Annotated in this window: 54 protein-coding genes and 2 pseudogenes (1 of these 56 only partly in view); 13 read left to right on the top strand and 43 right to left on the bottom strand. The window is 70.0% G+C overall.

Features of this window, described 5'->3' with window-relative positions:
* The 8 genes from AC5L3X_RS36240 to AC5L3X_RS36205 form a co-directional block, all read right to left on the bottom strand.
* On the bottom strand, positions 1-946 hold the 5' portion of the coding sequence (locus AC5L3X_RS36240) for an MFS transporter (RefSeq protein WP_494863100.1). The gene continues 278 nt to the left of window position 1, outside the view; the window shows 946 of its 1,224 coding nt (coding positions 1-946); the start codon lies at positions 944-946; its stop codon lies beyond the left edge, outside the window.
* Positions 947-1,137: 191 nt separating this feature from the next.
* The gene (locus AC5L3X_RS36235; protein WP_494863098.1) at positions 1,138-2,010 is read right to left on the bottom strand and encodes an alpha/beta hydrolase; all 873 of its coding nucleotides are present in this window, start codon (positions 2,008-2,010) and stop codon (positions 1,138-1,140) included.
* A 53-nt stretch (positions 2,011-2,063) separates the two neighbouring features.
* On the bottom strand, positions 2,064-3,458 hold the full coding sequence (locus tag AC5L3X_RS36230) for an NAD(P)/FAD-dependent oxidoreductase (RefSeq protein ID WP_494863127.1): 1,395 nt from the start codon (positions 3,456-3,458) through the stop codon (positions 2,064-2,066).
* 200 nt (positions 3,459-3,658) lie between these two features.
* Positions 3,659-4,450, bottom strand: a complete 792-nt coding sequence (locus tag AC5L3X_RS36225) for an ABC transporter permease (protein WP_494863097.1) — start codon at positions 4,448-4,450, stop codon at positions 3,659-3,661.
* The gene (locus AC5L3X_RS36220) at positions 4,447-5,298 is read right to left on the bottom strand and encodes an ABC transporter permease (protein WP_189125091.1); all 852 of its coding nucleotides are present in this window, start codon (positions 5,296-5,298) and stop codon (positions 4,447-4,449) included. The genes AC5L3X_RS36225 and AC5L3X_RS36220 overlap by 4 nt, the downstream gene beginning before the upstream one ends.
* A 3-nt stretch (positions 5,299-5,301) precedes the next feature.
* On the bottom strand, positions 5,302-6,531 hold the full coding sequence (locus AC5L3X_RS36215; protein WP_494863096.1) for a polyamine ABC transporter substrate-binding protein: 1,230 nt from the start codon (positions 6,529-6,531) through the stop codon (positions 5,302-5,304).
* Between the two features lie 9 nt (positions 6,532-6,540).
* Positions 6,541-7,608, bottom strand: a complete 1,068-nt coding sequence (locus AC5L3X_RS36210; protein WP_189125093.1) for an ABC transporter ATP-binding protein — start codon at positions 7,606-7,608, stop codon at positions 6,541-6,543.
* Positions 7,609-7,631: 23 nt separating this feature from the next.
* Positions 7,632-9,065, bottom strand: a complete 1,434-nt coding sequence (locus AC5L3X_RS36205; RefSeq protein WP_189125094.1) for a gamma-aminobutyraldehyde dehydrogenase — start codon at positions 9,063-9,065, stop codon at positions 7,632-7,634.
* A 265-nt stretch (positions 9,066-9,330) separates the two neighbouring features.
* Here AC5L3X_RS36205 and AC5L3X_RS36200 point away from each other — a divergent pair, with 265 nt between their 5' ends.
* Positions 9,331-9,828 carry an Lrp/AsnC family transcriptional regulator gene (locus tag AC5L3X_RS36200; protein ID WP_494863093.1) on the top strand — a complete coding sequence of 166 codons (498 nt, stop codon included), beginning with the start codon at positions 9,331-9,333 and terminating at the stop codon, positions 9,826-9,828.
* Here AC5L3X_RS36200 and AC5L3X_RS36195 read toward each other — a convergent pair.
* The 3 genes from AC5L3X_RS36195 to AC5L3X_RS36185 are packed head-to-tail and all read right to left on the bottom strand — an operon-like array spanning position 9,807 to position 12,558.
* A complete protein-coding gene (locus AC5L3X_RS36195; RefSeq protein WP_494863091.1) occupies positions 9,807-10,535 on the bottom strand; it encodes a cyclase family protein in 729 nt (242 codons plus the stop codon). The genes AC5L3X_RS36200 and AC5L3X_RS36195 overlap by 22 nt on opposite strands.
* Before the next feature lie 11 nt (positions 10,536-10,546).
* Positions 10,547-12,061, bottom strand: a complete 1,515-nt coding sequence (locus AC5L3X_RS36190) for a purine-cytosine permease family protein (RefSeq protein ID WP_494863089.1) — start codon at positions 12,059-12,061, stop codon at positions 10,547-10,549.
* A complete protein-coding gene (locus AC5L3X_RS36185) occupies positions 12,058-12,558 on the bottom strand; it encodes a hypothetical protein (protein WP_494863087.1) in 501 nt (166 codons plus the stop codon). The genes AC5L3X_RS36190 and AC5L3X_RS36185 overlap by 4 nt, the downstream gene beginning before the upstream one ends.
* 176 nt (positions 12,559-12,734) lie before the next feature.
* Between AC5L3X_RS36185 and AC5L3X_RS36180 the strand changes: the two genes are divergently transcribed.
* The gene (locus tag AC5L3X_RS36180; protein ID WP_494863085.1) at positions 12,735-12,974 is read left to right on the top strand and encodes a helix-turn-helix domain-containing protein; all 240 of its coding nucleotides are present in this window, start codon (positions 12,735-12,737) and stop codon (positions 12,972-12,974) included.
* A 10-nt stretch (positions 12,975-12,984) separates the two neighbouring features.
* On the opposite strand, the gene AC5L3X_RS36175 is transcribed toward AC5L3X_RS36180, so the two are convergent.
* Genes AC5L3X_RS36175 through AC5L3X_RS36140 form a run of 8 tightly spaced genes read right to left on the bottom strand, consistent with a single transcriptional unit; the run spans position 12,985 to position 23,016 of the window.
* On the bottom strand, positions 12,985-15,699 hold the full coding sequence (locus AC5L3X_RS36175) for a glycoside hydrolase family 38 N-terminal domain-containing protein (protein WP_494863083.1): 2,715 nt from the start codon (positions 15,697-15,699) through the stop codon (positions 12,985-12,987).
* Positions 15,696-16,775, bottom strand: coding sequence for a Gfo/Idh/MocA family protein (locus tag AC5L3X_RS36170; protein WP_494863081.1), 1,080 nt, complete (start codon positions 16,773-16,775; stop codon positions 15,696-15,698). The genes AC5L3X_RS36175 and AC5L3X_RS36170 overlap by 4 nt, the downstream gene beginning before the upstream one ends.
* A 22-nt stretch (positions 16,776-16,797) precedes the next feature.
* Positions 16,798-17,691: a TIM barrel protein gene (locus AC5L3X_RS36165; protein WP_494863079.1), complete on the bottom strand. Its 894-nt coding sequence runs from the start codon at positions 17,689-17,691 to the stop codon at positions 16,798-16,800.
* Complete coding sequence (locus AC5L3X_RS36160) at positions 17,682-18,869, bottom strand: CehA/McbA family metallohydrolase (RefSeq protein ID WP_494863077.1); 1,188 nt, start codon at positions 18,867-18,869, stop codon at positions 17,682-17,684. The genes AC5L3X_RS36165 and AC5L3X_RS36160 overlap by 10 nt, the downstream gene beginning before the upstream one ends.
* A complete protein-coding gene (locus AC5L3X_RS36155) occupies positions 18,866-19,936 on the bottom strand; it encodes an ABC transporter ATP-binding protein (protein ID WP_494863075.1) in 1,071 nt (356 codons plus the stop codon). Before AC5L3X_RS36155 ends, AC5L3X_RS36160 begins: the two co-directional genes overlap by 4 nt.
* The gene (locus tag AC5L3X_RS36150) at positions 19,936-20,754 is read right to left on the bottom strand and encodes a carbohydrate ABC transporter permease (protein ID WP_189125099.1); all 819 of its coding nucleotides are present in this window, start codon (positions 20,752-20,754) and stop codon (positions 19,936-19,938) included. The genes AC5L3X_RS36155 and AC5L3X_RS36150 overlap by 1 nt, the downstream gene beginning before the upstream one ends.
* Positions 20,751-21,677: a carbohydrate ABC transporter permease gene (locus AC5L3X_RS36145; RefSeq protein ID WP_494863073.1), complete on the bottom strand. Its 927-nt coding sequence runs from the start codon at positions 21,675-21,677 to the stop codon at positions 20,751-20,753. The genes AC5L3X_RS36150 and AC5L3X_RS36145 overlap by 4 nt, the downstream gene beginning before the upstream one ends.
* Positions 21,652-23,016 (bottom strand): extracellular solute-binding protein, encoded by a 1,365-nt coding sequence (locus AC5L3X_RS36140; protein ID WP_494863072.1) that lies wholly within the window; start codon positions 23,014-23,016, stop codon positions 21,652-21,654. Before AC5L3X_RS36140 ends, AC5L3X_RS36145 begins: the two co-directional genes overlap by 26 nt.
* A 295-nt stretch (positions 23,017-23,311) precedes the next feature.
* On the opposite strand from AC5L3X_RS36140, the gene iolC reads away from it, so the two are divergent.
* From iolC to AC5L3X_RS36110, 6 genes are all read left to right on the top strand, one after another.
* Complete coding sequence (gene iolC, locus AC5L3X_RS36135) at positions 23,312-24,235, top strand: 5-dehydro-2-deoxygluconokinase (protein WP_494863070.1); 924 nt, start codon at positions 23,312-23,314, stop codon at positions 24,233-24,235.
* A complete protein-coding gene (locus AC5L3X_RS36130; RefSeq protein ID WP_494863069.1) occupies positions 24,232-25,137 on the top strand; it encodes a Cgl0159 family (beta/alpha)8-fold protein in 906 nt (301 codons plus the stop codon). Before iolC ends, AC5L3X_RS36130 begins: the two co-directional genes overlap by 4 nt.
* A gap of 16 nt (positions 25,138-25,153) precedes the next feature.
* Positions 25,154-26,008, top strand: coding sequence for a 5-deoxy-glucuronate isomerase (gene iolB, locus AC5L3X_RS36125; RefSeq protein ID WP_494863068.1), 855 nt, complete (start codon positions 25,154-25,156; stop codon positions 26,006-26,008).
* Positions 26,005-27,861, top strand: a complete 1,857-nt coding sequence (gene iolD, locus AC5L3X_RS36120; protein WP_494863067.1) for a 3D-(3,5/4)-trihydroxycyclohexane-1,2-dione acylhydrolase (decyclizing) — start codon at positions 26,005-26,007, stop codon at positions 27,859-27,861. Before iolB ends, iolD begins: the two co-directional genes overlap by 4 nt.
* An 81-nt stretch (positions 27,862-27,942) precedes the next feature.
* Complete coding sequence (locus AC5L3X_RS36115) at positions 27,943-28,956, top strand: AI-2E family transporter (RefSeq protein WP_494863065.1); 1,014 nt, start codon at positions 27,943-27,945, stop codon at positions 28,954-28,956.
* Positions 28,957-29,096: 140 nt separating this feature from the next.
* Positions 29,097-29,747, top strand: coding sequence for an HAD family hydrolase (locus tag AC5L3X_RS36110; RefSeq protein WP_494863064.1), 651 nt, complete (start codon positions 29,097-29,099; stop codon positions 29,745-29,747).
* A gap of 111 nt (positions 29,748-29,858) precedes the next feature.
* On the opposite strand, the gene AC5L3X_RS36105 is transcribed toward AC5L3X_RS36110, so the two are convergent.
* Positions 29,859-30,380 carry a DivIVA domain-containing protein gene (locus AC5L3X_RS36105; RefSeq protein ID WP_494863063.1) on the bottom strand — a complete coding sequence of 174 codons (522 nt, stop codon included), beginning with the start codon at positions 30,378-30,380 and terminating at the stop codon, positions 29,859-29,861.
* Between the two features lie 359 nt (positions 30,381-30,739).
* Positions 30,740-31,840: a dual-specificity RNA methyltransferase RlmN gene (gene rlmN, locus AC5L3X_RS36100; protein WP_494863062.1), complete on the bottom strand. Its 1,101-nt coding sequence runs from the start codon at positions 31,838-31,840 to the stop codon at positions 30,740-30,742.
* A 131-nt stretch (positions 31,841-31,971) separates the two neighbouring features.
* Between rlmN and AC5L3X_RS36095 the strand changes: the two genes are divergently transcribed.
* Positions 31,972-32,994 carry a suppressor of fused domain protein gene (locus AC5L3X_RS36095; protein ID WP_189125110.1) on the top strand — a complete coding sequence of 341 codons (1,023 nt, stop codon included), beginning with the start codon at positions 31,972-31,974 and terminating at the stop codon, positions 32,992-32,994.
* On the opposite strand, the gene AC5L3X_RS36090 is transcribed toward AC5L3X_RS36095, so the two are convergent.
* The 6 genes from AC5L3X_RS36090 to AC5L3X_RS36065 all read right to left on the bottom strand — a co-directional run bounded on the left by AC5L3X_RS36090 (position 32,974) and on the right by AC5L3X_RS36065 (position 38,201).
* The gene (locus AC5L3X_RS36090; RefSeq protein ID WP_494863060.1) at positions 32,974-33,813 is read right to left on the bottom strand and encodes a phosphatidate cytidylyltransferase; all 840 of its coding nucleotides are present in this window, start codon (positions 33,811-33,813) and stop codon (positions 32,974-32,976) included. The genes AC5L3X_RS36095 and AC5L3X_RS36090 overlap by 21 nt on opposite strands.
* A gap of 56 nt (positions 33,814-33,869) precedes the next feature.
* Positions 33,870-34,427: a ribosome recycling factor gene (frr, locus tag AC5L3X_RS36085; protein WP_189125112.1), complete on the bottom strand. Its 558-nt coding sequence runs from the start codon at positions 34,425-34,427 to the stop codon at positions 33,870-33,872.
* Between the two features lie 40 nt (positions 34,428-34,467).
* Positions 34,468-35,166 carry a UMP kinase gene (pyrH, locus tag AC5L3X_RS36080; RefSeq protein ID WP_225264232.1) on the bottom strand — a complete coding sequence of 233 codons (699 nt, stop codon included), beginning with the start codon at positions 35,164-35,166 and terminating at the stop codon, positions 34,468-34,470.
* Positions 35,167-35,301: 135 nt separating this feature from the next.
* A complete protein-coding gene (gene tsf, locus AC5L3X_RS36075) occupies positions 35,302-36,135 on the bottom strand; it encodes a translation elongation factor Ts (RefSeq protein ID WP_189125114.1) in 834 nt (277 codons plus the stop codon).
* A 216-nt stretch (positions 36,136-36,351) separates the two neighbouring features.
* Positions 36,352-37,293 (bottom strand): 30S ribosomal protein S2, encoded by a 942-nt coding sequence (gene rpsB, locus AC5L3X_RS36070; RefSeq protein WP_494863058.1) that lies wholly within the window; start codon positions 37,291-37,293, stop codon positions 36,352-36,354.
* 293 nt (positions 37,294-37,586) lie between these two features.
* Positions 37,587-38,201, bottom strand: a complete 615-nt coding sequence (locus AC5L3X_RS36065) for an ArsR/SmtB family transcription factor (RefSeq protein ID WP_494863056.1) — start codon at positions 38,199-38,201, stop codon at positions 37,587-37,589.
* A gap of 69 nt (positions 38,202-38,270) precedes the next feature.
* On the opposite strand from AC5L3X_RS36065, the gene AC5L3X_RS36060 reads away from it, so the two are divergent.
* Together AC5L3X_RS36060 and AC5L3X_RS36055 are read left to right on the top strand one after the other, a co-directional pair.
* Positions 38,271-39,593 (top strand): MFS transporter, encoded by a 1,323-nt coding sequence (locus tag AC5L3X_RS36060; RefSeq protein WP_494863054.1) that lies wholly within the window; start codon positions 38,271-38,273, stop codon positions 39,591-39,593.
* A gap of 144 nt (positions 39,594-39,737) precedes the next feature.
* A complete protein-coding gene (locus AC5L3X_RS36055) occupies positions 39,738-40,988 on the top strand; it encodes a M23 family metallopeptidase (RefSeq protein WP_494863052.1) in 1,251 nt (416 codons plus the stop codon).
* 466 nt (positions 40,989-41,454) lie between these two features.
* Here AC5L3X_RS36055 and AC5L3X_RS36050 read toward each other — a convergent pair whose 3' ends face one another.
* A complete protein-coding gene (locus AC5L3X_RS36050; protein ID WP_494863051.1) occupies positions 41,455-42,351 on the bottom strand; it encodes a tyrosine recombinase XerC in 897 nt (298 codons plus the stop codon).
* A 536-nt stretch (positions 42,352-42,887) separates the two neighbouring features.
* Between AC5L3X_RS36050 and AC5L3X_RS36045 the strand changes: the two are divergent.
* A pseudogene (locus AC5L3X_RS36045) lies at positions 42,888-43,079 on the top strand (IS256 family transposase); the annotation flags it as partial.
* Between the two features lie 26 nt (positions 43,080-43,105).
* Positions 43,106-43,507: an NUDIX hydrolase gene (locus AC5L3X_RS36040; RefSeq protein WP_494863049.1), complete on the top strand. Its 402-nt coding sequence runs from the start codon at positions 43,106-43,108 to the stop codon at positions 43,505-43,507.
* A gap of 304 nt (positions 43,508-43,811) precedes the next feature.
* Here the strand turns inward: AC5L3X_RS36040 and AC5L3X_RS36035 are convergent, their stop codons facing one another.
* The 15 genes and pseudogenes from AC5L3X_RS36035 to AC5L3X_RS35965 all read right to left on the bottom strand — a co-directional run.
* A complete protein-coding gene (locus tag AC5L3X_RS36035; RefSeq protein ID WP_494863047.1) occupies positions 43,812-45,818 on the bottom strand; it encodes a S9 family peptidase in 2,007 nt (668 codons plus the stop codon).
* Between the two features lie 480 nt (positions 45,819-46,298).
* The gene (gene dprA / locus AC5L3X_RS36030; protein ID WP_494863045.1) at positions 46,299-47,555 is read right to left on the bottom strand and encodes a DNA-processing protein DprA; all 1,257 of its coding nucleotides are present in this window, start codon (positions 47,553-47,555) and stop codon (positions 46,299-46,301) included.
* Between the two features lie 40 nt (positions 47,556-47,595).
* Complete coding sequence (locus AC5L3X_RS36025) at positions 47,596-49,131, bottom strand: YifB family Mg chelatase-like AAA ATPase (protein ID WP_494863043.1); 1,536 nt, start codon at positions 49,129-49,131, stop codon at positions 47,596-47,598.
* Positions 49,132-49,485, bottom strand: a complete 354-nt coding sequence (locus AC5L3X_RS36020; RefSeq protein ID WP_494863042.1) for a YraN family protein — start codon at positions 49,483-49,485, stop codon at positions 49,132-49,134.
* Between the two features lie 226 nt (positions 49,486-49,711).
* Entirely contained in the window at positions 49,712-50,038 is a 327-nt protein-coding gene (locus AC5L3X_RS36015; RefSeq protein ID WP_189129180.1) for a DUF2469 domain-containing protein, read from the bottom strand.
* Positions 50,039-50,077: 39 nt separating this feature from the next.
* Positions 50,078-50,746 carry a ribonuclease HII gene (locus AC5L3X_RS36010; RefSeq protein WP_189129179.1) on the bottom strand — a complete coding sequence of 223 codons (669 nt, stop codon included), beginning with the start codon at positions 50,744-50,746 and terminating at the stop codon, positions 50,078-50,080.
* A 52-nt stretch (positions 50,747-50,798) separates the two neighbouring features.
* Positions 50,799-51,392, bottom strand: a complete 594-nt coding sequence (gene lepB, locus AC5L3X_RS36005; protein WP_494863040.1) for a signal peptidase I — start codon at positions 51,390-51,392, stop codon at positions 50,799-50,801.
* The gene (gene lepB / locus AC5L3X_RS36000) at positions 51,392-52,252 is read right to left on the bottom strand and encodes a signal peptidase I (protein ID WP_189129177.1); all 861 of its coding nucleotides are present in this window, start codon (positions 52,250-52,252) and stop codon (positions 51,392-51,394) included. Before lepB (AC5L3X_RS36000) ends, lepB (AC5L3X_RS36005) begins: the two co-directional genes overlap by 1 nt.
* Before the next feature lie 194 nt (positions 52,253-52,446).
* A complete protein-coding gene (rplS, locus tag AC5L3X_RS35995) occupies positions 52,447-52,809 on the bottom strand; it encodes a 50S ribosomal protein L19 (protein WP_189129176.1) in 363 nt (120 codons plus the stop codon).
* A gap of 136 nt (positions 52,810-52,945) precedes the next feature.
* Positions 52,946-53,749: a tRNA (guanosine(37)-N1)-methyltransferase TrmD gene (gene trmD / locus AC5L3X_RS35990; protein ID WP_494863038.1), complete on the bottom strand. Its 804-nt coding sequence runs from the start codon at positions 53,747-53,749 to the stop codon at positions 52,946-52,948.
* Positions 53,746-54,246, bottom strand: a complete 501-nt coding sequence (gene rimM / locus AC5L3X_RS35985) for a ribosome maturation factor RimM (protein ID WP_189129193.1) — start codon at positions 54,244-54,246, stop codon at positions 53,746-53,748. Before rimM ends, trmD begins: the two co-directional genes overlap by 4 nt.
* 86 nt (positions 54,247-54,332) lie before the next feature.
* The gene (locus AC5L3X_RS35980) at positions 54,333-54,578 is read right to left on the bottom strand and encodes an RNA-binding protein (protein ID WP_043634919.1); all 246 of its coding nucleotides are present in this window, start codon (positions 54,576-54,578) and stop codon (positions 54,333-54,335) included.
* Position 54,579: 1 nt separating this feature from the next.
* Complete coding sequence (gene rpsP / locus AC5L3X_RS35975; RefSeq protein WP_189129174.1) at positions 54,580-55,020, bottom strand: 30S ribosomal protein S16; 441 nt, start codon at positions 55,018-55,020, stop codon at positions 54,580-54,582.
* Positions 55,021-55,223: 203 nt separating this feature from the next.
* A complete protein-coding gene (gene ffh, locus AC5L3X_RS35970) occupies positions 55,224-56,780 on the bottom strand; it encodes a signal recognition particle protein (protein ID WP_189129173.1) in 1,557 nt (518 codons plus the stop codon).
* A 55-nt stretch (positions 56,781-56,835) separates the two neighbouring features.
* A pseudogene (locus tag AC5L3X_RS35965) lies at positions 56,836-57,081 on the bottom strand (ATP-binding protein); the annotation flags it as partial.

The following is a 57,081-nucleotide window of genomic DNA, read 5'->3' as shown; positions in this document are numbered from 1 at the left end:
CGGGCGCGATGATCAGGCCGGCCAGCGCGGCGGTGCCGTACAGGAGGGGGATGGTCCCGGCGACGGTGAGGGTGCTGGTGGCCGCCGCGAGCAGGGCGAGGCCCGCCGCGAGCCTGGCCGTGGCGGAGACGCGCCAGCGGATGGCGCCGTACAGCAGGCCGCCGAGCACGCTGGCGCCCGAGAAGGTGCCGTAGATCGCGCCCGCCGAGGCGGGCGCGCCGAGCCCGGCGGTCAGCGAGGTGACGCCCACCTGGAGGCTGCCGAAGACCGAGCCCATCGCCAGGAAGGCGGTCGCCAGCGGCGTCACGCCGGGCAGCCGCAGCACTCCCCCCGCCGAGCCGGCGCGGACCGGCATCGGCTCGGGCCTGCCGGTCCGGACGCCCGCGAAGACGGCGGTGCCCACGACGACCAGCACCAGGGCCACGAGCAGGGCGACGACCGGCGAGTATCCGGTGGACAGCAGCACCAGCAGCACCGGGGCCAGGGTGAACATCAGCTCGTCGGTGATGGACTCGACCGCGAAGGCGGTGTTCAGCCGGGCCGTGCCGCCCAGCCGGTGCGCCCAGCGGGCTCTGACCATCGCCCCCACCTGCGGCACCGAGGCTCCGGCCAGGGCGGCGGTGACCACGAGCAGCGGGGTGGGCGCCTGGGCGGTGGCGAGCGCCAGCAGGGTGCCGAGGGCGAGGCCGTGCAGCACGAGTTGCGGCACCAGCAGTCTGGCCTGGCCGTGCCGGTCGGCCAGGCGTCCGGTGCGCGGGCCGACGATCGCCTGCGACACCGCGGCCGCCGCGGAGGCCACGCCGGCCGCGCCGTAGGAGCCGGTGGCCCACTCCACCAGCAGCAGGATGCCGAGCTGCAGCATCGCGAACGGCAGTCGCGCCACGAGCGCGGGCAGCAGGAAGCGCCACGCGCCAGGGGTGGCCAGCACGTTCAGGTAGGACTTCAAGGGTCTCCGTCCAGGTCAAGACGGAGCCTTCCCGGAGGAGCGCACCCGTCAGGTGGGCTTCGACCGGGGTGATACCGACACAGGTCGGCCGCCGAGCGGTCTATCAATGCGTTCAAGCCATCAAACGCGACAAACACCGATCTTATTGCAGAAAACGACCAGCCAGCTCAGGCTCGGGGTGGCCGGCGCGGTCAGAGGTGCTCGCGCAGGAAGCCGGCGGTCGCCTCGACCGCCTGGGTGACGTACGGCTCGGCGTCGTAGAGGTCGATGTGCCGCTTGGCGTCGATCCAGACGATCCGCTTCGGCTCGTCCAGCCGCCGGTAGGCCTCCTCGGCGCCCTCCGGGGAGCAGAACCGGTCGATCACGCCGTGCACGATCAGCGCCGGTCTGGGTGACAGGAAGTCGGCGCCCATCATGTTGTCCACGGTGATCAGCTCGCGCAGGCTGGCGCGGGTGACCTCGTTCGCCCAGTGCGGTGCGGCGCCGCGTTCGGTGCCGTAGTAGGCGTACGGCTCGTCGCCCGGCATGGCGGCCTCTCCCTCCTCGGCCACGGCGGGGAGGTACTCGACCGGGCCGCCCTGGTCCTGGCGCTCCAGCACCTCGCCGAGGTCGGCCAGCGCGGCCTGGTAGTCCATGCCGGACCGCATCGTGTAGGGGTTGTTGTAGGCGCCGGCGATGCCGGCGAACACCTTCACCCGAGGCTCGAAAGCCGCGAACTTCAGGGCGTATCCGCCGCCCAGGCAGATCCCGACGACCCCGATCCGCTCCCCGTCGACCTCCGGCCGCGACCGCAGGAACGACACCGCGGCCCGCAGGTCGTGCAGCTTGCCCTGCGGATCCTCGTGCCGCCGCGGCTCGCCGCCCGATTGGCCCCAGTTGCGATGGTCGAAGGCCAGCGTGACGTAACCCTGCTCGGTCAGCCGCTCGGCGTACAGCCCGCAGACCTGGTCACGCACGCCCGTGAACGGCCCGGTGAAGACCAGCGCCGGGTGCGGCCCCGCGCCCTCGGGCAGGCGCAGGTCGCCGGCCAGCGTGACTCCGCCGGCCTCGAAGTCGATTCTCATGCCATCAGTCTGAGGGGCGCGGCGGCCGGGCGTGCCCCCGGCCGCCGTGCCCGTCAGGAGTCGAACCCCAGCCCCATCCGGTCGAGCGTGCGCAGCCAGAGGTTGCGCCGGCCCTGGTGCCGGTCGGCCTGCGCGATCGACCAGCGGGTGAACTGGATCACCCCGGACCGCACCGGCTCCGGCGGGAACGGGACCGGCTTCTCCTTCACCATGCGCAGCTCCGTGCGCTCCGTGCGCTCGCCCGCGAGCAGGTCGAGCATCACGTTGGCGCCGAACCGGGTGGCGCCCACACCCATGCCGGTGTAGCCGACCGCGTAGGCGAGGCGCCCGCCGTGCGCCTGGCCGTAGAAGGCGCTGAACCGGCTGCAGGTGTCGATCACACCGCCCCAGCGGTGCGTGAAACGCACCTCCGCCAGTTGCGGGAACGTGGTGGCGAAGTGCTCGGCCAGCTTGACGAAGGTCTCGTCGCGCTGGTCGTACTCGGGCTTGACCAGGCCGCCGTTGTAGTAGACGGCGTCGTAGCCGCCCCACAGCACGCGGTTGTCGTCGGTCAGCCGGTAGTAGTGGAACTGGTTGGCCGCGTCGCCGACGCCCTGCCGGTTGCGCCAGCCCACCTCGTCGAGCTGCCCCTGCGACAGCGGCTCCGTCATCAGGGCGTAGTCGTACACCGGCACCACGAAGTGCTTGAGCCGGCGCAGCAGCGGCGGGAACACGCCGGTGGCCAGGGCGACCCGGCGGCCGGTGGCCACGCCGTGCGGGGTGCGCAGGCTGATCGTCGTGCCGTCGTCGGTCATCGAGCGGACCGGGCTGCGCTCGTAGACCCGGACGCCGAGCCGCAGGCACACCTCGCGCAGCCCCCACGCCAGGCGGGCCGGGTCGACCATGGCGCAGCCGTCGCGATCCCAGAACCCGCCGAGGTAGGTCGGCGAGTCGATCTCGGCCCGGATCTGGTCGCGGTCCAGCGGCACGTGGCCGAGGCCCAGCTCAGAGGCGACGTCGAGGTGCTCGCGCTGCGCCTCCAGCTGCCAGGGCTCGGTGGCGACGTTGAGCTCGCCGGTGCGCTCGAACGAGCAGTCGACGCCGTAGCGCTGGAGGGTCCGCTCGATCTCGTCGAGGTTCTCGACGCCCATGCGTTCGAGCCGGTCGATCTCGTCCGGCCAGCGCTCCAGCCCGTTCGGCAGGCCGTGCGTGAGGGTCGCCATGCAGAACCCGCCGTTGCGGCCGGAGGCCGCCCAGCCGATGCGGCGTCCTTCGAGCAGGACGACGTCCTGCGAGGGGTCACGTTCCTTGGCCATCAGGGCGGTCCACAGCCCCGAGAAGCCTCCGCCGACGACGACCAGGTCGGCGTCGGCGTCGCCGTCGAGCCGCGGTCGCGGCTCGGGCCTGGCCGGACTGTCCAGCCAGTACGGCTTGCGCTCCGCGTCAGCAAGAGCCTTCAGCGGATCCACAAATCCCACTTCCCTACGAAATATATGATCTTAAAATTGCGGGATCTTCTCAGAATGGTGATCACGCGCGGGTTCCCCCCGCCGAGCTCCGATCTCGCCTCCCTGTTCTTTGCCGGAGAATCCGTCCGTGCCGGAAAGCTGTTGCCGTGCCGGAGAACGCCGATCCCCCCGCCATCGCGAGGGGATCACGACGCATGGTCTCAGGTGCGGCGGCGCGCCGCGACCGCGTTGCCGATCGCGATGAGCACGCCCAAGCCGAAGATCAGCGTGCCCATGACGTTGACCTGTGGCGGGATGCCCGTCTTCACCGACCCGACGATCCACAGCGGGAAGGTGAGGGTCGAGCCGTTGACGAAGCTGGTGACCACGTAGTCGTCGATCGACAGCGCGAACGCCAGCATCGCGCCGGCGAGCACGCCGGGCAGGATGGCCGGCAGCGTGACCTGCCTGAACGTCCCCCACGTGGTCGCCCCGAGGTCCCTGGCCGCCTCCTCCATCGACGGGTCGAGCGTGACGACCCGCGCCCGCACGGTGACCGTGACGAAGGAGAGCGAGAACAGCACGTGCGCGATCGTGATGGTGATGGCGTCACGCGGCAGGTTGGCCGAGACGAACAGCGACAACAGCGACGCGCCCATGACCAGTTCGGGCGTGGAGATGGCGGCGAAGACCAGGAAGTTGGTCGCCCCCTGCCCCCGGAAGCGGTGCCTGCCGAGCGCCAGCCCCAGCATGGTGCCGATCACGACGGTGATGACGGTGCTGATCAGCGCGATGTAGATCGAGTTGCGCAGCGCCGTGGTGAGGTCGGAGATCTCGAAGAGCTGCTGGTACCACTTGAGGGTGAACCCGTGCCAGCTGGTGTTGGACTTGCTCGGCGTGTCGTTGAAGCCGAACATGATCATGACCGCGATCGGCGACGACAGCCAGAGGATCACCAGCCAGGTGTAGACGTGCAGCAGCCGGTCGCCGATCCTGCCGCCCCTGCTCCTCATCGGGCCGCCGCCTCAAGGACGTTCTCGGTGCCGAGTGCCTTGGCGTAGACGAAGATGCCCACCAGCAGCATGGCCATGAGAGTGAACGACAGCGCCGAGGCCGTCGGGTAGTCGAGGTTGGTCAGGTACTCGGTCTGGATGATGTTGCCGATCATGGTGTTGCCCGTGCCGCCGAGCACCTGGGCGTTGACCGGGTCGGCCGTGGCGGGCACGAACGTCATCAGCACTCCGGCGAACACCCCCGGCAACGACAGCGGGAGCACCACCCGGCGGAAGGCCGCCGCCCGTGAGGCGTACAGGTCCTGGGCCGCCTCCACGGTCCGCGGATCGACCCGCTCCAGCGAGACGTAGATCGGCAGGATCATGAACGGCAGCCAGTTGTAGGTCAGCCCGGCGACCACGGCGAACGTGGTGGCCAGCACGTGGAAGCCGGCGGGCAGCAATCCCCAGCTCTTCAGCGTGCCGAGCAGGATCCCGTCGTCGGACAGCAGGAAGCCCCACGAGATGGTCCGCAGCACGAACGACACGAAGAACGGCAGCAGCAGCAGGAACAGGTAGACCGACTTGCGGCGGCCACCCTTGAAGGCGATCCAGTAGGCCACCGGATAGCCGATCAGCAGCATCGCCACCGTCGCGAGCGCGCCGTACCCGAGCGAGCGGAAGAGCTGCGGACTGTACGTGCTCAGCGCGTCGGCGTAGTTGGAGAAACTGAACGTCATCGCGAAGCCGTCGATGGCGTTGCCGGTCTGCAGCGACACCGAGGCCATCGCGGCCAGCGGCACCACCAGGAAGATCGACAGCCACATCCAGCTCGGCAGTGCCAGGAGGTAGGGGGTCAGGCGCCGCATCGGCTAGGCCTGCGTGATCGACTGGAAGATCGGGTTGAAGACCTGCTCCTGCGCCGTGGTGAGCGTGGTGTAGCTGCGCAGCTTGGCGTAGTCGGCCTCGGTCGGGAACACCAGGGGGCTGGCGGCCAGGGCCTCCAGATCCTTCTTGTCCTTGCCCTCGGCCGTCGCGGCCTTCTCCTTGAGCAGGTCCTGCACCGCCGGGACCGGAGAGACGAACTGGACGTACTCATCGAGTTCGGCGGCGACGGCCGGCTGGTAGAGGTAGTCCATGAGGATGAGCGCGTCGACGGGGTTGGCGGCGCCCTTGGGGATGAGCATGTTGTCGGTCCAGATCGTGCCCCCCTCCTGGGGCACCACGAACTTGACCGGCTCCCCGGCGAGCTGGCGCTGGAAGACGTCGCCCGACCAGGCCATGGTCAGCCAGACGTCGCCCTTGGAAACGGCATCAATGTACGATTGATCGTAATATTTCCGCACGATTCCGTTGTCACGCTGGGCCTTGAGCTTCTCCCCGGCCTTCCGCCAGTCGGCCTCGGTGGACTTCTCCGGGTCGATGCCGAGGGCGAACATCCCGAAGTTGGCGATCTCCTGGGCATCGGCCATCATGCCGACCCGGCCCTTGTACTTCGGATCGAAGAGGGCCTCGATGCTGGTGATGTCGTCCTTGACGTACTTGGTGTTGTACGCGATGCCGGTTATGCCGGACATGTAGGGAAGCGTGTAGGTGTTGCCCGGGTCGTACGACCGCTCCTTGTACTTGGCGCCCGCGTGGGCCGCGAAGTTGGGCAGCTGCGAGTGGTCGAGCGCCGTGGCGTAGCCCAGCTCGAACATGTGCTGGAGCTGGACGCCGTTGGTCATCACGACGATGTCGTAGCCCAGCGGCTGCCCCGCCCGGAGCACCGGGTCGGCCTTGCCGAAGAACTCCGCGTTCTCGTTGATGACCTCCTTGTACTCGTAGGAGATCCCGGTGGCCTTGGCGAAGGCCTCCAGCGGAGCCTTGTCCCCGGGCATGTACTCCGGCCAGTTGGCGAAAACCACCTTGCCGTGCTTGGTCTGCTTCGACCAGAAGTCCTTGACCGCGTCGGCCTTGGGCGGCGCCGCCTTCTGGCCCTGGACGCCACAGGCGGCCAGGGCGAGGGCCGCGGCCGACAGGCCGGCGATCCGGAACGCCTCACGACGAGTACGGGGCTGGGTGACGCCCCTGAGCAGGGCGGGGTTGTGCAGAGGGTCCATGAGGTGCTGTCAACTTCCTATCGCGTATGAGTGCCGCGCCTGCCACGACAGCCAGACGGAGTCGCCTCGCTCCGCGGTGGTCGTCGAGTCGTGCGCGTTCTGCTGGAACACCGTGACCTCGGCCCCGTCGGCGAGACTCACGGCGTAGCTGTTGTAGGTCCCCAGGTAGACCACCTCGGCCACGGTCCCCGGCACGGCGCTCACGTCGCCGCCGGGCTTGTCGGTGGAGATGGTGATCTTCTCCGGCCGTACGGTCACCGTGACCGGGCCGTCCCGGTCCGGCACCAGGACCTTGCCCCCGCCGAGCTCCAGCGTGCCGCCGGACGCGGTGCCGGCCAGCAGGTTGGAGGTGCCGATGAAACCCGCGACGAACGCCGTGGCCGGGCGCTCGTAGATCTCGCGGGGTCCGGCGAGCTGCTCGACCAGACCGTCGTTCATGACGGCGATCCGGTCGCTCATCGTCAGCGCCTCGCTCTGGTCGTGCGTGACGTACACGAAGGTGATGCCGACCTCGCGCTGGATCCGCTTCAGCTCGATCTGCATCGCCTGGCGGAGCTTGAGGTCGAGCGCGCCGAGCGGCTCGTCGAGCAGGAGCGCCCGCGGCCGGTTGACCAGGGCGCGGGCCAGCGCGACCCGCTGCTGCTGGCCGCCGGACATCTCGCGGGGCCGGCGCTTCTCCCGGCCGGCCAGGTCGACGATCTCCAGCATCTCGCCGACCCGCTGCTTGATCTCGGCCTGCGGCGTCTTGCGCTGCTTGAGGCCGAACGCCACGTTGTCCCAGACGCTCATGTGCGGGAACAGCGCATAGGACTGGAAGACCATGTTGACGTCGCGCTTGTTCGGCGGCACGTTCGTGACGTCCTGGCCGTGCAGCCTCACCACGCCCTTCGAGGGCTCCTCGAAGCCCGCGATCATCCGCATGGTCGTGGTCTTGCCGCACCCGGACGGGCCGAGGAGGGAGAAGAACTCCCCCTCGGCGATGTCCAGTGTGATGCCCTTCACCGCCTGGACGACCTCACCGTGCGAGAGGTACTCCTTGACGACGCCCTCGAGCGCGATCGCATTCAGTTCGGTCATTTCCAGGAACTGTCCTTCGCGAGTTATTCGCCGATGTAGTGCATGACGTGCTTGACCCGGGTGTAGTCATGCAGACCGAACACCGAGAGGTCCTTGCCGTAGCCCGAGTGCTTGAATCCGCCGTGCGGCATCTCCGAGACGAACGGGATGTGCGTGTTGACCCAGACCACGCCGAAGTCGAGCCGGTTGGACATCCGCATGGCCCGGCCGTGGTCGGCGGTCCAGACCGAGCCGCTCAGGCCGTACTTGACGTCGTTGGCCTTGGCCAGCGCGTCAGCCTCGTCGGTGAACGTCTGGACGGTGATGACGGGGCCGAAGACCTCGTTCTGCACCATCTCGTCGTCCTGCCTGAGGCCGTCGACGACGGTGGGGGCGAAGAAGTAGCCCTTGTCGCCGACCCGGTGACCGCCGGTGAGCACCTTGGCGTGCGCCGGGGCCCGGTCGATGAAGCCCTGGACCCTGGTCAGCTGGTGCTCGTTGTTGAGCGGGCCGTACAGGGCGTCCTCGTTGGACAGGTCGCCGGTGACGGTGCCGGCGGCGGCCTCGGTGAGCGCGGCGACGAACTCGTCGTGGACGCTCTCCTGCACCAGCACGCGGCAGGCGGCGGTGCAGTCCTGGCCGGCGTTGTAGAGACCGGCCGTGGCGATGTCCGCCGCGGCCTTGCCCAGGTCCTTGACGTCCTCGAAGACCACGACGGGCGCCTTGCCGCCGAGCTCCAGGTGGACCCGCTTGAGGTCGTCGGCGGCGCTCTTGGCGACCGACATGCCCGCGCCGACCGAGCCGGTGATCGCCACCATCGCGGCCGTCGGGTGGCTCACGACCAGCGCGCCGGTCTCGCGGTCGCCGGTGACGACGTTGAAGACGCCCGCCGGCAGCACGCTGCCGACGATCTCGGCCAGCTTGAGCGTGGAGGCCGGGGTGGTGTCGGACGGCTTGAGCACGATCGTGTTGCCCGCGGCCAGGGCCGGGGCGATCTTCCAGACCGCCATCATCATCGGGTAGTTCCACGGCGTGACCTGGCCGATCACGCCGACCGGCTCGTGCCGGATGACGCTGGTGTGCTCGGCGAGGAACTCACCGGCCGTCGGTCCCTCCAACGTGCGCGCGGCGCCGGCGAAGAAGCGGAAGTGGTCGGCGGCGACGGGGGTCTCGTCCTCGGCCATCCGGGCGCGCGGCTTGCCGGTGTTGAGGCACTCGGCCTCGTTGATCTCGTCGGCCCGCGCGTCGATCGCGTCGGCGACCTTGAGCAGCAGGCCGGCTCGCTCACCCGGGGTGGTCCGTCCCCATGACTCGAACGCGGCGGCCGCGGCGGCGTAGGCGGCGTCGATGTCCTCGGCGCCCGAGATCGGGGCCTGGAGGTAGGCCTCGCCGGTGCAGGGATCGACGATGTCGGAGTATCGGCCGCTCTTGGCGTCCACGAACCCACCGTTGACGAAGTTCTGCAGACGGGTGGTCATGCGCCCTCCTTCATCGGTCGCATGACCGAGGTGCTGTATCTATCGATGACCTCGGCAAGCTCGGTCATGGATGACCTCCTCGTGAGGTGGCTGAGTTGTGGCGACTCTGACAGAGTGTTTGCATCTAGACAAGGGATTTCGTGGTGAATATACCAAATTGCTACGAAATCGCTTGACAGACTGTTGAGAGCTGACAGCATGTCGCACCAGGACGGCAATGCAGCGGGAACTTTCCCGTAATGCGGGACCGCTAGGAGGAGCCACGATGTCGACGCCGCCGCGCGTACGCCGAAACAGCGATGCGGTCCCCGGACCGGCGTTCGTGCTCGACGAGCTGTCCAAGGCGATCATCGAGCAACTCCAGATCGACGGGCGCATGCCGTACGCGGCGATCGGCAAGGCCGTCGGCCTCTCCGAAGCGGCGGTCCGGCAGCGGGTCCAGCGGTTACAGGACGCCGGCGTCATGCAGATCGTCGCCGTCACCGACCCGCTCACCCTCGGCTTCCCCCGCCAGGCGATGATCGGCGTCACCTGCGAGGGCAACCTGGAGACGGTGGCCGACGAGCTGGCCGCCATCGACGAGATCGACTACGTCGTGCTCACGGCCGGCTCCTTCGACCTGATCGTCGAGGTGGTCTGCGAGGGTGACCGGCATCTGCTGGAGATCCTCAGCAAGATCCGCGACATTCCCGCCGTACGGGCGACCGAGTCGTTCGTCTACCTGAAGCTGCGCAAGCAGACCTATTCCTGGGGCACCCGCTGAGCCTGGCCCGTCACCCGGGCCACCGCGCGCACGGGCGCGCCGTCGGCGCCGCCGAGCCTGATCGGCAGCATCGACACCTCCACCGACAGGCCGTCCGCCCGCGCGCGGAGCAGCCGGTCGAGGCCGGTCAGGTTCTCGGCGATGACGGCGTGGGCGCCGCACAGCACGCGGTGCGCCGGAAAGTCCGCCGCCGGCGTGGGATCGACGCTCAGCGCGTCGATCCCCACGGTCCGCACGCCCCTCTCCACCAGCAGCGCGGCCGCCTCCTCGGTCAGGTACGGGTGCGCCAGATAGACGTCGGTGCCCCAGTGCGCCGACCAGCCGGTGGCCACCAGCACGATCGAAGCGGCCCGCCACTCCCCGGCCGCCTCTCCGGACACTTCTCCGGCCGCCTCTCCGGACGTCTCCCCGAACGCCTCCGCGAACACCGCCGGCCCGATGGCCGCCCGCGGCTCCAGCCCGCGGGCGTCCACCACCACGGCCGGGCCCACGAACCGCTCCAGCGGGAGCTCGTCGAGCGTGGGCAGCGCGTCGTCGATGTGGAACGGCGCGTCGACGTGCGTGCCCGACTGTGAGCCCAGGTGCAGGCCCAGCACGTTGACGCCGTCCCGCGCGACGGTGAGCGCGGGCCCGATCGCGACCTCGGGATCCCCGGGGTAGACGGGCATCCCGGTCACGATCGGCACCGACAGATCGATGAGTTCCATGCCCGGCATCGTCACACGACGGACTCGGGGACCACACTGACGATCGGCGGCACGGGCGTGTCCGCCGAGCGCACCAGGCGCGGCCCGGCCGGGCCGTACACCTCGCGCGGCTCGGGGAACAACGCGAGCAGCGTCAGGTAGAGCACCGCGGCCACGCCCAGGCCGACGGGCAGCGAGATGTCCACGCCGCCGGCCAGGTCGCCCAGCGGGCCGACGAACTGGCCCGGCAGGTTGACGAACATCAGCGCCAGACCGGCCGAGGTCATCCAGGCGGTCAGGCCGCGCCAGTTCCAGCCGTGCGTGAACCAGTAGCGCCCGCCCCGCTGGCGGCGGTTGAACACCTGCAGCGCGTCGGGGTCGTACCAGCCCCTGCGGGTCACGTAGCCGAGCATCATGATCACCATCCAGGGGGCGGTGCAGGTGATGATCAGCGTCGCGAACGTCGAGATGCTCTGTGTGAGGTTGGCGGCGAAGCGGCCGACGAAGATGAACACGATCGACAGCGTGCCGACGAACACCGTGGCCCGCACCCGGGTGAAGCTCGCGAAGACACTGGAGAAGTCGAGGCCGGTGCCGTACAGGGAGGTGGTGCCGGTGGACATGCCGCCGATCAGCGCGATCAGGCAGACGGGCACGAAATACCAGGTCGGAGCGATGGCCAGCAGGCCGCCGACGTAGTTGGGGGCGGCCGGGTCCATGTGCTCGGCGGACTTGGCGGCGATGATCGAGGCGGTGGACAGGCCGAAGAGGAACGGCAGGAAGGTGGCGATCTGCGACAGGAACGCCGCCGCCATCACCTTCTTGCGCGGCGTCGAGGCGGGGATGTACCTCGACCAGTCGCCCAGGAAGGCGCCGAACGACACCGGGTTGGACAGCACGATCAGCGCCGCCCCGATGAACGACGGCCAGAACAGCGGGTCTCCGTCGGCCAGCATGCCCGGGTAGGACGGGTCGAAGTCGCCCGCGAACGCGAACACGCCCAGCACGAACATCAGCGACGCCGCCGCCACCGCGATCTTGTTGACGAACAGCATGAACCGGAACCCGTACACGCAGACGATGAGGACGAGCCCGGCGAACAGCGCGTAGGCGACGCCGTACGAGAAGTCGGTGTCCGGCAGGCCGACGATCCGGTGCGCCCCACCGACGAGCGCGTCACCGGAGGACCACACGGAGATGGAGAAGAACGCGATCGCGGTCAGCAGCGACAGGAACGAGCCGACGACCCTGCCGTGCACCCCGAGGTGCGCGGAGGAGGAGACGGCGTTGTTGGTGCCGTTGAGCGGCCCGAACAGCGCGAGCGGGGCCAGGATGAGCGAGCCGACGACGAGCCCGAGCACGGTCGCGGCCAGGCCCTGCCAGAACGACAGCCCGAACAGGATGGGGAAGGCGCCGAGAACACAGGTGGCGAAGGTGTTGGCGCCGCCGAAGGCAACTCTGAACAGGTCGAACGGCCTGGCGGTGCGGTCCGCGTCGGGGATGCGGTCGACGCCGTAGGTCTCGATCTCGGTGATGCCGGTGCTCATGGCTTCTCCCCCAGGGCCAGCAGGCTGACGAGGTCGTAGGTGACGTGGGAGGCGGCGACCGCGGTGATCTCGGCGTGGTCGGCTTCGTCCTGCCCGTGCCCGCCCCCGGAGGTCCGGCGGGCTTCCTGGTGGCGTTCGAAGGCGAAGGCGCCCGCCCCGCCGGGCTGGCGGTGGTCCAGCACATCGCCACCGTGGCCGCCCTGCAGGTCGCCATGGCCCGCAACGAGCGCGAGACCCTGCGCCGCGAGGGCGCGGAGACGCTGGCCGAGCTGCTCCAGGACGTGCTCGCCCCGTCGACGGCCCGGCGCCGCCTGGCCCGGCTGGGCCTGCCCCTCGACGGCGACGCCGTGCTGGTGGTGGTGCGCGACGCCGAGGACGCCGCCCTGCGGCGCGGGCTGGACGAGAGTCCGCACCTGATGCTGCGGCGCGGCGATGACCACTATGTCCTCGGCCCGCCCGGGATCGGCGTCGCCGTCACCGCTCTGCCGGGCGTCCACGCCGGGATGAGCCGGCCCTTCCCCCGGGCGAGCCGACCCTGGTCGCCCAGCGCGAGGCCGCCCGGGCCGCCGAGTCAGGCCGGCCCCTGGTCCGCTACGGCGACGACACCACGGGCAGGTGGCTGCCCGACGACCCCGCGACGCTCACCGCCCTGGTCGAGCACGTCCTCGGCGAGGTGCTGGCCTACGACGAGGCCCACGACTCCCAGCTGCTCAGCTCGGCGCGCACCTGGATGGAACGGAACCGCCGCACCGACGAGGCCGCCGCCGCGCTCCACGTCCACCCCAACACGCTGGCCTACCGGCTGCGCCGCTTCAGCATCCTGACGGGCCGCGACCTGACCTCCAGCGCCGCCTTCGCCGAGGTCTGGCTGGCCATCCAGGCCGCCCGCCAACTCGGCCTGCACGACCAGTGACCACGGGTCCTCACGCTCGGTCCGAGAGCTGGACGGTGGCGATCTCCCAGGGGCGCAGGGGCAGGCGGAGGACGCCGCCCGTGACCGGGATCGGGTCGCCGGGGCGGCCGCGGAGGTCGGCGTGGCGGGCCTGGGCGAAGGCGCCCTCGACGACCGCCTCGGTGCCGGAGTCGGTCAGGGCCACGACCCGGAGCTCCTGCCACCCGTCGCGGTTCCGGAGCGACGTCATGACGACTCCGTCGCCCGTCACCGACAGGCCCGCCGCCGCCGGGGGCAGGCCGAGTGACGGCGCGCCCATGCCGGGGACCGGCAGCAGGTCGTGCCGGAAGGTCTCCGCCGCCGACGGCACGGCCTCCCAGCTCCCGTCGTACGGCATGAGCGCCAGGGTGACCGAGCGCCGGCCCCGCGACTGCGCGGCCGGGGTCGGCAGCTGGGGGCCGGCCGGTTCGGGACGCAGGGCGTGGCGGTTGCGCGACAGGTAGCCGACCGAGCGCAGCAGGGTGAGAGCCAGCTCGCCGCCCTCGTCCACCAGCTCGTACTCGGTGACGTGCTCCAGCAGGGCGGCCACTCCCCCGGCGGCCACCCACGAGGAGGCCGGGAAGGTGGGCAGCGGCTCCTCGCCGCACCCGCCCTCGGCGGTCAGGCCGCGGGTGACGACGGCGAACTGTCCCTCGGCGTGCGAGGCGGTCGCCGGGGAGGGCAACGGCACGTGCAGCCGGACCCGGTGGTCGGCGCAGCGGTTGTCGAACTCGACGCGCAGCCGCACGTACGGCTCGCCCGCCCGCAGCTCGATCCGGGTGTCGACGACGGTCCGCTCGGTCTCCTCGGTCCGCGAGGGGGCGGGGATCTCGGGGGTGCCCTCGATCCCGGCGCCGGCGGCCGGCCAGTGGTAGACCCGCCGGACGTCGAGCGCGGCCAGCAGCGGGCCGGAGCAGACCGTGGTGACCTCGACCGACTCGGGGTCCGAGACGATCAGGTCCTCGGCCGGGGGCGCGTGGTTGTAGCTGTCGCCGACGTCGCCGCCGTCGACGATCCGGCCGGCGCCGGTGAGGGTCACGCCGCCGGGTCCGGTCAGCGCGAGGGTGCCGTCGGCGGCCACCTCGACCCGGAGCAGCCCGTTGTCGAGCACCCGTCCCTCGGCGCGGACCCCGGCCATGGTCGCCGCCGTGCCGGAGGCGCCCTGTCCGTGCACCGTCTCGTACGGCGCCGGGCGGACGCTCGTGTGGCCGAGGGGAGGCACCTCGACCAGGGCCGCCACCGTGCGGCGCGGCTCGGCGAGGATGCGCACGCGGGTCACCCCGTCGAGCGCGCCCCGGAGCTGGGCCACGTTGAACGGGACGGACGACTCGCGCGCGACCGTGAAGGTCAGCACTCCGTCGTCGACCGCCCAGCCGGTGATGTGCCGGCCGTACAGTTCGGTGCCGTGGACGAAGGTGAGCGCCGTCGCCGGGTCCATCTCCTCGTCCAGCAGCAGGGTCGGCGCGTACTCCAGCGGCTGGACGGGCACGGCCGCGCCCGACGGGTCCACCAGCGGGTCGTCGCCCGCCACGTCCACGCACACGACCCCGCGCCGGGTGGCGGGCGTGGGGTTGACGATCAGCACGCCGTCCGACGGCACGGCGGCGGCCAGCCTGGCGGTCACCATGTCGCGCACGGCCTGTCCGAGGTGTTCGGCCTCGGCGATGCGGGCGGCCACCTGCTGGGCGGTCTCGTCCACGCCGCAGCCGGTGACGGAGTCGTGGCCGCTGGCGTCGACCAGGCGCCACCAGGCCATGTCGAGGAAGCGTCCCGGCCAGTCACCGCCCCAGAGGGTGGCCAGCGGCTCGGCGTAGCGCTCGACCATCCGCTCGGCCCGGCCCATGGCCTGCTTGACGTGGGCGCGCACGGAGATGACGCCGGGCAGGATGTTGGCCCGGGCGTGGGAGCGCAGCTCGCCCGTCACCCGCGGCAGCCCGTCCACGTCGTCCGAATATGAGCCGATATATCCGGCCAAGGTGTCCATCCGGGCGCCCATCGCGGCCACCATGGCGGGCAGTCCGCGCACCGGCGCCGAGTGGTCGGTGCCGTACATCGCCAGCAGCGGCCCGTCCGGGCCGTGCCATTCGCGCATCCGGTGGGTGAACTCGGCGGCTCGCTCGGCCACGTGCGCGGGGTCCTCGAACAGGTGGGCCCCGTTGCCGTAGCCGCCGAGCGGCAGATAGCGCGCCCGCAGGGCCGTGCCGTCGGGCGCGACCCAGGCGAAGACGTCGGTCACCACGGACGACGGCACTCCCCGGTAGACGCAGGCGTGCAGCAGCCCGGCCCGCCGCAGGATCTGCGGCATCTGCGCCGTGTGGCCGAACATATCCGGCAGGTAGCCCACCGGCATGGCCCCGCCGAGCTTGTCGGCCCGGTCCATGCCGAGCTCCAGGTTGCGCACGATGTTCTCGCCGGAGCAGAGGAACTCGTCGAGCAGGATCTGCCACGGTCCGACGGCGAGCCGCCCCGACTCGACCAGCGCGGCGACGCGGTCGCGGTGCTCCGGCCGCACCTCCAGATAGTCGTCGACGCAGGCGAGCTGCCCGTCGAGGGTGAAGTGGTAGTCGGGCTCGTGCTCCATCGTGTCGAGCACCTCGTCCATCAGCGCGACCAGCCGCAGCCGGAAGCGCTGGAACGGCTCGTACCACTCACGGTCCCAGTGGGTGTGCGGGACGACGACGATCTCAGCGGCGCGCTCCGTGCTCACGCTGCCTCCCCTCCGATCGGCAGACCATGGTGTACGGCGTAGCGGGCCGCGACGCGCTGGGCCGTGACGATGTCCTCCAGCCCGCCGGCCGCGCCGGTGAGCGGCGGCTTGCCGTCGTTGACGTACGCGTGGAAGGCGGCCAGCTGCACCTCGAACGCCTCGGTGACGTCGCGCCACTCGGTACGGCTCTCACCCCCGGACACCATGGTCAGCGTGGTGGGCGCGTTCATCAGGTAGGGCGTGGGGAAGACGAGCTCCAGCGAGCCGCGGTCGTGGTGGACGGTCACGGTCTCGCGGTAGGCGGGGTAGTCCTCCAGGTAGTGCCACCGGATCGCGAACCTGCCGGCCACGGGCAGCGGGCCGGAGATCTCGATGGAGCCGGGCGCCGGGCCCCACGTCTCGACGTGGGAGATCTCCTCCGGTGACCCGGTGAATCGCCGCAGGAGCGACAGGTCGTGGCAGATGGAGCCGAGCGCCACCCCGTACAGGGCGCGCACGGAGTCCGGGGCCTGCTCGCCGAGAGCCCGCGACACCAGGTCGTCCTCGGCGGCGCGCAACGAGGCCAGCAGCTCGGGATCCACGTCGCGGGCCCGGGTCAGGTTGGCGAACGCCAGTTGCGACTCGCCGCTCGGGTGCAGCACGCTCACCTCGACCGACCTGATCACGGCCGCGCCGCCCAGCTCGGCCAGCAGCTCCTCGGCCCGGCGGACGGCCGGGTCGTACTGCTTCATGTAGCCGACCATCAGCCGCCCCTCGGGCAGCGCCGCCACCTCGGCCCGGGTCAGCGCCAGCGGCTTCTCGCACAGCACGGCGTAGCCGGCGGTCAGCGCCTGCCGCACCGCCTCACCGTGCGAGCCGGACGCGAGCATGACCACCGCCTCGAACCCGCCGTCGGCCAGCATCCGGTCGAGAGCGGTGTAGCGGCCGGGAGCGCCCAGGCGGTCTCCGACGGCGCCGGCGAGCGTCGCCGACAGGTCGCAGACGGCCGTCACCTCGAACAGGTCGCGTCGCCTCGACAGCAGGGGCACGTAGACCGCCTGCGTGACGGCGCCGCATCCGACCAGCGCGATCTTCACAGCCCGCTCCTCCAGCGTGGTGTCATAGTCCCAGCTCTCTCAGCTTCTCGCGGTTGGCGACCTGGTCGGCGATGTTCTGTTCGACCGAGCGGCGGCCGGGCAGCGTGTCCTGCTCGACGATGACCCAGCCCTGGTAGCCGATCTCGTCCAGCGCGCGGACCACGCCCGGCAGGTCCAGCTCGCCCTCGCCGAGGGAGGCGAAGCCGCCGCGTCCCATCAGCTCGCGCAGGTCCACTCCGTCGGCGAGCGCCTGGGCGAGGATGCTCCGGTCGCCGTCCTTGATGTGCACGTGGCCGATCCGGCTCGCCCAGTCGCGCAGCGCGGTCACCGGGTCGCCGCCGGCGACCAGCAGGTGACCGGTGTCGAGGCAGAGCGGCACGTCGGTCAGCTCCAGCAGCCGTTCGACCTCGTCCGGCGTCTCGACGTAGGTGCCGAGGTGGTGGTGGAAGGCGGGCTCGAAGCCGCGCTCGCGGCAGCGGTCGGCCGCCTCCTGGACGCGGGCGGCGTAGCCCGCCCACTCGCCGGCCTCCAGCCCGGGAGCGTTCCCGCCGGGCCGGGCGAACCGCGCGGGCGAGCCCGAGCAGCCGAGCGTCGGCCGCGGTGCCAGGTGCTCGGGGGCGGCGGGGGCCGCGGCGAAGACGTCGAGCGTCGCGTCGAGCGTGGGCAGCCTCTCCCTGAACGCGCCGGGGTCGTGGTAGGGCAGGTCGGCCCAGCCGCCGGCCAGCAGCAGCCCGTCGAGCCGCTCGACCAGCGCGTCACCGGTGCCCAGATAGCCGACGGGGCCCAGGTCGATGCCCGCGTAGCCGGCGTCGGCGATGGCGCGCACCATCTCGCCGGCGGTCAGCGGCGGCGGCCCGTCGCTCAGCTCGAACACCCCGAAACTCACCGGAGCGTTGGCGACACTCGTCACGCGCACAGCGCCATCACCTCGTTCTCGTAGGTTTCCAGACGGTGCCGGCCCGGCCCGGCGGGCACCAGCACCCGGTCTCCCCGGATCACCTGGCGGGCGCCGCCGGGGCGGACCAGGACCAGGCCGTCGGCGTCCAGGGCGAGCAGCTCGTCGCCCAGCCGGAGCAGCAGCGGCTCACCGGGGCCCGCCGAGATCGCGGTGCGTCCGGCGGAGACGGCGTCGAAGACCAGACCAGGGTCGGCGGCCAGCACCCAGGTGGTGGGCGAGCCGGGCAGGCCGTCGGAGCCTGGCCGGTGAAAGTCGCTGGCGCCGATCGCCACCAGGTCGTCGTGCCAGGCGTCGGCCCAGGCCAGCGGCGCGCCCCAGCGCCGGTCCCACCAGCCGGAGTGCCAGACCTCGGCGATGCGGGGACGTTCGGTCACCGGCTGCAGCCAGGCGCAGTCGGCGCCCAGCGGGTGGTTGATGGAGACGAGACCGCCCTCGCGAGCCGCGTGCCGCACCCACGAGTCGGCGGGCTGCCGGAAGTCGACCCAGCCGACGTCGCCGAACACGTTGGCGTGGCCGCGGTCGGTGGTGACCTCCTGGCCGGGCAGCAGCGTGATGCCCCGGTCGACCTCGGTCAGCTCGGGGTGGTGGCTGACGGTGTTGTGGTCGGTGACGGCCAGGAAGTCCAGGCCGCGGCCCCTGGCCAGCGCGGCGAGCTCGGAGACGGTCAGTGAGCCGTCGCTGTGCAGGGTGTGCGCGTGGAAGTCGCCGGCGTACCAGCGAAGGCCGTCGAGGTCGGGGATGTCGCGGCGCGGCGGGCGCTCCCCGGCCGGCGGCTCCTCGGTGGCCGGGCGCGGCGGAGGCGCGGAGGCGGTGACGATCTCCAGCGTGTAGTCGAGCCCCTGCGGCGGCACCCGGTGCAGCCGCAGCCAGACCTGCCAGGTGCCCTCCCGCACCGGCCCCGGCAGGTAGCCGGGCGTGGCCCAGTCGGCGGTGATCGTGTATGCGTCGCGGGCGCCGCCCGACCAGCCGCGGAACCCCTCGGGGTCGCCGCAGCCGAGGTCGAGCACGCCTGCCGACCGGTCGTAGCGCAGCCGTACGGTGACGGCCTCGGCGCCGGCGGGCACCTCGAAGGACACCTCCCGCAGGATCCGCTCCAGCCGGTCGTCCAGGCTCCAGCTCCCCCGGATCACGTTCACGCCGACACCAGCTCACCGTCGCGGTAGACGAGGGCGCGGTCGCGCCGGGGCGCGGCGAAGCCCTCGTCGCCGACCGCCGGCTCGTCGCCCTCGGGCACGACGGCCTGCACGGCCACGTCGTTGACCTCCAGCGTCACCAAGTGGGACGCGCCCAGGTTCTCCACGATCGACACCCTCCCTCCCAGGGAGCCTTCGGCGGGCTCGGCCGAGTAGGTGGTGTACTCGGGCCGCACGCCGTACACCAGGCGCTCGCCCTCGGTCAGCAGCCCCTCGGCCGACACCGGGACGGGCACCTTGCACCCGGCCACTTCCAGAGTGTCACCGCGGACGGCGGCGTCCAGCAGGTTCATGGGCGTGGATCCGATGAAGGCGGCGACGAACGTGTTGGCCGGCCGCTGGAACACCTCGGCGGGCGTGCCGATCTGCCGGATGAGACCGGCCTCCATGATGGCCATCCGGTCGGCCATGGCCAGTGCCTCGGCCTGGTCGTGCGTGACGAACACGGTGGTGACGCCCAGCTCGCGCTGGAGCTTCTTCAGGAACGTACGGGCCTCCAGCCGGAGCCGGGCGTCGAGGTTGGACAGCGGCTCGTCGAACAGGAACGCCTGCGCCTGCGTCGCCATGACGCGGGCGAGCGCGACACGCTGCTGCTGGCCGCCGGAGAGCTGGCCGGGACGACGGTCCATCAGCTGGTCGAGGCCGAGGCGGGCGCCGACCTCGGCGGCCTTCCGCTGCCGCTCGGCCTTGCCGACCTTCTTGATGCGCAGCGGGTAGGCGATGTTGTCGGTGACGTTCATGTGCGGGAACAGCGCGTAGTCCTGGAAGACCATCGCGACGTCCCGCGCCCCCGGCTGGATCCCGGTGACGTCGCGCTCGCCGATGACGACCGAGCCGCCGGTGGCGGTCTCCAGCCCGGCGAGCGTGCGCAGCAGGGTCGTCTTGCCGCACCCGGAGGGGCCGAGCAGGGCGAAGAACTCCCCGTCGGGGATGACCAGGTCGAGCGAGTCGAGCGCTTTCACGCCACCGGGGTAGACCTTGGTCAGGCCTCGCAGTTCGATTGCCGCCATTACCGCTTGATCCCTCCGTGGAACCGGAAGCCGTACTTCTTGCTGACGAACAGGTACATGAGCACCACGGGGACCGAGTACAGCAGGCCGAAGGTGGACAACACCTTGAGGTTGGCCTGACCGCCCTCGGTGTAGAGGGTGTACATGATCACCGCGGCGGGCTGCTTCTCGACGTCGCTGAGCAGCAGGAAGGGCATCAGGAAGTTGCCCCACACGTTGGCGATGGTCCAGACCGCGATCGTCGCCAGGCCGGGCCGCACCAGGGGGACGACCACGTGGCGGACGATCTGCAGCGGTGAGGCGCCGAAGACCCGGGCCGACTCCTCGTACGACTTCGGCGTGGAGTCCATGAAGTCCTTGATCATGAAGATCGCGGCAGGCAGCAGGCCGCCGCTCAGGATCAGGATCAGCCCGGTCTGCGAGTCGATCAGGCCCAGCTCGATGGCGAGCTGGAAGAGCGGCACCATCGCGGCCGTGCCGGTGATGATCGAGGAGAGCAGCAGCAGCGCGTAGAGCAGGGCGTCGCGCCCCGGCAGCCGTACCCGGCTGAGCGCGTACGCGGCCAGCGCCGACAGCACCACGACGAGCACGGCGGTCCCGACCGCCAGCACCAGCGAGTTGACCAGCGACCAGAGCGCGTACGGATGGTCGATGATCATCTGGAAGTTCTCGGAGGTGAAGTCCGGCATCCGGACCTCGTACGTCGGGTCCGAGGTGAACGGCGCGGTGGCCAGCCACAGCAGCGGGATCGTGAAGAAGGCCAGCAGCACCGCGATCAGGGTGTAGAAGCCGATCCGGCCCGCGACGAACCGTGTCATTTCTTGCTCCTGAGCAGCCGCAGGTAGAACACCGCCACGACCAGGTTGATCAGCAGGATGATCGTGGAGATCGCGGCGCCGTAGCCGAGGTCGCCGCCCTGGAGCGCGACCTTGTAGACGTGCACGGCCAGCACCTCGGACTTGCCGTCGGGGCCGCCCGCGGTCAGCAGGAAGGGGCTGAAGTCGTTGAACGTCCACAGGCTGATCAGCAGCAGGTTGGTCAGGATGTGCCCTCTGATGTGCGGGAACACCACGTCACGCAGTTGCTGCCAGCCGGAGGCCCCGGCCAGGCGGGCGCTCTCCAGGTGCGAGGGCGGCACGTTCCCGAGCGCGGCGCCGTACAACATCATCGAGAACGCGGTGCCGCGCCAGGTGTTGAAGATGATGATCGACAGCATCGGGTGGTCGAGCAGCCAGGGGAAGCCCGGGATGCCGAGCAGTGCGTTGAGCGTGCCGCTGTCGCGGTCGAGCAGGGCCACCCACAGGAACGCCACGACGGCGCCGGGCAGGATCCAGGCCAGGATGACCAGGCCCTCGACCACGCTCTTCAGCGTCCCGCGCCGGTCGCGCAGCATCCAGGCGATCGAGAAGCCGAGCACGACCTGCCCGATGACCGCCGAGCCCAGCACGAACTGGAAGGTCAGCCAGGTGGAGTCCCAGAAGGCGGGGTCGCTGATCGCCTTGATGAAGTTGTCCGCCCCGACGATCTTCGGGTTGACCGCCTCGACGCCGGTGAGCCGGTAGTTCATCAGCCCCAGGTAGATGACCCAGAGGGCGGGGAACACGAGGAACACCGTGATGAGCGCCAGCGCGGGCGCCACGAAGGCGCCCGCCCGCAGGCGGCCCAGGCCCGCCGCGTCCACGCTGTAGCGGCGGGCAGGGGCGTCGTCGCGCACCTCAGGAGGCGATGTTGCCTGCGCCACCGACGATTCCTTCGAGCTTCTGCTGGTAACCGGCAGCGGCCTCGTCAGGGGTCTTGCCGCTGACCACGGCGGCCGTCGCCTCCTGGAGGGCCGCCGACACCTGCGGGTAGACGGCCACCGGCGGACGGAAGGCCGTCAGCGGCAGCACCTCGTCCGAGATGTACGTCAGCAGTGGCTGACCGGCCAGGATCTCCTTGTTGACGTCGGTGCGCGGGGTGATGCGCACGTTGCCGTCCTTGGTCTCCTCCTTCAGCGCCTCCGGCGAGAGGGTGAAGGCGAGCAGTTCGAAGGCTTCCTTCGGATGCTTGCTGTTGGGGTTGACGGTGCGCAGCGCGCCGCCCGACATGCTGACGAAGTCCTGGCCGCGCACTCCCTTGCCGGGCTCCATGGCCGGGATCTTGGTGTAACCGACGACCTCGTCGCGGTCGGCCATCTTGGCCACGCCGTCGGTGGGGTTGACGACGCCACGCCAGAAGTAGTCGCCCTCCATCAGGATGCCGATCTTGCCCTCGGCGAACTGCTGGAACGACTTGTCGCGGCCCTTGGCCTCCTGCTGGAGCTTGGGGTCGCCGAGGCCGCCACCGTAGATCTTCTGGTAGAGGCCGAGCGCGTCCTTGAGCGGCTGCGCGGCGCCGATCCACTTGCCGTCGCGCTGGAGCTCGCCGCCCGCGCCCGCGAGCAGCGGCAGCACGCCCTGCATCGAGGTGGCCTCGCCCATCGCGGTGCCCGCGTTGATCTGGATCGGCACCGGAACGCCGGACGACTTGAGCTTGGCGCCCGCGTCGAGCACCTCCTGCCAGCTCTTCGGCTGCCAGTCGGCCGGCAGCCCGGCCTTGCCGAACAGGGTCTTGTTGAAGTAGAGGACCCGGCCGTCGGTGCCGACCGGCAGGGCGTACTTCTTGTCGTTGTAGGTGGCCAGCCCCTGGACGGCCTCGGGGATCTGTGCCCAGCCGTCCCAGCTCTCGGCCTCGGGGCCGACCACGTCGGCCAGCGGCTTGATGTAGCCCGCCTCGGCGAACTCACCGGCCCAGATGCCGTCGATGTCGATCACGTCCGCGCCCTTGCCTGACTTCAGGTCCAGGGAGAGCTTGGTCTTGTACTGCTCGTCGTCGACGCCGCTGGGAACGAACTTGACCGTGACGTCCTTGCCCTTGGCCTTCTGGGCCGCCACGAACTTGGGGATCACCCAGTCGGTGAGGTGGCCGGCCGACCTGGCGTTCTTGCCGCCCGCGATGGCGTTCTGGGCGATCGTCAGCTCGATCGTGTCCCCGCTGCCGGACGACTCGCCGCAGGCGACGAGCCCTAACCCCGATATGGCCAGCGCGGCGACGACAGCCACCGGCCTTTTATGCAATCCCATTCAAACCCTCCGAAACGTCCGAAAAGGCAGGAGTTCAGCCAATATGTCATGACATGCGGATGACGTAAAGGTCTGGCTGAATATCGGGAGTGTTCTTCCATGCTGCGACTCGGCGACCGGCGGTCGCGAACAGTCCGGACATCATGTGATATGTACGGATCTGACCTGCAGGTTTGCTTGCCGTCGGTTCCGGGACGCTTCGTAACATAGCGGACATCCGTATGTCATGACAATATGCCATAGTGTGCACGAAGGCTCCGTCCCTGGAGGTGCGTTGTTCGACTTGATCACGATCGGCCGCTGCGGCGTCGACATCTACCCGTTGCAGACGGGAGTAGACCTGGCCCATGTCGAGACCTTCGGCAAGTTTCTCGGCGGCAGCCCGACGAACGTCGCGGTGGCGGCCGCACGGCACGGGGTGCGTGCCGCGGTGATCACCGCCGTGGGAGCCGATCCCTTCGGTGAGTGGATACGGCAGGCGATCCGGGGATTCGGCGTGGACGACTCCTTCGTGGCCACGATCGAGGGACCGCCGACCCCGGTGACCTTCTGTGAGATCTTCCCGCCCGACCACTTCCCGATCTACTTCTACCGCGGCGAGCATCCCCCCGACCTGCGCGTCACCGCCGGCTCCCTCGATCTCGGCGCGATCAGCGAGGCCCGGGTGTTCTGGTTCACCGGCACCGGCCTGAGCCAGGAGCCCAGCCGTTCGGCCCACACCGCCGCCCTGGAGGCCCGCGCCTCGGGCTGGACGGTGTTCGACCTCGACTACCGGCCGATGCTCTGGGAGTCGCCCGAGGCCGCCCGCCAGGCCGTGCGCCACGCCCTGCCCTACGCCAACGTGGCCGTCGGCAACCTCGACGAGGTGGAGATCGCCGTGGGCGTCCGAGAGCCGGAGGCCGCCGCCCAGGCGCTGCTCGACGCCGGCATGGAGGTGGCCGTCGTCAAGATGGGCCCCGACGGCGTGCTGGCCCGCGGCAAGGACGAGCACGTCGTGGTGGAGCCCGTCGCCGTGGAGGTGGTCAACGGGCTGGGCGCGGGCGACGCGTTCGGCGGCGCGCTCTGCCACGGGCTGCTCAGCGGATGGCCGCTGGAGCGGGCCGTACGGTTCGCCAACGCGGCGGGCGCGCACGTCGCCGCCCGCCTGGCCTGCGCCGAGGCCATGCCGACCACGGACGAGGTGCTGGCCCTGCTATGAGTGACATCACGCTGCCCAGAACGTCACCGTACGAGCGGCTCACCGACATCCGCGCGACGCGACCGGAGGAGATCGCGCTCGCCGCCGCCAGGAGGCCTCGGCGCGGCCTGCCGGGCGCGGGCGAGCGGTTGCTGATCATCGCGGCCGACCATCCCGCGCGGGCCGCGCTCGGCGTGCGCGACCGGCCGCTCGCCATGGCCAGCCGCACCGACCTGCTGGACCGGCTGCGGCTGGCGCTGTCGCGGCCGGGCGTCGACGGGATCCTCGCCTCGCCCGACGTGATGGAGGACCTGCTGCTGCTCGGCGCGCTCGACGGCAAGCTGGCCTTCGGCTCGATGAACCGCGGCGGCCTGATGGGCTCCGTCTTCGAGCTGGACGACCGGTTCACCGGCTTCGACGCGGCCTCGATCGACGCGATGGGCCTCGACGGCGGCAAGATGCTCTGCCGCATCGACCCGGGCGACCCGGCCACCGTCGCGACGCTCGAATCGTGCGCCCACGCGGTGACGAGTCTGGCCCGCAGGCGGCTCACGGCCATGGTGGAGCCGTTCTGGTCGCTGCGTTCCGACACCGGCGTCCTGCGCAACGACCTGTCGCCGGAGGCGGTCATCAAGTCGATCAGCGTCGCGCAGGCGCTCGGCGTCACCTCGGCCTACACCTGGCTCAAGATTCCGGCCGTCGCGGAGATGGAGCGCGTCATGGCCGCGACCACGCTGCCCGCGCTGCTGCTCGGCGGCGACCCGCCTGACATCGACGCCGCCTACGCCGACTGGGGCCGCGCGCTGCGCCTGCCCGGCGTGCGCGGGCTCGTGGTCGGCCGCGCCCTGCTCTACCCTGCGGACGACGACGTCGCGGCGGTCGTGGACGGCGCCGCCGCCCTGGTGCGGGAGGCGCGCCCGTGACCATAGTGGAGATGCGATGACCTACCTTCAGTACGGCGAGACGGCCCGCGGACCGTGGTCGGTGGAGATCACCCCGGCCGTGGCGGGCTGGACCTATGCGGGTCTGCGGGTCGCCGACCTCGACGGCGATGAGGTGTCGTTCGACACCGGCGAGGAGGAGACGCTGGTCCTCCCGCTGTCCGGCTCGTGCACGGTGACCTGCTCGGCGGCGGGCGAACCGGACGTGAGCTGGGAGCTGGCCGGGCGGGCCTCGGTGTTCGACGGCCCCTCAGATTTCGCCTATATCCCGATTTCTACGCAGGTGACGGTGACCGGCCGGGGACGGATCGCCTTCCCGTCGGCCCGGGCCACCCGCCGGTCGGCCCCCCGCCACGTGCCCGCCTCCGAGGTGCCCGTGGAGATCCGGGGCGCCGGCCAGGCCACCCGCCAGGTGAACAACTTCTGCGCCCCCGGCGTCTTCGCGTGCGACAAGCTCATGGCCGTCGAGGTGCTCACCCCCGGCGGCAACTGGTCCTCCTATCCCCCGCACAAGCACGACACCCCGCACGACGGCGAGGCCGTGCTGGAGGAGATCTACTACTTCGAGGTCGACCGCCAAGGCCAGGGCTACCAGCGCGTCTACACCTCCGAGCGGGGCCACATCGACACCCTCGCCGAGGTCTCCTCCGGTGACGTGGTGCTGGTGCCGTACGGCTATCACGGCCCCTCGATGGCCGCGCCCGGCTACGACCTCTACTACCTGAACGTCCTGGCCGGCCCCGCCGAGGAGCGGTCGATGGCGTTCTGCGACGACCCCCGCCACACCTGGATCCGCTCCTCGTGGGAGGGCCAGGAGATCGATCCCAGAGTTCCGTTCGGGAGGGCCCGATGACCCGGTTGACCGTCGCCCAAGCCGTGGTGCGCTTCCTGGCCGAGCAGTGGACCGAGCGCGACGGCGCCGAGCGCCGGTTCTTCGGCGGCTGCTTCGGCATCTTCGGCCACGGCAACGTGGCCGGGCTCGGCCAGGCGCTCGCCACCTCGACCGCCGACCTGCCCTACCACCTGAGCCGCAACGAGCAGGCCATGGTGCACACCGCCGCCGGCTACGCGCGGGCCGCCAACCGGCTGTCCACCCTGGCCTGCACCACTTCGATCGGCCCCGGCGCGACCAACATGGTGACCGGCGCGGCCGGCGCGACGATCAACCGGCTGCCGGTGCTGCTGCTGCCCGGCGACATCTTCGCCACCCGCGTGGCCAACCCCGTGCTCCAGGAGCTGGAGGACCCCCGCTCCTACGACGTCTCGGTCAACGACTGCCTCAAGCCGGTCTCCCGCTACTGGGACCGGATCAACCGGCCTGAGCAACTGCCGTCCGCGCTGCTGGCCGCCATGCGGGTGCTCACCGACCCGGCCGAGACGGGCGCGGTGACGCTGGCGCTGCCCCAGGACGTCCAGGCCGAGGCGTACGACTGGCCGGAGGAGCTGTTCGCGCGACGCGTGTGGCACATCCCCCGCCCCGGCCCCGAGCGGGCCGCGCTGGCGCGGGCGGCCGAGCTGGTCAGATCGGCCGCCCGGCCGCTCATCGTGGCCGGCGGCGGCGTGATCTACAGCGAGGCCGCCGAGCAGTTGCGGATCTTCGCCGAGACCCACGGCGTCCCCGTGGCCGAGACCCAGGCGGGCAAGGGCGCGCTCCCCCACGGGCACCCGCTCGCCATGGGGGCCGTGGGCGCCACCGGCACCACCGCCGCCAACGCGCTCGCCCGCCAGGCCGACCTGGTCATCGGAGTCGGCACCCGCTACAGCGACTTCACCACCGCCTCCTATTCGCTGTTCGCGCCCGGCGCCCGCTTCGTCAACCTCAACATCACCGGCTTCGACGCGGCCAAGCTGTCGGGCGCGCAGCTCGTGGCCGACGCCAGGGAGGGCCTGGCCGACCTGTCCGGGGCGTGCGCGGGCTGGGCCACCTCCGGCGCCTACCGGTCCGAGGCCGCCGAGCTGAGCCGCGCCTGGGACACCACGGTCGACGCCGCCTACGCCCTGGACGGCTCGCCGCTGCCGCAGTCGGCCGTGATCGGCGCCGTCAACGCGGCCGCCGGCGACGACGGGGTGGTGGTCTGCGCCGCCGGCTCCATGCCGGGCGACCTGCACAAACTCTGGCGGCCGAGCAGTCCGGGCGCCTACCACGTCGAGTACGGCTACTCGTGCATGGGCTACGAGATCGCCGGCGGGCTCGGGGTCAAGCTGGCGGCGCCCGAGCGCGAGGTGTTCGTCATGGTGGGCGACGGCTCCTACCTGATGATGGCCCAGGAGCTCGTCACCGCCGTCTCCGAGGGCGTCAAGCTGGTCGTGGTCCTCGTCGACAACTCCGGCTTCGCCTCGATCGGCCGCCTGTCCGAGAGCGTCGGCGCCGAACGCCTGGGCACGTCCTACGGCTTCCGCGGCACCGGCCGCTACGACGGCGGGCCGCTGCCGGTGGACCTGGCGGCCAACGCCGCGAGCCTCGGCGCGACCGTGCTGCGTCCCGACTCGCTGGCCGAGCTCCGCAAGGCGCTCGACACGGCGCGCGCGGCCGGGGAGACCACGGTGGTCTACGTCCGGGCCGATCCCACCCTCGACACCCCGTCGTCGGAGGCATGGTGGGACGTCCCCGTGGCGGAGGTCTCCACCACACCGGCCGGCCAGGACGCCCGCACGGCGTACGAGTCGGCCAAGCAGGGACAGCACCGCCGCCTCACACCGCCCTGACCTAGGGCTTTCCGGCGGCTCGGTGGTTGCCGGAGATCGTCAAGGGGAACGCCTCCCTCCGGGCTCAGGGGGGAGGCGGCGATGAAGCCGTGGCGCGCGCTCGGCTGGATCGCGATCATCGCGGTGGCGATCTACTGCGTGGTCCATCTGCAGACCGTGATCATGTCGATCATCATCGGGGTGTTCTTCACCGCTCTGCTGCTGCCCCCCGCGCGGTGGCTGCGCAGGCGCGGCCTGGGCAGGGGGCTGGCCACCACGGCGGTCTTCGTCGGCGGGCTGCTGCTCGCCGCGGCGCTGATCGCGCTGCTCGTCCCGCCCACCGTCAGCGGGATCAGCGAGATGAGCGACAGCCTCGGCAAGGCGCTGCGGGAGTTGCGGGGCATCGGCGCCCGGCTCGGCATCGACACCGAGCACCTGGCCGCGCAGGCCGGCGACTATGTGTCCAAGCGAGGGCAGCAGATCACCACCACCGCGCTGACCGGCGCGCGGACCGTAGGCGAGATCGTCGTCGGCAGCGTGCTGGCCCTCATCCTGGCGATCTACTTCGTGCACGGCGGCGACCGGCTCTTCCAGTGGCTGCTGGAGCTGATGCCGGTCTCGTCCCGGGGACGGATCCGGGCCACCGGTGAGCTGATCTTCGACGTGGTCGGCCGCTACATCCGCGGCGTGGCCCTGGTGGGCCTGGTCGACGGGTTCTTCATCGGGCTGGCCCTGTGGATCCTGGGCGTGCCGATCGCGCTGCCGCTCGCGGTGCTGACGTTCGTGGGCGCGTTCCTGCCGGTCGTGGGCGCGTTCCTGGCGGGGTTGCTGGCCGCGGTGGTGGCGTTCGTGGCCAAAGGCTGGCTGATCGCGCTGATCGTCGTCGCGGTGACCCTGCTGGTGCAGCAGATCGAGGGGCACGTGCTGGCGCCCCAGATCTACGGGCGGGCCCTCGACCTGCCCGGTGCGGTGATCCTCGTGGCCATCGCCGTGGGCAGCCTCCTCGCCGGGATCACCGGGGCGTTCCTGGCCGCGCCCGTCGCCTCGGTGATCGTCGCCCTGCTCAGGAACCGCGACATCCTGGGAGGCGGAGCTCTCGCGCCGGCTCGTGCCTGATCGGCATGCGGTCCAGCTCGGCCGGAACGCACCGCCGGGCCCCCAGCAGGTGGTCAGGATCGGGTCACCTCGGGAAGATCAGCGGGCTCGACGGGTCGCACGGAGATCGCCACGGGTCCAGTATGGACATCATGCGATGGGTGACTTTCGACTGTTTCGGCACGCTGGTCGACTGGCGGCACGGCATCTGGACCAGCGCCGACCTGATCGCGCCCGGCCATGGGCGCCGGCTGCTCGACGCCTACGGCAGGCACGAGCACGAGGTGCAGGCCGAGTCACCGGGGCTGCGCTACCGCGAGGTGCTGGCCGAGTCGCTGCGCCGGGCCTGCGCCGAGGAGAAGGTGCCGCTCGGCCCCGACGACGCCTCTGTGCTCGCCGCCACGCTCCCCTACTGGCCCGTCTTCCCGGACGTCGGCGACGAGCTCCCCGCGCTCCGCGAGGCCGGCTGGCGGCTGGCCCTGCTCACCAACTGCGACCGCGACCTGATCGGCCAGACGCAGCGGCGGCTGCCGGTACGGTTCGACGCGGTGGTGACCGCCGAGGACGCCGGCGCCTACAAGCCGTCCCACGCCCACTTCGACACCTTCAGCCGCTCGTACCAGCCCGAACGGTGGGTGCACGTGGCCCAGAGCTTCACCCATGACCTGGTGCCCGCCCACCGGCTGGGCATCGACCGCGTCTGGATCAACCGCCTCGGCGAGCACCCCGAGGACCCGTCGATCCTCCAGGAGATCCGCCCCGACCTGCGCGGCCTCGCGGAGCTCGTGGAGGTCATCGCCGCCTCAGCCTGACCCGCGGACGTCATCGCCGCATCCGGCCAGACACGGACGTCATCGTCGCCGCCTCAGCCTGACCCGCGGACGCCGTCGTCGCGTTCGGCCTGATCCGTCGGGCGAAGCGGGTCAGCCGCGCTGCTCCAGGACGTCGGCGATGCCGGCCAGGAACGTGTCCACGTCGGCGATCAGGTAGCCCGACCTCAGCAGCACCGTGGAGAACTTCGCCTCGCGCACCTCCTTGGCCGTCACCGGGTAGTCGGTGGTGCCGCGCAGCGTGGCCACGATCCGGTCGAGAAAGGCGTCGACCTCGTCCTCGTGGTAGCCGGTGCCCATCCGGCCGGGCCGGAACCCCACCCGTTCGACCCGCGCCGCCTGGGTCTCGAACCACTGCTCACGCAGCATCTCACCGGTCGGCTCGGTCATGGCCAGCCGTACGGGACTCCTGGCCTTCGTCTCCAAGGCCACCACGAACGCCTCCAGCGCGAAGTCGACCGCGGTCTCCTGGTAGCCGCCGCGCTTCGCACGGAACGTCGCATGGCGCACGTCGTCGGCGGTCACGGGTTCGACGTCGCGTGATCCCCTGCCCAGAGTCGCCTCGATCCGCCCGATGAGGGCATCGACGTCGACCGGGTCATAGCCTGAACGCATACCCATGACGCGTGGAAAGCGGTTCAAGCCCACTCCTCCAGAATTGTGCGGGGGTCCGTCTCTATTGTGGGGCTCTTTCATCACAACAAAGCGAGTCGCCTTATACCGTTACAGCACCACGCGGCCGTCCAAGGTGTCATTTCGCTACCAAAGACGTGAACGTTACGTCATCAAAGACGTCCACACCCGTCTCCTACCGGGTGAGCCGGACGAACCGACCGAGGTCAACGGCACCGGCAAGTCCACCCTGCCGTGGCTGCCGACCGGGGCGCAGGCCCACCTCGGGCACGCTCGCGGACCGGCCGCCCCTGGTGACGGTACGGTCCGCTGCGTCGTACCCTGACCTCAGGCGCCGGCGATCACTCGGCCGCGGCGAGCTGCCCGCAGGCGCCGTCGATCTCGCGACCTCGGGTGTCGCGGACCGTGACGGGGACGCCGTGGAACTGCAGCCGGCGCACGAACGCGCGCTCGTCCTCCGGCCGGGAGGCGGTCCACTTGGAGCCGGGGGTTGGGTTGAGCGGGATCAGGTTGACGTGCACCAGTTTGTTCTTGACCAGCTTGCCGAGCAGGTCGGCCCGCCATTCCTGGTCGTTGATGTCCTTGATCAGGGCGTACTCGATCGAGACCCGCCGCTTGGTCCTGGCCGCGTAGTCCCAGGCCGCGCCGAGGACCTCGGACACCTTCCAGCGCGTGTTGATGGGCACCAGCGTGTCGCGCAACTCGTCGTCGGGCGCGTGCAGCGACAGCGCGAGCGTCACCGGCAGGCCCTCGTCGGCGAGCTTGCCGATCGCCGGGACCAGGCCGACCGTGGAGACCGTGACGCCGCGGGCGGAGATGCCGAGCCCGTCGGGGGCCGGCTCCACCAGGCGGCGCACCGCGCCGATCACCTGCTTGTAGTTGGCCAGCGGCTCGCCCATGCCCATGAAGACCACATTGTTGACCCGGCCCGGCCCGCCGGGCACCTCACCGGCCGCCAGCGCGCGGGCACCCGACACCACCTGCTCGACGATTTCGGCGGTGGACATGTTGCGGGTCAGCCCGGCCTGGCCGGTGGCGCAGAACGGGCAGTTCATGCCGCAGCCCGCCTGCGACGACACGCACATCGTGGCGCGGTCGGGGTAGCGCATGAGCACTGACTCGACCAACGCTCCGTCGAACAGCCGCCACAGCGTCTTGCGCGTGGTGCCGCCGTCGGTGGTGAGCTCCTTGACCGGCGTGAGCAGCTCGGGAAGCAACGCGGCGAGCTTGTCACGGGAGGCGGCCGGCAGGTCGGTCATCGCCCCCACGTCGGTGGTCAGACGCTCGAAGTAGTGGCGGGACAGCTGGTCGGCGCGGAACGCCTTCTCGCCCAGCTCCGTGACCGCGACACGGCGGTCGGCCATGGACAGGTCGGCCAGGTGCCGGGCCGGCTTGGCCCTGCGCGGCGCGACGAAGGTGAGCTGGCCTGGCTGCTGGGACACGGGACTGCCTTCTGCTCGGGGTTACGGACCAGCGTAGTGAACGCTCGGGCCGGAAGTGTCATTCCATCACGGAGCTCCCGGTGCCGATCTCGCTCGCATGGGGGACGCCCACGGCTCTACAGTCAACTCGTATGGCGATTTTCCGGTCAGCGTCTGGCGAGGGGCAGACCGAGGTCGTCCTCACCGCCGGCAACCCCTACGGTAGCCGGATGCTCGTGGTCGAGCGCGACGAGGACGCCTCGGTGGCCTACCTGTGCGCGCCCGACGGCACCGTGCACGGGGCCGTGTGGCTGGCCAACCACCGCCCCGCTCCCCCGGTCATCGATCTGGCCAGGATCAATTCGGGCCGTCCGCCGCTCATGCCGAGGACCGGCACCACGCACCCCGAGGGCCGCCGCCCGCTCGGCCGGCTAGCCGCGCTCTGGTTCGAGGAAGGCGACGGCGTCGCCGTCTACGAGGAAGACGAACTGCTGGCGGTGATCCCGGGCTGGGCCGACATGAGCAGGGGCATGCCCGGCTACGCGCGCGACGCCGTGGGCGAGTCGCCGTTCGCGTGGGCGCTGTCCGAGGCGCTCGAAGGGCTCGCGCCGCGCATCTCCAACGCCCGGTCCTACTGGCGCTGGCGGCACGGCGACGGCGCGTGGCCGTCGTTCCAGCAGTTCGTCATGGGACACCTCGACCGGGTGCTCGGCCCGGCGGACCGCTACTGGGACGCGAGCGGCGAGCGGCTGCCGACCGTCGGCATCACCGAACGCCCGCCGCGAGAGGGTCGCGACTTCACCGTGCTGTCCACGGTCGGCATGAGCTGCCAGCGGATGCCGACGGTCGAGCAGTGGCTCGACAAGCCCGGCGCGTACGCCCGGATCGAGCTGGCCGTGGCCACCCGTCAAGACCCGCGCGACGCGGCGCTGCTGCTGGTGTGGTTGTCGCAGTATCCCTGGCACTCGGTCACCTGGCTCGGCCACGGGCACACCGCGAAGTGGTATCACGAGCCGTCCACGTTCCCGTTGGGGCCGGGATACTCGGGGGTGCTCATGCTGGCCGACCCCTCCGACATGCCGGATATGTCAGGGTTCGGGTTCGGGGGTGAGGCCGTACGGTGGCTGTGGCTCTCGCCCGTCACGGCCGAGGAGCTAGAAGAACAACGCCATTAGCAGCCAGACCGGCACGAGCGTGGTCACCAGCGAGTCGAGCCGGTCCATCAGCCCGCCGTGGCCGGGCAGGATCGAGCCCAGATCCTTGATGTCGAGATCGCGCTTGATCATCGACTCGATCAGGTCGCCCACGGTCGCCAGCAGCGCGGCGAGCGCGCCGATCAGCGCACCCTGCCAGATCGCGCCGCCCATCAACCATACGACCAGCCAGGCGCCGACGGCCGTGCTCGCGACGACCGAACCGGCGAGCCCCTCCCAGGTCTTCTTCGGGCTGATCACCGAAAGCTTGTGCCTGCCGAACAGCACACCCGCGACGTAACCGCCGATGTCGCTGGCGACGGTGACCGCGATGAAGACGATGACCCGGTCACGGCCGTCGTCGGGTGCCAGCAGCAACCCCACGAACCCCGCCAGCAACGCCGGATACACCAGGATGAACACCGACGCCGAAGCGTCACGAACGTAACCACTGGTGCCCTCGCCGAACATCCGCCAGATCAGCGTCACGAACACGAACACCACGAACGTGCCGAGCAGCCAGACCGGGCCACCCCAGTAGGCGCTGGCCTCCATGGCCGCCAGCCCGGCCAGCACGGCCGGCGCCGGCACCCGGATGCCACGGGTGGCGAACGCCCGGGTCAGCTCCAGCACCCCGATGCCCACGGCCACCACGACCACCAGGAGAAACAACTCCTTGATCGTGTAGAGCGGGCCGATGACCAGTGCGCCCAGCACCACGCCCACCGCGATCGCGGCGGGCAGGTTGCGCCCGGCGCGGCTGCCGCCGTCAGGGCTGCCGCCGGCCGTACGTTCTTCCACAGTCTCTCCATATGCCACGGCCCCCGCCATCAGGCGAGGGCCGTGCGGCGGGCCGCTCAGACCTCGAGCAGCTCGGCTTCCTTGTGCTTCAGCAGCTCGTCGATCTTGGCGACGTGCTTCTGGGTGATGTCGTCGAGCTCCTTCTCCGCGCGCCGGATCTCGTCCTCGCCCGCGTCGCCATCCTTGATCATCTTGTCGAGGATCTCCTTGGCGGTGCGGCGGATGTTGCGCACGGACACCTTCGCGTGCTCGCCCTTGTTCCTGGCGACCTTGATGTACTCCTTGCGCCGCTCCTCCGAGAGCTCGGGGAACGACACCCGGATCACCGCGCCGTCGTTGCCCGGGTTGACGCCCAGGTCGGAGTCGCGGATCGCCTTCTCGATCGCGGCCATCGAGCTCTTGTCGTAAGGCTGGATGATGACCATGCGGGCCTCGGGCACGTGGAACGAGGCCAACTGCTGGATCGGGGTCGGCGAACCGTAGTAGTCGGCATTGATCTTGTTGAACATGGAGGGGGTGACTCGGCCCGTGCGAATGGCCGCGAAGTCCTCCTTCGCGACCGACACGGCCTTGTCCATCTTGTCCTCGGCTTCGAGGAGGGTTTCGTCGATCACAGCGGCTCCCTGTCTACTGGCTGGCGATCGGGCTCGCTCCCTATTTGCCTGCGGGGCTCACCAGCGTGCCGATTTTCTCACCGCGCACCGCACGCAGGATGTTGCCCTCACCCATCAGGTCGAATACGACGATCGGCAGGTCGTTGTCCTTGCACAGGCTGATCGCGGTGGCGTCCATGACCTGCAGGTCGCGGATCAGCACCTCGCCGTAGTCGAGGTGGTCGAACCGCACCGCGTCGGGATTCTTGCGCGGATCGGAGTCGTACACGCCGTCCACCTGGGTGCCCTTGAGCAGCGCCTCGGCACCGATCTCCAGGGCCCGCTGGGACGCGGCCGTGTCGGTGGAGAAGAACGGCGAACCGAGCCCCGCGCCGAAGATGACCACGCGGCCCTTCTCCAGGTGCCTGATCGCCCGGCGAGGCAGGAACGGCTCAGCCACCTGCTGCATCGTGATGGCGGTCTGGACCCTGGTCTCGACGCCACGCCTCTCCAGAAAGTCCTGCAAGGCCAGGCAGTTGATGACCGTGCCCAGCATGCCCATGTAGTCGGCACGGGCCCGGTCGATGCCCTGCTCTGACAACGCGGCGCCGCGGAACATGTTGCCCCCGCCGACCACGACGGCGACCTGCACGCCCTCACGCACCGCCTCGGCGATCGAGTCGGCCAGATGATCGACCACCAACGGGTCGATCCCCAGCGGCTCGCCACCGGCGAATGCCTCACCCGACAGCTTCAGCATCACTCTTTTCCACCGCAGGGGACTCTGCGGTGGGTTCGAGTGTGAAGAAGCCGCCGACGTGGCCGGCTCCTGATTCTCCTGCACGGCGGCGGCCTCCTTCTTAGGCGGTGTGTTGGGCTGGAAGCTTGCTCAAGCCTAAGCCTGACCGACCTTGAAGCGGACGAAGGCCTGGACCTCGACGCCGTTCTCGGCGGCGTACTTGCCCACGGTCTTCTTGTTGTCCTTGACGAAAGCCTGCTGGACCAGGGTGAAGTCCTTGTACCAGCCGTTGACCCGGCCCTCGACGATCTTGCCGATGGCGGCCTCGGGCTTGCCTTCCTCGCGGGTCATCTCCTCGAAGAGCTTGCGCTCCTTCTCGACGACGTCGGCGGGGACGGCCTCGGGCTTGAGGTACTGCGGGGCCATCGCCGCGGCGTGCTGCGCGATGTCCTTGGCCACCTCGGCGTTGGGCTTGTCGAGCTGCACGAGCACGCCGACGGCCGGCGGCAGCGCCGGGTCGGTGCGGTGCATGTAGGCGCCGACGTAGCCGCCCTCGAGCACCGCGAAGCGGCGGATCTCGATCTTCTCGCCCAGCGCGGCGTTGGCGATGTCGAGGTGCTCCTTGACGGTCTTGCCGTCGAAGGAGGAGTCGAGCAGCGTCGGCACGTCGGCCGGCTTGGTGGCCAGCACGTGCGCGACGACCTGGCCGGCCAGCTCCTGGAAACGCTCGCCCTTCGCCACGAAGTCGGTCTCGCAGTTGAGCTCGAGCAGCGCCGCGGCGGAGTCACCGTCCTGCTTGAGCGCGACCAGGCCATTGGAGGCCGTGCGCGCCTCGCGCTTGCCCACGTCCTTGGCGCCCTTGAGACGCAGCAGCTCGATGGCGCGGTCGAAGTCGCCGCTGGACTCCTCGAGTGCCTTCTTGCAGTCCATCATGCCGGCAGCGGTGATCTCGCGAAGCCGCTTGACGTCGGCCATGTTCACGGAAGCCATGCTTTTTCCTTGTGGGATTTCGTCGTGGATCGGGTGGGCACCGGGATCCGGCGCCCACCCTCGGTTGAAACGGCCGGCGCTTTCCGTACGGGGAGCCTCGGCCTGCTCGGGCCGACTGCCCCGAGCCTGTGGCCGCCGGCCCGAACCCGCGCCTCAGACCCTCACCAGGGCCGGAACGCGGAGCGGGCGCGGCGGCTTACGCTCGGCCCGAACCCGTCAGGCCTGCTGCTCGGTCTCACCCTCGGCCTTCGGCGCCTCAGCCGGAGCCTCGGCGGGAGCCTCAGCCGGAGCCTCAGCCTGAGTCTCGGCCGGGGCCTCGTCACTGATGACCTCGACCACCGGAGCGGCCTCGGAAGCGGTCGTCTCGGCGGCCGGGCGCTCGCCCGTGCCCTGCTCGATGAGCTCGCGCTCCCACTCGGCCAGCGGCTCGGCGGCGGCGGGCTTCTCGTCACCGCGGGCGGCGCCCGAGCGGGCCATCAGGCCGGCGGCGACGCCGTCGGCGACGACCCTGGTCAGCAGGCCGACGGCGCGGATGGCGTCGTCGTTGCCCGGGATCGGGTAGTCGACCTCGTCGGGGTCGCAGTTGGTGTCAAGGATCGCGACGACCGGGATGCCAAGCTTCTTGGCCTCACTGATCGCGATGTGCTCCTTCTTGGTGTCGACGATCCACACGGCGCTGGGCACGCGGCCCATGTCGCGGATGCCGCCGAGCGTGCGCTCCAGCTTGTCCTTCTCACGCCGGCGCATGAGGAGCTCCTTCTTGGTGAGCCCCGAGGCGGCGACGTTGTCGAAGTCGAGCTCCTCGAGCTCCTTCAGACGCTGGAGCCTCTTGTGCACGGTGGAGAAGTTGGTGAGCATGCCACCCAGCCAGCGCTGGTTGACGTACGGCATGCCGACGCGGGCCGCCTGCTCCGAGATCGCTTCCTGGGCCTGCTTCTTCGTGCCGATGAACAGGATCGTGCCGCCGTGGGCGACGGTCTCCTTGACGAAGTCGTAGGCGCGGTCGATGTAGGACAGCGACTTCTGCAGGTCGATGATGTAGATGCCGTTGCGCTCGGTGAAGATGAAGCGCTTCATCTTCGGGTTCCAGCGCCGAGTCTGGTGGCCGAAGTGAACGCCGCTCTCGAGCAGCTGTCGCATGGTGACGACGGGGGCCATGTGCTGGTCCTCCAGGTCTGGGCGCCCTGCGGGCGCGATTCTCGGTTGTGTCGCGGCAGCCGTCGCTGCCGCCCTGATGCCCCGAACCGCTCCAGCCGGGCCATGGCCCGGACCGAAGGGGCGGTCCACCACGGGGCATGCGAAGTCGGCCTGTGGTCACAGGCCATCGAAAAGTCTACCTCCCACGCCGCCCCGACCTGACCGCCTCCGTCCGGCCGGCCTCTCCCGCCTTGTTTGGACGGCCTTGTTCGGACGGCCCGCTTGAGGCACGGGTCCCGGCCGGGCACTCGGGCTCAACCGGCGTCGTGATCCTCGGTGGGCAGGCCCGGCACGATCCTCTCCGCGTGGGGAAAGAGGTTGACCTGGGCCTCGGCGATCCTGGCTCCGCTCGGTGCGGCTTCCTCGCTGCGGTGACGGGCGACGTACGGCTGGAGCAGCTTCTCGATCTGCTCGTTGAGCCACGCCATCTCAGCGGCGTCGACTCTCAGGAGGGTGCGATTGAAGCGGATCACGTCGCGCCACTCCTTCGGCTCCCGGTCATGACCGGCCAGGACACGCCGCACCTCCTCCTCGGCCTCCCTGCGGACCGCCTGGATGAGCAGGCCCTTGGCCTCACGCACCTCCGGCTGGTCGTCGGGCAGCATTCCGATCACGAGCGGCATGTCCGTGGACCTCCACAGCCGCTCCCTGCCGTCCCCACGAGCCGGGGCGTCCTCCACGAAGCCGTACTTTGCGAGCATGCGCAGGTGATAACTGGCCGCGCTGGGAGTGATGCCAGCGATCTCGGCGACCTCCGTGGCCGTGGCGCTTCCGCCCACGTTGAGCTTGTTCAGGATCGCCAGCCTCGCGGGGTGCGCCAGAGCCCGCATGGCCTTGGGGTCGCTGAGGCTCTCCCTTTCCCGCGTCATGCGCCCAAGGTACTCGCTGTTGGACGTGAAGCATTGCCTTCACAACTCTGAAGGATTACTTTCACATCTATGAAGCGCCCTCTTCGCGACCGCCGCCCATCTCCAGCTCCGGCCGACGCCTCCGTCTCCGCACCCATCAGCGACTCCCCGCCACCTCTCCGCAAGCAGCGCGACTACCGCCTGCTCTGGACCGCCCGGACCATCTCCGTCACCGGGACGGAGGTGTCGAAGCTGGCCATCCCCCTCACCGCCGTCACGCTCCTGACGGCGTCCCCGTCGGAGATGGGAGTGCTCACCGCCGCCGCCTTCGTACCGGCCCTGCTGTTCGGTCTGCAGTCCGGCGCCATCGCGGACCGGCTCATCCGGCATCGCCCGCTCATGATCGCCTGCGAGCTGATTTCGTGTGCCGCGGCCCTGGCCGTACCGCTGGCCTGGCTCTTCGGCGTGTTGAACATCCTCTGGCTGGTCGTCGTCGCTCTGGTCATCGGCACGGCCGGCGTGCTCTTCCGGGCCGCGAACTTTCCACATGTCGCCTCGGTCGTCGCCCCCCACCAGCGGACCGAGGCCATGGCCGGTCTCCAGGCGTCGTACTCCGTCGCGTCGGTCGGCGGCCCGGGCCTGGCCGGTCTGCTCGTCCAGGTCCTCACGGCGCCGATCGCCGTACTGGCCGAGGCGCTGTCGTTCCTCACGTCGGCACTGCTGCTGCGCTCCATCCGCACCCCGGAACAGAACGAGCCCGCCCCCTCGCGCGGCATGTGGCGGGACGTGGTCGAAGGGCTCCACACCAGCGCCACGCATCCCGTCCTGCGTGCGGTGCTCGGCGCAGGCGTGACGATCAACTTCTTCGCCATGACCTACACGGCCGTCTACATGCTTTATATGATCAACACGCTGGAGATCCCCAAGGGCCTGATCGGTGTCCTCATCGCGCTGAGCGGCCTCGGTGGCCTGCTCGGCGCCTGGATCACCACCCGCATGGCCAAGAAGTACGGCGAGAACCGCGTGCTCCTCTTCTCCGTCCTGTTCTTCCCGATCGAGATCCTCGCGGTCGGTCTGCTCACCGGCCCGCTCTGGTGGAAGCTGGCCGCGCTCGCCATCACGGGCTTCGTCACGGGCGGCATCGTGGTCGCCTTCGCCACCTGCATGGGAGCGATCGTTCTGCGCGAGACCTCCCCCGAGCTCCGTGGCCGCGTCAACGCCACTATGACGTTCGCCGTGCAGGGGGTGCTGGCCCTCGGTGGTCTGACCGGCGGCCTGCTGGCCGAACTCGTCGGAATCCGTCCCGTCATTCTCGTCTCCGCGGCCGGCATCGCCCTCAGCACGATCTGGATCTGGGCCTCTCCTCTGCGCCCACGCCACGCGCCTCCACCGGCCTCGCTGCCGACGACCTGATCCGGCTCGCTCCAGCACCGTACCCGCCCCCTGCCGACGCCACGATGCGGCCACTTGTCCACAGGCTCACCATCTGGCACACCCTTGTCCACAGAATGTCGTTCACCCCGCTCAGCCCCCTTGCCCCCTCTGCAAACTCCCGTCATGGCCACATCCCAGCCGTCCGTCTCTCTGCCTTCGCACCCCCCAGCGAGGCGGCACCCGCGCCTCGTGCCGTCGGCAACCAGAGCGCTCACGATCGTCGTCCTCGTGGCAGGCGCGTGCCTCGTCTGCGCGAGACCAGCCACAGCGGGCTCCGCGGGCATGATCGAGCCCATCGAGGCGCGGTCTCCGGCGCCCACGCGCGCCACAGCCGCCGACTCCGGCCGCCCGGTCTGGCGCTGGCCCCTGGACGGCAAACCCCGCCTCCTGCGCCGCTTCACCCCGCCTCCAGCCCCCTGGCTGGCTGGTCATCGAGGCATCGACCTGGTCGCCCCACCCGCCACCCCGGTCCTGGCCGCAGGTGCGGGCACGGTCCGCTACGCGGGCTCCCTCGCAGGCCGGGGCGTGGTGTCCATAGACCACTCCGGTGGCCTGCGCACCACCTACCTTCCGATCGACGCCGCAGTGCTGCCTGGCCAGCGAGTCGCCTCAGGAGACCGGCTGGGCGTCGTCGAGGACTCACCGGGCCACTGCCAGGAGTCCTGCCTGCACTGGGGGCTCCTGCGCCCGCCGCGCTACCTTGATCCGCTCCTTCTCCTGGGGCAGGCCCACGTCCGCCTTCTCCCCTTCTGGGACACGCCGGTCCCTGAACAGCGCCTGCCCAAGCCGTCGCCCACCGCGCTGACGACAGGCACCGCCCCATCAGCACCCCCATCCGGCAACGCCCGTTCCCTCATACAGCCGACCCGCCTTCACCTCCAGGCGGCAGCCTCACCCCCGCGCTCAACCCCAGCGCCATACCGAGAGCCGACAAGAGCGCCAGCCCCCACTCCAACGCCATTCCAAGAGCCAACCCCCGCACCGGCCCGAACGCCAGCAGCCTCGGCACCAGCACCAGCACCGGTCTCGGCATCGGCATCGGCATCAGCATCGGTCGAGAGTGCCATTCTTCGCTCCACGCCGGCTCTCCCATCGGCATCCGAACGGCCCATAGCCCCCGCCTCGGTCTTGCCCACGCGTTCTCCGGCCGAGCGGGGTCACCACTTCCTGCCACTGTCCGCGACGACAACGCCGGCGATCCCCGCCCTCGGGATCGCCGTGTTCCTCGGAAACCTGCTCCTGATCACACTTCTATGCCTGCACCGGCGGAGTCGAAGGAGCAGGCTGAGCCCAGCACGCGGCCAGCACCGAAAGGCTCCCCGAAGGCGGCCACCCCCGAAGCGCGCCCGCCCACGATCACACCGTTCCGCCTGAGCCTTTCCGCCCAGCGCTCCGAGCGCCACAGGGTGAAGTCCCGCAGACCGGCGTAGCCTCGCGCCCGCTCAGCCCTGCTCGCCCGCGTAGGCTAGGCATGGCGAGATCGTCGATCCACCACTCGACGGGACGCGACCTGCCGCGTCCGACGCGGAGGGACACCTCTGGTTGGAGAGTGGGTACACCAGAGTCTTCATCGCGAGCCGGACCCGATCATGCCCGCCCACACCCTGATCTGCGGTAGCGAAGGCCCTACCGGCAGCCACTACGCGGCCGTAGCGTGTCCCGAACCCGCAGCCCCGTGCGAAAAGAGCAGGCCCCATCCCGGAAGCCACGCTTTCGCGAAATGCGCACCAGAACCCACACTCATCCGCCGAGCATCACAGCCAAGCGCAGAGATGGCGACATCTATCCATGTTCCGAGAGCCGGATGCCTGAAGCGATCATCGGGGATCACGGGCTGCGTTCACGCTCTGGGATGGGCCTGCCGGTAGGCGGCTCGGAGCCGCTCGATCGAGACGTGTGTATAGATCTGCGTGGTGTTGAGCGAGGCATGTCCCAGCAGTTCCTGAACACTCCGCAGATCGGCGCCGCCCTCCAGCAGATGGGTCGCCGCGGTGTGGCGCAACCCGTGCGGCCCCATGTCCGGCGTGCCTTCAACCTGCCTCAGCCGCGCATGCACCACCCGTCGCGCCGTGCCCGCGTCGATCCGTCCACCCCTCACCCCGAGGAACAACGCCGCCCCTGAACCCGTCCGTATCCACAAGGGGCGCCCGTGCACGCACCACCTGTCCAGCGCACGCAGAGCAGGCAACCCGAACGGCACAGACCTTTCCTGACGTCCCTTGCCCATGACCCGGATGACATGCCGATCCCGGTCCACATCGTCGACGTCGAGCGCGCACAGCTCGCTCACCCGCACGCCCGTCGCGTACAGCAATTCCAGGATCGCCTGGTCCCTCAGTTCCTTGGGCTCCCCGGTCATCGGCACGTCAAGCACGGCTTGAGCCTGTTCCTGATCCAGCACCGCGGGCAACGGCCGAGGAGCCTTGGCGCTCCCCAGCAACAGTCCAGGATCGTCGGGCAGCCAGCCCCGGCGGTGACAGTAGGCGGTGAACGTGCGGACGCAGGCCGTTCTCCGCGCCAGCGTCGCCCTCGCCTTGCCCTCGGCGTGCTGCTCCGCCAGCCATTCCCGCAAAGCCCCGATGTCCATGCCTTCGAGCCACCCATCCAGGTGGTCGATCAAGGCGGCGACATCCGAGAGATAGGCGCGCACCGTGTGCGGCGAAAGATCTCGCTCGAACCGCAGGTAGCGTTCGAACTCGGCCACCACCTCAGCCGTGTCCAGCTGCCCCTCGTCCACGGGCTCCTCCCATCATCAGTCCGAGACGCACCCGGTCCCCGGCTACCCGCTTCACCTCAATGCCTACAACCTAAAGAGGCGGGAGCAATGATCAGAACCTGTGGATCTGCCGGGAAGGGTGTTCCTTTCCCGGATCATCCGATGATGGTTTCGAGATAAGGCCAACGTTGGCGCGGCGGTCGGGAAGGCTACACCTGTGCCGCTTACCGTAGTGCCCGAGTTGCCCGCGGACGACCACCACAGCTCGGCTGCCCCTGCCTCGCCCTCGTTGATCGACCAGAGCGTCCGTGATGGCGCCCGTTAGATGCTCGCTGCGGCCTTGTAGGCCGAGATCGACACCTACCTCGCTGCCTCCGCCAATGAGCGCGACGAGCATGGCCGCCGCCTGGTCGTGCGCAACGGCTCCACCGGCCGCGGGGGGATCCTCACCGTCGCCGGCGCGATCAAGGGGCAAGCTCCACGCGTCAACGGCAAGCGCATGGACGAGGCCACCGGCGAGCGCCGGCGGTTCCCCTCGGCGATCCTGCCCGCCTGGCCGGCATCGGACCAAGGTGACCAAGGGCCCGGGTTCCCGTGCCGCCGGGCTGGCCATGGCCTTCAAACTGATCGAATCCGCCCAAGCGCGCCGGCGCGCGGTGAACGCACCCCACCTGGTCGCCCTCGTCCGCGCCAGAGCGGTCTTCACCAACGGAAAACTCCTGGAACGCCCCGACGACCTAGCAGCCTGACCACCTCTCGACCACAGGAGCACACGGTGAACCGCATCATCGACAAGATCGCCTGGATCCACCTGGACAACGGCAAGATCCTCAGCACCCGGTCACGAGGCAAGAACGCCTACTACATCCCCGGCGGCAAACGCGAACCCGGCGAAACCGACCTCGACACCCTCATCCGCGAGATCGACGAGGAACTCTCGATCACCATCATCCCCGCCACCGCCACACACGTGGGCACCTACCAGGCCCAAGCACACGGCCACGCCGAGGGCATCACCGTGCAGATGACCTGCTACGCCGCCGACCACCACGGAGTACCGACGCCCAGCAGCGAGATCGAAGAAGTCACCTGGCTGAGCTACGCCGACCGCGACCGCGTGTCCCCAGTCGACCAGATCATCTTCGATCACCTACACCAGACCGGACAACTTCACTGACTCACCAACACCAAAACCGATTCACAGGTATTGACTGTTGCTCGGAGGCGGCCCACCCGCGCGGAACCCACGATGACCGGACGAGCAACACATACTGCCTGCCGGCAGCATCTGATCGGAGACAGGACCGTACTCAGGCACGCCCTCATGGCCAGTTACCGGACCGTATGCAGGCACGACCCCATGCCAAGCACCGGACCGTATGCAGGCACAACTCCATGGCCAAGCACAGGACCGTGGTCGCACCAACCCATGACCAGGCGCGTGCCCCGGGAGACACCCGGGGCACGCGCCTGTGACCTGGTCAGACCGAGGAGGTGGCAGGAACCTTCAACGCCTCACGCAGGAACTGCAGCTGATGCCGGAGCAGCCCCTCCACGGCCGCTTCCGCAGTCGGCATGTGGGTGGCCCCGGACAACGGCAGCACCTGGTGCGGACGACCGGCGGCGAGGAGAGCGGCCGACATCCGGAGCGTGTGCGCGGCCACCACGTTGTCGTCGGCCAAGCCGTGCACCAGCAGCAACGGACGGCGCAGCCGGGCCGCGTCGCCGATCGGCGAGGAGTGCTCGTAGTTCTCCGGCTCCTCGTCCGGGTGACCGAGGAACCGTTCCTTCCAGTGGGTGTCGTACAGTCGCTGATCACTCGGTGCCGCGCCCGACACCCCGGCGTGGAACACCTCTGGCATCCGCAGCACCGCTGCCGCGGCCAGAGTGCCGCCGTAGCTCCACCCGCGGATGCCCACCCGACCCAGGTCGAGGTCGGGGCAGTGCCCGGCGGCGGCGCGCAATGCCGCCACCTGGTCTTCCAGCGGCGCGGTGAGGGTGTCACGATGGACGGCCTTCTCCCAGGCGGGACCGCGTCCCGGAGTGCCGCGCCCATCGGCGACCACCACGGCGAAGCCCGCTTCGGCGAACCACTGCGCCTCGCACTGCCACCAGTGCCGGGCCCGGATCGCCAGCAGCATGCCCGGCCCGGCGTACGGAGCCATCAGCACCGGCAGCGGATCACCACCGGGCCGGTGCCAGGACGGCAGCACCAGTGCCGTGCGGATCTCTCGCTCGCCCGCGAGCAGCCAGGTGACGCGTGGTAGCAGCAGCGGCTCCGCACCCAGCGACGCGATCTCCGTGAACCGGCGCCCGCTCCGCGACCCTCCAGACGCGTGATCGGCCTGGGCAGGCGAGGCGGTGGTGCGGGCATCAGACGGTTCGACTCGCGACACGAGGAAGGCATGACCATCCTCGGTGTGTGAGGCGATCAACAACGCGTCACCCGCGCGGTGGCCGGTGTGCAGGCCCGGGCCGTCGCTCAAGCGGACCGGCCCGTGCTCCGGGTCGTAGGCCCACAGGTGGCTCTCGGTGGGCTCGTCGTTGGCGGTGAAGAGCACGGACTCGCCTGCCACGTCGAGGACTTCACGAATCTGCAGCCCCTCGGGGGTGACCGGTCGGCCGGCCACCAGCAGGCGCCGCGTGTCGTCGAGGTCGGCGGTGTGCACGAGTGCGCCGGACGCCGTCCGCGCGGGGGTGCCCGCGATCAGCTCGACCCAGGCGGGGTCGCGCTGCTCATGCAGGAGGGTCGTCTCACCGGTGTCCGGATCGGCCGCCAGCACCAGCAGGGTGCGCTGGTCGCGGCTCTGGACGCTGACGAGTGGACCGTGCGCGTCCCAGCCTGCGGTGGCCACGTACTCGTACGCCTTCCGATCCCAGTCGAGCGCCACGGCTCGCCCGTCGAGGCCGAGCACGTGCAGCGAAACGTCGGCGTTGGCGGTACCGGCGGCCGGGTAGGCGATCTCGCGGGGTGGCCGGGACGGGTTGGCCGGATCTGCGATCCACCACCGCTGCACGGGCGTCGTGTCGACCCGGGCGGCCAGCAGCCGGCTGCCGTCGGGGGACCACCAGTGGCCGCGCATGCGGCCCATGGACTCGGCCGCCACGTGCTCGGCGAGCCCCCAGACCACCTCCGCATTGTCCGGTGAGGCCAGCAGTCGGTCGCCGCCATCGGCAAGCTCCACGACGTGCAGGGCACCGCCTGTCACGTAAGCGACCCGGCTTCCTGTGGGGTCGGGACGCGGGTCGATGACCGGCCCTGCCGTGGGCACCAGCCGTGGGTCGCCTCCTGCCGTGTCCACCGCCCACAACCGGCCGTCCATGGCGAAGAAGGCGGTGCGCATCTCGGCGTCGGTGGCGTAGGCGACGACGCCCGTCGCCCGCTCGCGTGCTCGTTCCCTGCGGATCCTCTCCTCCTCGGGCACCGTCCCGGCCACACCGAGCTTCTCCGGGGCCACGAGCAGCAACTCCTGGTCGCCCTCTTGCAACCACAGGCAGCTCGTACGGTCCTCGCCTCCGCGTGTGCGGAGGAAGAGCACTCGCCGGCCGTCGGGAGACAGAGTGAAGGCGCGCGGAACGCCGAGGGAGAACCGCTGAGTGCGAGCGATCTGTCGGGGAAAGTCATTGATGTCCATAAGTGGACCCTGCACCAGTCGACCACCAGGCTTTTTCTGAATATTGCGACGAGAACCGTCATACGCCCGACACGAGCACATCAGCGCCCTCTGGCGCATCCCACGCCTTGGAACCCTCGCCGGATCAGCACAGCGTCGGGAGCCACGGACGGGCATGGGGGCGACTGTCGGTAAGCGAGCTGGCGACCAGCTGAACTCCGAGGCGAACCCGGATGGAGCGGACCAAGGCCCTTGATTCGACGCATCCACCGACGATGTCAACCACACCTGAGAATATTTTACCATGATCCTCATCGCTCTCCGCGTCACCATCCGCCGCATGACCACCTCTGCTCACGCCTCCGGAGAGCTGATCGGGAAGAGCGCCACCTCGCTAAAGGCGTCGGCGCCTGACGAGTCGACCGGATCCGGCAGGGTGTCGGCCTTCCGATAGGCCGTGGGCACCGCTCGGCGAAGACGCCAGCCCTTTTCCACGCGTTCGATGTAACCGGCCGCCGCCAGGCCCCCGAGCGAGCTCAGGGTGGTGTCCAGCGAGACACCGGCGGCCAGCGCGATCGAGGCAGGACCCGCTCCACCACGGCTGGGAATGGCGTCGAGAACCTTGCGGGTGGCCTCGTTGAGCCGGTCGCGCGGGACCGCGGGACAGCGGGGATGCGGGGCGAGGTCACCGCCGATCACACCCACCAGGTCGATCATCTCCTCGGGAGTGGTCACACAGGTGGCCTTGCGTTCGCGGAGCAACCGGTGGCAGCCGGCGGACATCTCGGAGGTAACAGGCCCGGGCACGGCGGCCAGATGGCGGTTCAGCGTGAGGGCGTGGGAGGCCGTGTTGAGGGCGCCGCTGCGCAGCGCCGCCTCCACGACGACCGTGCCTCGTGACAGGGCGGCGATCAGGCGGTTGCGGATGAGGAAGCGGGCACGGGTGGGATGGACCCCCGGAGGGCATTCGCTGATGATCACCCCCTGCTCGCGGACCGCGGCGAACAGCGAGTGATGCGCGCTCGGGTAGACGATGTCAACACCGCAGGCGAGCACCACCACCGTGGGGGATTCGGAGGCCAGGGTGCCTCGGTGAGCCGCGCCGTCGATGCCGAACGCGCCGCCCGAGACCACGGTCCATCCCGCCTCGCCGAGACCGACACCGAACTCCGCGGCCACATGCGCGCCGTACGGGCTCGCGGCCCTGGCGCCGACCACGGACACAGATCGCAGGCAGGAGAAACGCAGGTCGGCCGAGCCATGGAGCCACAATCCAAGGGGACGCCCGGCGCCCAACTGGTCGAGCTGGGTCGGCCACTCGGGGCTCCCCGGCACGATGAGCCTGGCTCCCGCCCGCTCTCCGGCGGCGAGATCGGCCGCGGGGTCGGCCGCCGTAAGGCGGGCCTGCCAGACGCCGAGCCGTTGGCCGAGGTCGGGGGAACGTTCCTCGCGTCCCTCGTCGGCGACGAAGTCGGCCGGGAGCGCCCCCGCGGCGATCGCCTCGACGGCGCCGGCCGCGCCGCGGCACGCCACAAGGCGGCCCATGGTCGTGTCACCGACGTCGGCGGCTCGCATGAGAGCGGCCCTGGCTTCGATCTCGGCGCCGCTCATCGCGGCTCCCCGAAGCACAGGGGACACGGGACTGTGACGATCATGTGTTCGTTCCCAACCAGAGGGCGAGGGCGGTCGAGGTCTCGTCCTGCCGAGGCTGGTCGTGGCCGGCCAGATCGGCGAGGGTCCAGGCGACTCTGAGCACGCGGTCAAGCCCGCGAGCGCTCAGGGCGCCCGAGTCGAGGCAGGCCGTCAGCGGTCTCATCGCCTGGGTGGACGGTCGGAGGTCCGCGTGGAGGGCGGCGGACGGGATCTCCGCGTTAGTACGCCAGGGAGTGGCGGACAGTCGTTTGGCGGCGCGCTCCCTGGCCATGAGGACCCGCAGGGCAACGGTCTCGCTCGACTCGACGAACTGACGGTCGGCCATCAGCTCGCGCCTGGACGAGCGGGCCACGGTGACCTTCATGTCGATGCGGTCGAGGAGGGGCCCGGAGAGCCTGCCCAGATAGCGGCGCCTCACGGTCGGCGTGCAGCGGCAGCCCTCGCTCTGGTCCTGGGGCTGGGCGCATGGACAGGGATTGGCGGCCAGCACCAGCATGAACCTGGCCGGGAACGTGACGGAGCCGGCCACCCGCGACACCGTCACCCGTCCGGACTCCAGCGGCTGGCGAAGCGAGTCGAGCACATGCCTTGGATACTCGGGCGCCTCGTCCATGAAGAGGACGCCCCTGTGCGCCAGGGACACCGCGCCCGGCCGCACGACGCCGCTGCCACCGCCGATGATGGCCGCGGCCGTGGCCGTGTGGTGCGGGGCGACGAAGGGCGGCCTGCTCATCATGGGGCTGTCGGGCGGGAGGATGCCCGCGACGGAGTGGATGGCCGTCACCTCCAGCGCGTGGTCGAGGTCGAGGTCGGGCAGGAGGGTCGGCAGGCGTTCGGCCAGCAGGGTCTTGCCCGTGCCCGGTGGCCCGACCATCCAGAGGTTGTGGCCTCCGGCGGCGCAGATCTCGAGCGAGCGCCGCGCCACCGGCTGGCCGACCACGTCGGACAGGTCGAGCGCGGGACGGATGGTCGACGGCGACGGCTCCCTGGGCTGGGCGGCTTCAAGGTCGGGCGGCTCGTCGCCCGTGCGCAGCCACTCCACGAGCTGACGCAGGTCGGCCATGGCCACCACCGTCACGCCTGGCACCAGCGCCGCCTCCGCCGCGTTGGCCGACGGGATCACCACGGTGATGTCACCGTGCTCGGCCGCGCTCAGCACCGACGGGAGCACGCCGCGAACGGGCCTGAGCCGCCCGTCGAGACCGAGCTCGCCCAGGAAGAACGGCTCGGCGATGCGGTCGGCCGGGACCACGCCCGCGGCCCCCAGAATGGCGATCGCGATGGCGAGGTCGAACTGGCTGCCGCGCTTGGGCTGGCTGGCCGGGAAGAGGCTCACGGTGATGCGGGCGTCGGGCCAGGGGAACCGGCTGTTGACCGTCGCCGATCTGACCCTCTCGCGCGACTCGCTCAGCGCGGTGTCGGGCAGGCCGATGAGGTGGATGCCCGCCAGGCCGTTGCCCACGTCGGCCTCGACCTCGACCGTGCGGCCTGTCACGCCGACCAGGGCCACGCTGCGGGTGCGTGCCACTGTCATCTAGAACGCCCCCCGGACATGGCGCAGGGAGTAGTCGCCCGCGAACCGCTCCAGGGCGATCACGTCGACCCTGACGACGGGGAACGTGCGGGGCTGACCGGCCAGCCACCTGGCGGCCAGCAGGCGCAGCCTGGCCAGCTTGTCCGGTCGCACGGATTCGAGAGCCGTGCCGTGTGAGCGCCCCGACCGGGTCTTCACCTCCACCACGACCAGGGCGGGACCGTCTTCGGCGATGATGTCGATCTCACCGTGAGAGCAGCGCCAGTTGCGCTCGATGATCGTCATGCCCTCGGACGTGAGATAGTCGACGGCCAGTTGCTCGCCGTGCCTGCCGAGTGCGTTTCTCGCGGCCATGTAGCACCTCCGGGCACGACCTTCGCGCACCCGCGGTGAGCCCTTACGAGCCGAACTCCATTCTGTGGATAACCCGGCGGCCGACCCCGCGCTTGTGGATATCCCCCTGCGAACGACCGGCCGTCACCCGCCGCGAGGCCCGGCGCCCCCGACAGGACCGATCGAATGACGGCACCAGATCACAGGACGCGGTCCACGACCGCGTCACCCCCCGGAACCGGCGGGCTCAGGACCCCGAGAACCCCTCCTTGGGCATCTCCAGATCGGCCTTGGCCAGCTCTTCCACATTGACGTCCTTGAACGTGACCACGCGGACGTTCTTCACGAACCGCGCCGGTCGGTACATGTCCCAAACCCAGGCGTCCTGCATCTTCACGTCGAAGAACACATCACCGTTCTCGGCGGTGCGGACATCGAGGTCCACGGAGTTGGTCAGGTAGAAGCGCCGCTCCGTCTCCACGACATACGTAAACAGCCCGACGACATCGCGGTATTCGCGGTAAAGCTGCAGCTCCATCTCGGTTTCGTACTTTTCGAGATCCTCTGCGCTCATCGCGGTCCTCCTGTCGTACCGGTCCCCCGGTTTGCCTGGTCAGGCAACCCCGGCCCCCATTTCATTCTCGCCCATCTCCCTTGCCACCGTGACGAACGAGTATCGGTGGTGCGAGCACGGGCCGTACGTCGCCAGCGCCAAGCGGTGGTTTGCCGTGACATACCCCTTATGGTCGGCAAAGCCGTAAAAAGGAAATTCGGTGTCCAGCGCGACCATCAACCGGTCCCTGGTCACCTTGGCCACGATCGACGCCGCAGCCATGCACGCCGCCACCTGATCCCCCTTCCACACCGCCAGCGACGGAGCCGGCAATCCCGGCACCGGGAAGCCATCCGTGAGGATGTACCCAGGGTCACGGGGCAATTGCGCGACCGCGCGCCGCATTCCGGACACGTTGCTCTTGTGCAGGCCTCTGGCGTCGATCTCCCCCGGTGGAATGACCACCATGCCGATGTCCGCCGATCGCATGATCTGCTCGTAGAGCCGCTCTCGTACGGCGGGCGTGAGCAGCTTCGAGTCGCCGAGCCCGTCGATCCGCCGGCGCAGGATGACCGCGGCGACGACCAGCGGGCCGGCGCAGGCCCCCCGGCCCGCCTCATCGACGCCCGCGATCGGGGTCAGGCCGCGGCGGGCCAGCGCTCGCTCATAGGCGTAGAGTCCGGAATCGCGCCGGACGACGCTCGGTCGAGGGCGGAACACAACTGTCATGACAAGAGGCAGCGTACGCCTCAATCACCGCAAACCGCGACCGAAAGCACGCCTACTTGACCTTGTCGAAGGTCTCGGGCTTGGTGAAGATCAGCCCGCGCGACAGCGGCCAGTAGCGCAGCACCGCCTTGCCCACCACCGTGTCCTCGGAGATGAACCCCCCGCCGGGCTCCTGCATGTGGCTGCGCGAGTCGGCCGAGGCACTGCGATGGTCACCCATCAACCAGAGCTTGCCCGCGGGCACGGTCACCTTGAACTCGTCGCCGGACGGATAGTCGTCGGGATAGAGGTAGGACGACTCCTCCAGCGGCGTGCCGTTGACCGTGATCCGTCGTTTGGAGTCACAGCACGCCACCTTGTCACCACCGACGCCGATGACCCGCTTGATGGTGTCTTCGCCGTTCCAGCCCTTGAAGACGACGATGTCACCGCGTTCGGGCTTGCCCGCGAGCTTGTTGACGAACACCCGGTCGTTGATCTGCAGGGTGTTCTCCATCGACTCGGAGGGGATGTAGAACGACCCGACCACGAACTGCTGCAGCACCAAGGCGATGCCCACGCCCAGCACCAGCAGGAGAACCGTCTCACGGAAGGTGCTCTTTTTCTTCTTCTCCTGCACTGCCTCCGCCTTCTTGGTGTCGGCCATCAGCGCTTCTTGACGAGCAGCCGCCGACGAACCAGAACCAAGGGTACGGCCAGCGCGAACCCCGCGACCAACGGGACCGCCCCGCCGAGCGCCTGGAGAGCCGGCTGCGCGAACGTGTCGGGGATGGGCAGCGTGCCGGCCCTGTTGAACGGCCACACGATCACGAACGCCCGTCCGATGACCTGGCTCTCGGGGATCGAACCGCCGCCGGGATCACCCTGGTGAGCCCGTGAGTCGAGGGAGACCAGACGATGGTCGCCCATCACCCAGAGCCGCCCCTCGGGCACCTTGACGTCGAAGAACCTGTCGGAAGGCTCATTGCCGGGGTAGAGGTAGCCGCCCTCGTCGATGGGGACCCCGTTGATCGTGATGCGCCCCTTGGAGTCGCAGCACTTGACGTTGTCGCCGCCGACGCCGATGACCCGCTTGATGTAGTCCTTCTCGCCGGGCACCACGCCGAACGCGGTGCCGACCCAGCGGAAGAAGGCCGCGACCGGGTTGGACGGCTCCTCCAGCTGGAACTCTCCGTCCCAGGAGTCGACGCCGGAGAACACCACCACGTCACCGCGCTCGATGTCGCGCGTGTGGTAGACGAGCTTGTTGACCAGGACCCGGTCGTTCTTGAGGAGAGTGTTCTCCATCGACTCGGAGGGGATGTAGAAGGCCTGGATCACGAAGGTCTTGATGATCAGTGCCAGCACCAGCGCCACGACTACCAAGACGGGAAGTTCTTTCCAGAACGACCCCTTCTTGTCCTTCTTGGCGCCCTTGGCTGGTTTCTGAGTCTCTTCGGCGACCACGTCCACCTCGTCCTTGGCAGGGCGGCGCGCCGCGCCGTGCTCCTGACTCTCGCTAGTCATCGCTGACGAGCCTAGAGGATGCACCGGCCCGACGAGCCTCGACCGAGGCTACACCCGCGCCCGGGTCGCTCCACATAAAGGAAACGCCGTAGCAAAGCCGAATGGCCCGCGCATCACGCGGGCCATTCGGCGGAGCCGGTACGTACGTAAAGACGGTCCGGTGACCCGGCCACCATCCGGCCGGGGACGGATCGCTACTTGGCGGGCGCCGCCTCACGCTTCTCGCGGATGCGAGCGGCCTTGCCGCGCAGGTCACGCATGTAGTAGAGCTTGGCCCGGCGGACGTCACCGCGGGTCACGAGCACGATCTTCTCGATGATCGGGCTGTGCACCGGGAAGGTGCGCTCGACGCCGACGCTGTAGCTGACCTTGCGGACCGTGAAGGTCTCGCGCGCGCCACTGCCCTGACGGCGGAGCACGAAGCCCTTGAACACCTGGACGCGGGAGCGGTTGCCCTCGATGACGCGGACGTGAACCTCGAGCGTGTCGCCGGGACGGAAGTCCGGCACATCGCTGCGCAGGGTCGCCTTCTCGAGCTCCTGGATCTTCGTGTGCATGAGAGATGTCCTCAAAGTCTCGCGAGCACGCGGAGGTCCACCCGGCCATGGCTCGCGGCGGACACGCCTGCTGATGTGATGAACCCGGGACGTTTCCCAGGCATGACAGACCAACCGTAAGACGGTTGGCAGCGCTTCAGTTTGCCATATCTTCCGGCCCGAAGCGAAACGAGAGCTCGTCGAGGAGCTCATGGTCGCGCTTGTCGAGCGTCTCGGGGTCGATCGCCGCCACCAGGTCGGGCCGGTTGGCGATCGTCCGGCGCAGCGCCTCGTCCCTGCGCCACCTGGCCACCTTGCCGTGGTGGCCGGACAGGAGCACGGCCGGCACCTCGTGCCCTCGCCAGACCGGCGGCTTGGTGTAGACGGGGCCTTCGAGCAGATTGCGCATGGCGCCCGGAGCGAACGAGTCGTCGACGGCCGAGTGGACGTTGCCCAGCACGCCGGGCAACAGCCTGCCGATGGCCTCCACCATCACCAGCACCGCCACCTCTCCCCCGGCCAGCACGTAGTCGCCGATGCTCACCTCGTCGACCCGCAGGCGGGCGCCGTACTCGAGCATGACGCGCGAGTCGATGCCCTCGTAGCGGCCGCACGCGAACAGCAACCAGGGCTCGGCCGCCAGCTCCTGGGCCAGCTCCTGCGTGAAGGGCCTGCCGCTCGGCGTGGGCACGATCATCCGGGGCGCGCCGTCATCGATCACCGTGTCGATGGCCGCGCCCCAGATCTCGGGCTTCATGACCATGCCGGGCCCCCCGCCGTAGGGGGTGTCGTCGACGGTCTTGTGCACGTCGTGCGCCCAGTCACGCAACTGGTGCAGCCGTACGTCGAGGATGCCGCGCTCCCGGGCCTTGCCGATCAGCGAGACGTCCAGCGGCGCGAAGTACTCGGGGAAGATCGAGATGATGTCGAGCCGCGTGCCGCCCTCGGGTGCGCGCGTCACAGCAGCCCCTCGGGCGGTGTGACCACAAGCCTGCCGCCCTCCAGGTCGACTTCGGGCACGAGAGGCTTGACGAACGGGATGAGCGCGTCGTCCTGACCGCCACGACGTACGACGAGCAGGTCCTGGCCGTGGTGGAGCACGTCGGTGACCTCGCCGACGACCTCGCCCGAGCCGGTCTCGACGGTGAGCCCGATCAGCTGGTGGTCGTGAAACTCGTCGGGATCGTCGGACGGCGCCACCTGGGCCGAGTCGATGACCAGCATGGTGCCGCGCAACTCGTCGGCGGCGCCGCGGTCGGTGACCCCGGCGAAGGCGAGCAGCAGCATGCTCTTGTGCCAGCGGCGGCTCTCGATGACGAGCGGACCCCTGTCGGCGGGGTCGGTCTCGACGGACGCGCCCACGGCGAGACGCAGCTCAGGATCGTCGGTGCGCACCTCCACGGTCACTTCTCCGCGAACCCCGTGGGGACGGCCGATCCGGCCGACGACCAACTGCACGTGCACCTACCCTTCCAACCGTGAACCCTTTTCCAACCGCAAGCGCCCCCACCGGACGAAACCGATGAGGGCGCGATGACCTGACGCTAACGGACTGCTTCGTGCAGATCGAGCAGATCGACCCGTACGTACTTCCCGTCGGCCAGGGCGTTCACGACCGTGCGCAGCGCCTTGGCGGTGCGCCCGCCGCGACCGATGACCTTACCCAGGTCCTCGGGGTGCACCCGGACCTCCAGGACGCGCCCGCTGCGAATGCGGCGAGCGCGGACCCGGACATCGTCTGGATGTTCGACGATGCCCTTGACGAGGTGCTCGAGAGCCTCCTCGAGCACGTCAGGCCTCGCCCTCGGCCTGGGTCTCGGCGGGGGCCTCTGCCTCTTCCTTCTTCTTGGCCTTCTTGGGCGTGGTGGCGACCGAGCCGGTGTCTCCACCGGACAGCGCCTCCTTGGCCGCGGCCTCGTAGACGGCGTGACGGTCGGGCGCCGGCTCGGCGACCTTCATCGGTGCAGGGGCGGGCTCGCCCTTGTACTTCTGCCAGTCGCCGGTGAGCTTGAGCAGCTTGAGCACCGGCTCGGTCGGCTGCGCGCCGACACCCAGCCAGTAGGCCGCGCGCTCGGCGTTGACCTCGATGCGCGAAGGGTTTTCCTTCGGGTGGTACAGGCCGATCTCTTCGATCGCCCGGCCGTCACGCTTGGTGCGGCTGTCGGCGACGACGATGCGGTATTGAGCGTTGCGGATCATGCCGAGCCGCTTGAGCTTGATCTTGACTGCCACGGGTGTGGTCTCTCCTGCATTCGAGCGCGGGTGAGCGGCACCTCATCGAGTGGGGCACGACGGGATGCTCGCTCCAGGGACAGGCGCGACCGGCGGGAGGTGAGAGGGCACCCACCTGGCCACGATGTTCCAACATGTCATTGTGCCAGACGCGGGCCACTGTCAGCGACGCGACCCGCACGTCCGGCCCGCCCCTGGGGCGGCTACTTCGGGCCGGGGAGGTTGAGCTTGGAGGGGTCGAACCCGGGCGGGAGCTGCATGCCCGGCGGCAGCTTGCCGCCGAGGTTGCCGAGCACTCCGCCCTGCTTGGACGGCGCGGGCTCGGTCTCGTCGGAGGCGGAGGACGCCTTGCCGAGGGCGGCCTTGCGCGGGTCTCCGCTCACGCGGCGCCCCTTCTTGCCCTTCTTCTGGGCCTTGGTCGCCTTGCCTCGCCCGCCCGGCATGCCGGGGATGCCCATCCCGCCGGCCATGCGCTTCATCATCTTCTGGGCTTCGAAGAAGCGGGTGACCAGGTTGTTGACCGCGCTGACCGTCACGCCGGAGCCGGCCGCGATGCGGGCCCGCCGCGAACCGTTGATGATCTTGGGGTCCTGACGCTCGGCGGGCGTCATCGACCGGATGATGGCCGCGATGCGGTCGAGGTCGCGGTCGTCGATGGAGTTGAGCTGGTCGCGCATCTGCCCCATGCCGGGCATCATGCCGAGCAGGTTTTTGATCGGGCCCATCTTCTGGACCATCATCATCTGCTCGAGGAAGTCGTCCAGCGTGAAGCTCTCGCCCGAGGTGAGCTTGCCCGCCATCTTGGCGGCCTGGTCCTCGTCGAACGTCTTCTGGGCCTGCTCGATCAGGGTGAGGATGTCACCCATGTCGAGGATCCGGGAGGCCATCCGGTCGGGGTGGAAGGCGTCGAAGTCCTCGAGCTTCTCGCCCGTGGATGCGAACATGATCGGCCGGCCGGTGATGTGCCGGACCGACAGGGCGGCGCCACCCCGGGCGTCGCCGTCGAGCTTGGTGAGCACGACGCCGTCGAAGCCGACGCCCTCCATGAAGGCCTGGGCCGTGGTCACGGCGTCCTGGCCGATCATGGCGTCGACCACGAACAGGACCTCGTCGGGCGTGACCGCGTCGCGGATGTCGGCGGCCTGCCGCATCATCTCCTGGTCGATGCCGAGACGGCCGGCGGTGTCGATGATGACGATGTCGTACTGCTGACGCTTGGCCTCGTCGATCGAGCGGCGGGCGACCTCGACCGGGTCGCCGACGCCGTTGCCCGGCTCGGGGGCGTAGACGGCGACCTGCGCGCGCTCGCCCACGACCTGGAGCTGCTGCACGGCGTTGGGCCGCTGGAGGTCGGCGGCGACGAGCATCGGCGTGTGGCCCTGCTCGCGCAGCCACCTGGCGAGCTTGCCCGCCAGCGTGGTCTTGCCGGCGCCCTGCAGACCCGCGAGCATGACCACGGTCGGCGGGGTCTTGGCGTGGCGGAGCCGGCGTGTCTCGCCGCCGAGGATCTCGATCAGCTCGTCATTGACGATCTTCACGACCTGCTGCGCCGGGTTGAGCGCCTGGGAGACCTCGGCGCCGCGGGCGCGTTCCTTGACCTGGGCGACGAATGCCTTGACCACCGGCAGCGCGACATCGGCCTCGAGCAGCGCGATGCGGATCTCGCGGGTGGTGGCGTCGATGTCGGCGTCGGACAGCCGACCCTTGGATCGGAGGGAGGAGAAGACCGATGTCAGCCGGTCGGATAGCGTCTCGAACACGTGGTTGGCCAGTCCTCGAAGCGAAAATAGGTCTGTGCTCAGCCTATCCGCTTCGCTAGCCGCTCCAGCCGGGCACGGCCATCCGGACGGTGAGCGCGTGTTCCACGAGATTGATCAACGCGCTTTTGACCGAGTCCTTGGAGCGGGCGTCCAACCGGATCAGCGGAATGTGCGGCGCCAGCGTCAAAGCGTCACGCACCTCCCCGTCACTGTGCGCATATTGACCGTCCCAGCCGTTGACGCCCACCACGAAGGGCAACTGCGCCTCCTCGAAGTAGTCGATCGCCGGGAAACTGTCGGC

The organism is Nonomuraea sp. CX421 (assembly GCF_059358955.1).
Note: the sequence above shows the minus strand (reverse complement) of the source record. Positions and strands in the feature narration are given on the sequence as shown.

Coding starts and splice junctions, on each gene's coding strand:
- AC5L3X_RS36235 (WP_494863098.1), bottom strand. CDS start 2,010: ATGAGAATCGACTTCGAGGCCGGCGGAGTCACGCTGGCCGGCGACCTG.
- AC5L3X_RS36215 (WP_494863096.1), bottom strand. CDS start 6,531: ATGGACCCTCTGCACAACCCCGCCCTGCTCAGGGGCGTCACCCAGCCC.
- AC5L3X_RS36015 (WP_189129180.1), bottom strand. CDS start 50,038: ATGAGCGCAGAGGATCTCGAAAAGTACGAAACCGAGATGGAGCTGCAG.
- AC5L3X_RS36210 (WP_189125093.1), bottom strand. CDS start 7,608: ATGACCGAACTGAATGCGATCGCGCTCGAGGGCGTCGTCAAGGAGTAC.
- AC5L3X_RS36200 (WP_494863093.1), top strand. CDS start 9,331: ATGTCGACGCCGCCGCGCGTACGCCGAAACAGCGATGCGGTCCCCGGA.
- AC5L3X_RS36065 (WP_494863056.1), bottom strand. CDS start 38,201: ATGACGCGGGAAAGGGAGAGCCTCAGCGACCCCAAGGCCATGCGGGCT.
- iolB (WP_494863068.1), top strand. CDS start 25,154: ATGACCTACCTTCAGTACGGCGAGACGGCCCGCGGACCGTGGTCGGTG.
- AC5L3X_RS36115 (WP_494863065.1), top strand. CDS start 27,943: ATGAAGCCGTGGCGCGCGCTCGGCTGGATCGCGATCATCGCGGTGGCG.
- AC5L3X_RS36130 (WP_494863069.1), top strand. CDS start 24,232: ATGAGTGACATCACGCTGCCCAGAACGTCACCGTACGAGCGGCTCACC.
- AC5L3X_RS36095 (WP_189125110.1), top strand. CDS start 31,972: ATGGCGATTTTCCGGTCAGCGTCTGGCGAGGGGCAGACCGAGGTCGTC.
- AC5L3X_RS36020 (WP_494863042.1), bottom strand. CDS start 49,485: ATGGCCGCGAGAAACGCACTCGGCAGGCACGGCGAGCAACTGGCCGTC.
- tsf (WP_189125114.1), bottom strand. CDS start 36,135: ATGGCTTCCGTGAACATGGCCGACGTCAAGCGGCTTCGCGAGATCACC.
- pyrH (WP_225264232.1), bottom strand. CDS start 35,166: ATGCTGAAGCTGTCGGGTGAGGCATTCGCCGGTGGCGAGCCGCTGGGG.
- AC5L3X_RS36150 (WP_189125099.1), bottom strand. CDS start 20,754: ATGACACGGTTCGTCGCGGGCCGGATCGGCTTCTACACCCTGATCGCG.
- AC5L3X_RS36010 (WP_189129179.1), bottom strand. CDS start 50,746: ATGACAGTTGTGTTCCGCCCTCGACCGAGCGTCGTCCGGCGCGATTCC.
- AC5L3X_RS36025 (WP_494863043.1), bottom strand. CDS start 49,131: ATGACAGTGGCACGCACCCGCAGCGTGGCCCTGGTCGGCGTGACAGGC.
- iolD (WP_494863067.1), top strand. CDS start 26,005: ATGACCCGGTTGACCGTCGCCCAAGCCGTGGTGCGCTTCCTGGCCGAG.
- AC5L3X_RS36225 (WP_494863097.1), bottom strand. CDS start 4,450: ATGAGGAGCAGGGGCGGCAGGATCGGCGACCGGCTGCTGCACGTCTAC.
- AC5L3X_RS36190 (WP_494863089.1), bottom strand. CDS start 12,061: ATGAGCACCGGCATCACCGAGATCGAGACCTACGGCGTCGACCGCATC.
- AC5L3X_RS36220 (WP_189125091.1), bottom strand. CDS start 5,298: ATGCGGCGCCTGACCCCCTACCTCCTGGCACTGCCGAGCTGGATGTGG.
- AC5L3X_RS36155 (WP_494863075.1), bottom strand. CDS start 19,936: ATGGCGGCAATCGAACTGCGAGGCCTGACCAAGGTCTACCCCGGTGGC.
- lepB (WP_494863040.1), bottom strand. CDS start 51,392: ATGGCCGACACCAAGAAGGCGGAGGCAGTGCAGGAGAAGAAGAAAAAG.
- rplS (WP_189129176.1), bottom strand. CDS start 52,809: ATGCACACGAAGATCCAGGAGCTCGAGAAGGCGACCCTGCGCAGCGAT.
- AC5L3X_RS36105 (WP_494863063.1), bottom strand. CDS start 30,380: ATGCGTTCAGGCTATGACCCGGTCGACGTCGATGCCCTCATCGGGCGG.
- AC5L3X_RS36060 (WP_494863054.1), top strand. CDS start 38,271: ATGAAGCGCCCTCTTCGCGACCGCCGCCCATCTCCAGCTCCGGCCGAC.
- AC5L3X_RS36195 (WP_494863091.1), bottom strand. CDS start 10,535: ATGGAACTCATCGATCTGTCGGTGCCGATCGTGACCGGGATGCCCGTC.
- lepB (WP_189129177.1), bottom strand. CDS start 52,252: ATGACTAGCGAGAGTCAGGAGCACGGCGCGGCGCGCCGCCCTGCCAAG.
- dprA (WP_494863045.1), bottom strand. CDS start 47,555: ATGAGCGGCGCCGAGATCGAAGCCAGGGCCGCTCTCATGCGAGCCGCC.
- AC5L3X_RS36205 (WP_189125094.1), bottom strand. CDS start 9,065: ATGACCACCCGTCTGCAGAACTTCGTCAACGGTGGGTTCGTGGACGCC.
- rpsB (WP_494863058.1), bottom strand. CDS start 37,293: ATGGCCCCCGTCGTCACCATGCGACAGCTGCTCGAGAGCGGCGTTCAC.
- AC5L3X_RS36055 (WP_494863052.1), top strand. CDS start 39,738: ATGGCCACATCCCAGCCGTCCGTCTCTCTGCCTTCGCACCCCCCAGCG.